This is a genomic window from Legionella norrlandica (assembly GCF_000770585.1).
Taxonomy (GTDB): Bacteria; Pseudomonadota; Gammaproteobacteria; order Legionellales; family Legionellaceae; genus Legionella; species Legionella norrlandica.
Window position 1 is genome coordinate 1 of sequence record NZ_JNCF01000010.1, and the last position, 57,671, is coordinate 57,671.

Genomic DNA, 57,671 nt, shown 5'->3' on the forward strand with positions numbered 1-57,671 from the left:
TTTTTAAACATATGGACTCCATTTCAAAAAAAAAAGCCCATCATTTTGTGACGGGCTCTAAAAGAATTTAATTACTTATTAAATTATACATTACCAACATACTTCAAGCCGATGTATGGCCAGAAGCAGCAAAATCAGTCTCTAATCCGCCAGTGAATACGGCTGTGTTGTGTAAAGCATTAAAGTAGTTAAACCACATGTAACCAACATCTAGTGTCAAATCACCTTGAGCCATAGCATAAGTGTAATCTGCACCTAGTTTGGCTTCTAGCTCTGGAACAATGGCATTTTTAGAACCAGTTATGAAGTTAACTCCATCGTAGAAATCGCTGGTACCAACTAGAATTGCAGCAGCGCCTTTAGCATAAATACCAAAGCCATTACCAAATACATAGTTCATGTCTAAACCAGTACGAGGACCAAAGCCAGTGAACTCAGAATTAAATCTGTTAAAGAACACTGCATTGTTTATAAAGCGATTGACATCAGCTTCAATTCGGGCGTATTGAACACCACCATGGAAACGCATTTTTTTGTTAGCGCTGAAATCAACGAATTGACCTAATTCACCGTTAACAGCATCCCATTTGTGGTCATAGTTGCGGTACAAAGGACCAAACTCATCAAAGCCACCGAAATGATCGCTATCATTATCAAAATGATACCAGTTCACATTGATGTCGTTACCTGTGTTGAAGTGGTAAGAAGCTTCTAATTTAAAGCCCCAATCCCAATCATGGTCTACATCATGCCAGTTACTCCAAGCGCCAACTTGAGTAAAACCATCGTAGCCCCAATCAGCATCATGAACTGGTTGCAAATATAATGCAGTGATACCAATATCCCATGCAGTTCTTTCACAAGGAACAGTTACATTACCTGGGGTGCAAACTGGTCCCATTGTTCCAGCGAACACTGCACTGCTTCCTAAAGCAAGGACAGCCACCGCTGTTTTTTTCAAATTTAACATGCTTATCTCCACTTTTTTATTATTAATTTCCGTTCGTTACTAATAAACAGTATATCAGCAACAGTACGCATTCTTCGCTCTAATCGAGAGCGTACCTGGATAAATTATCCAGCCGGACTTATATAAAGTCAACAGTATTGCTGAAATTTCTTATAAAGTTAACAAATTACACATTACCAACATACTTCAAACCGATGTATGGGCCAGAGGCAGCAAAATCAGTCTCTAATCCACCAGTGAATACGGCTGTGTTGTGTAAAGCATTAAAGTAGTTAAACCACATGTAACCAACATCCAGTGTCAAATCACCTTGAGCCATAGCATAAGTGTAATCTGCGCCTAGCTTGGCTTCTAGCTCTGGAACAATGGCATTCTTAGAGCCAGAGATGAAGTTAATTCCATCGTAGAAATCACTGGTACCAACTAGAATCGCAGCAGCGCCTTTAGCATAAATGCCGAAGCCATTACCAAATACATAGTTCATGTCTAAACCAGTTCGAGGACCAAAACCATTGAATTTAGAATTGAAACTATCAAAAAATACTGTATTGAAATAGCGATTTACATCAGCTTGAATTCGCGCATATTGAACGCCACCATGGAAACGCATTTTCTTGTTAGCGCTGAAATCAACGAATTGACCTAATTCAGCATTAACAGCATCCCACTTATGGTTGTAGTTGTTGAACTCAGAACCCAGCAATAGATCTATGCCACCGAAATGATCGCTATCATTATCAAAATGATACCAGTTCACATTGATATCATTGCCTGTGTTGAAATGATAAGAGCCTTCTAGTTTGAAGCCCCAATCCCAATCAAGGTCCACATCATGCCAATTATTCCAAACACCAACTGTAGTAGAACCATCGTAGCCCCAATCAGCGTCATAAACTGGTTGCAAATAAAGTGCGGTGATACCGATATCCCATGCAGTTCTTTCGCAAGGAACAGTTACATTACCCGGAGTGCAAACTGGTCCCATAGTTCCAGCAAACACTGCACCGCTTCCTAAGGCGAGTACTGCCACTGCTGTTTTTTTCAAACTAAACATGCCTTGTCTCCACTTGTTTATTATTGAGTTTCCATTTTATTGATAACTCACCATTTGGAGTTGTCAATAGCACGCATCGTCGCTTAGGTTCGAAGCATGCAACGATTAGAGTATCTGCAGTGATTTCAAATAAGTCAAGAAAATTTATTAAAAATTCGAATATTTTCATAAAGATATGTCTAAATTTGAACAGCAATCTCATTTTTTCATCATATTTGGCATAAGATAACCAGTCCTATCCTATTTCATAAAACTTCGAAAACATCATTAAGAATGCAGCAAAAGAAAAGGAACTAATAAGCATTCTATATCATCTGAAAATCTTATTTTAGTAAAATGCAAGCCTTTTGAAAAAGACATATATTTTACTTTATCTACTACTGAAATTGCAGGAATTAAATTAGTTTTACTGCGATAATTTTAACTTTTTTGTACAATAAATTCCTTAATGGTTTTTTTCTCATCCAAGATATCTGAATTCATGATATTCTTATTTAATCAGTAATAATGCAAGAACTTTATATGATGCAAACTCTAATAATTAACCGACCTGATGATTGGCACCTCCACCTCAGAGATGGAGAATTTTTACAGCACACCGTTCAAGCTTCTGCTCGACACTTTGCTCGTGCCTTGATTATGCCTAATCTAAAGCCTGCCTTGACTACGCTGACAGCCATTGAAAGTTATAGGAAGAGAATAATTGAAGCTGTTCCTAGGCAATACACATTCCAACCCTATATGACTTTTTATTTAAATGAGTCAGTTAACCCGGAAGAACTACAACAAGCAGCCTCACTGCCTTATCTTCTTGGGGCAAAACTTTATCCTGCTGGGGCAACGACAAATGCTGAAGAAGGAGCAAAATCTTTAAAAGAAATTTACCCTCTCTTTGAAGTATTACAATCTAATAACTTAGTTCTGCAAATTCATGGTGAAGTCACACATAGCGACATCTTTGAGCGTGAGTCATTATTTATTGAGGAATACCTCAAACCAATAGTCACAAATTTCCCTAAATTAAAAATTGTGCTAGAGCATATCTCATCTAAAACTGCAGTTGAGTATATTTATCAAGCTCCAACTAACGTAGCAGCCACAATAACCCCTCATCATTTACTTTATAATCGTAATAACCTCCTTGTTGGTGGCATTAAGCCTCATTATTACTGCTTACCTATTTTAAAGCATGAAAAGGATCAAAAAGCTTTGCAACTTGCTGCCATAAGTGGAAATCCAAAATTTTTTGCCGGCACTGATAGTGCTCCCCATGGCATAAATACAAAAGAAAATGCATGCGGATGTGCAGGGATCTATTCAGCACCATTTGCAATAGCCTTATACACTCAGATTTTTGATGAACACCAACAACTCACAAAACTGAATGATTTCGTCAGTCGTTTTGGAGCTGAATTTTACCAACTACCTGTTAATACAGAACAAATAGAATTAATTAAAACAGCTCAAAGAATCCCCAATTCTATGCCATTTGGATCAACACTAGTAGTACCCATTGCTGCTGGAAGCACTATAGAATGGAGTATTAATGATTTCTCGTAATAACATTCCAAAGAACACCATTAAAAATCGATTTCGTGGTTTCTTACCCGTTGTTGTTGATGTTGAAACAGCTGGCATTGATCCTGAGAAAAATGCTCTTCTGGAGATGTGTATTGTGTTATTAGACATGGACGAACAGGGTTTCCTTAAAAGAAGAGAGAGTTACTTTGAACATATTTTACCTTTTGCAGGAGCAGAATTAGATCAAAAATCACTAGAATTCAATCAGATAGATCCCTATCAACCTCTTCGTTTTGCAGTAGAAGAACAAATCGCTCTCGAACAATTATTTAAACCTATTTACAGTTTACTAAAGCGCACTCATTGTCAAAGAGCTGTATTAGTAGGACACAATGCCTGGTTTGATTTATTATTTGTAAAAGCAGCCGTTAAAAGAACTGGCATAAAATCACCATTCCATGCCTTTACCTGTTTCGATACAGCAACTTTGGCTGGATTAATTTTTGGAGAAACTGTTCTTGCAAAAGCGGCTCAAGCAGCAGGTTTATCCTTTGATAGCCATGAGGCTCATTCTGCTATTTATGATGCAGAAAAAACAGCCGATCTGTTTTGTTATATGATAAATAAATGGCGAACAATGTGTTTATCGTGCTAAAGCAGCATAAGAGGAACGATTACCTGGATTAAGGGGAACCGTAGCCCATTATCATTTCATTCCCATATCATGCTGCGCTAATATGGGAATTTTTGAATTCTATAATGACTCTGAATGCTCAGAAAGATATTCTGCTACACCTTTAGGAGATGCTTTCATACCTGGTTGTCCTTTTTGCCAACCAGCTGGACAAACTTCGCCATTTTCTTCAAAGAATTGAACTGCATCTATGATACGAAGAATTTCATCAATATTTCTTCCTATTGGCAAATCATTAACAATTTGTGAACGAACCATACCATTCGTATCAATGATAAAAGCCCCTCGGAAAGCAACACCAGCAACAGGATGCTCTACACCATAGGATTGGCAAATACTATGAGTCACATCCGCTGCCATAGTAAATCTAACGTGACCTATTCCGCCATTTTTCGAGGTAGTATTTCTATAAGCATTATGTGTAAAGTGCGAATCAATAGATACAGCAACCACCTCAACATTACGTCTTTTAAATTCTTCCATACGATGATCTAGGGCAATTAACTCAGAAGGGCATACAAAAGTAAAATCCAGTGGATAAAAGAACACCAATCCGTATTTACCTTTCAAGTGATCATGCAAATTAAATTTCTCAACGATTTCACCATCACCCGTCACTGCCGCTACAGTAAAATCCGGTGCTTTACGCCCAACTAATACACTCATTCTATAATCTCCATTATTAGGGGGTAAGTATAAAATCCCACTATCGTTATTAAAATCATACCGCTACTGCATCACGCAATAAAGGCTCTAACTCTCCTTGCTGAAACATTTCAGCAATAATGTCAGATCCCCCAATTAACTCCCCTTTTACGTAAAGTTGAGGGAAGGTAGGCCAATCAGAATATTGAGGTAAAATCTGACGAATATCAGGATTAGCAAGGATATCTACGTAAGCAAAATCTACTCCACAAGCTTCAATGCATTGTACGGCGCGAGCTGAAAACCCACATTGCGGCATCTTTGGAGTGCCTTTCATATAAAGTATTATCGCATTTTCAGCAATTTGCTTTTGAATTTTTTCTAAAGTATCCACTTATGCACCTTTCATAAAATAAAACAACACAATTATGGCGAAAACCTAAAAAGGCCGCAACTAGGGTCTATCAACAATTGCTCTATAACCATAGTATCCACATCTCATGGATGTCGCGGATAAACCGCAGCAGGTAGGCGTTTAAGCAGGACCATGAAAATGAATATCAACAAACCCTAATAATATTAATAATCCTATCTTTTGCCCTTTCTTTTATATTTTACCCTACTTGGGCGGCTAATAAAATACTAATATAGTACTAGATGGATAAAAACCAACCATTCTATGAGTTAAAAAAATCTACCGTTAATTATCGCCTTTTCTTACACATGAAACATGGTTTAGAACAAAAATCGAAACCTATCGTTATCTTGCTTCGTTCGTAATAGCGGCTATAAAAATTTTTATCCTATGCAAAGTACATTGAATATCAAATTCTTCCTGCTAAACTTACAGCTCGAAGACGTACCATTTTAAAATAACCGGAGTCCGTATAAGAAGCAACTCAATTTTCTTATGATGAACTGACTTTAAGCTAAATTTTTTCTAATCTGGAGATTGCTATGACTTTTACCTTACCACAATTACCCTATGCATTAGACGCTCTTGCTCCACATATCTCCGAAGAAACATTGGAGTATCATTACGGCAAACACCATAATGCTTATGTTACTAATTTAAATAAATTAATTCCTGGAACAGAATTTGAATCCCTGACTCTGGAAAGCATTATTATGAAAGCGAAAGGAGGCATTTTCAACAATGCAGCACAAGTTTGGAATCACACCTTTTATTGGCATTGCATGAGCCTAATGGTGGTGGTGAACCTCAAGGTAAGTTAGCCGATGCTATTAGAAAATATTTTGGTTCTTTTGCTGATTTCAAAGAACAATTTAACCAGACAGCAATTTCTACCTTTGGTTCAGGTTGGGCATGGCTAGTCCAGGACAAATCAGATGCTCTAAAAATTATCAGCACAAGCAACGCAGGCACCCCTATGACCGAAGGGCTTACTGCCTTATTAACCTGTGACGTATGGGAACATGCTTATTATATCGATTACCGAAATAGACGTCCTGATTATGTTGAAGCTTTTTGGTCATTAGTCAATTGGGACTTTGTAAGCAGTCACCTGAAATAAATTGAAAATAAATAGCAATTACAGCAATCCATTACTGGATGTTAATATGTTTAGGGAGATATCATGACTTTAATTACAAGTTACAGCCCAATGCCTGTAACCTTCTCACGCGGTGAAGGGGTATGGCTGTATGATGAACAAGGAAAAAAATACCTCGATGGATTAAGTGGGATAGCAGTTTGTGGATTAGGTCATGCGCACCCCGATATTACCCGCACTATACAAGAACAAGCAGCAAAACTACTTCATACTTCTAATGTGTTTCACATTAAGGAACAAGAGCAACTGGCGACCAAACTAACTTCAATGGCTGGGATGGAACAAGTTTTTTTCGCCAATTCCGGAGCAGAAGCCAATGAAGCAGCCATTAAACTCACCCGACTATTTGGCCATAAAAAAGGAATTGAAACTCCTTCAATTATAGTTATGGAAAGGGCATTTCATGGCCGTACCATGGCCACTTTAACCGCGTCAGGCAGTCGAAAAGTCCAGGCTGGCTTTGAGCCTTTAGTTCCCGGATTTATTCGCGCACCTTTCAATGATCTTGATGCTATTCACACCATTGCAGCCAATAGAGAAGATGTTGTTGCTGTTATGATAGAACCCATTCAAGGTGAGGGAGGGATTCATCCTGCCGAAGAGGGTTATTTACGAGCTTTAGCAAAACTTTGTGAACAACACGACTGGATGCTAATTTTGGATGAAATACAAACTGGCAATGGCAGAACGGGTAAGCTTTATTCTTGTATGCATTATGATATACAACCTGATATTCTCACTACTGCCAAAGGACTTGGCAATGGAATACCTATTGGGGCCTGCTTGATGAGTAAACGAGCTAAGGATTTATTTAAACCCGGAAATCATGGCTCAACCTTTGGTGGTAACCCTCTGGCTTGTGCAACTGCCTTGACCGTTTTGGATGTCATCGAACGCGATAAATTATGTGAAAAAGTAACCAAAAACAGCGCCTTATTAATGGATAAATTAATTAGTAACCTGGGAGAACACCCTCATGTTAAAGCCATTCGTGGTAAAGGCTATATGATAGGGATAGAATTAGACAGACCTGCAAATGACATGCGTGTATTAGGCTTGGCTAACCAGGTATTATTTAATATTACAGCGGAAACTGTAGTAAGATTGCTACCTCCTCTTATTATTAATGAAGATGAGATTGATGAGTTGGTCAATCGATTAACGCTGACTATTAATCAGTTTACAGAGCAATAACAGAGCAAAATGCCCTGTTTCTATTCATGTATTCATGGTAGTTCGGAGGTTATCTGGGCTACCTAATTCCCAAATCTCTAAAAACGTATAGGCTAGAATAAGAAACTTTGTCCTTTCGTTACAAACCCCAGAAAACCATCCTTTTTAGCATTAGGTAATTTTCCCGAATTGTAATGATATAACCACATTTTTTTCTTTAAATGCGCTGGCAATTCAACAAGTTCGGAATAATGAGCATGTACACCACTTTTAAATTCTGTAGTTTCACAATCATGAAAAATTATGTCCGATTCCTCATAAAAAGAAATTAATTGCGCTGGGGAGCTTTGTGTATCAGAGGTATAAAAAATACGTGATTTGTTATAACTAAATATTAACCCAAAACTTGGCATCAATTCATATTCACTATAATAGTGAACTGTTTGTACCAATTTAAATTGTATTGATTGCCAAATAAAACCTTCATACTGTTTTACTGAGTGTACATCAAAAAATTTATTAAGATTTGCTCTAACATTAGGCAGAGTGCTCAATCCTCCTGACAAACTTTTATCCCACAATTCGCTAATTATTTTATCAGATGCAATTAAGCAAGGCTTTCCTGAGTAATTAGGATCAAAATAAGTAATGAGTGCTAACCATTGTAGTCCACCACAATGATCATAATGCAAGTGACTTATATAAATATTTTTTATATCCTTGTAACTCAATCCTGATCACGTAATGAGTATTTGATATCTGTCCCTGCATCAATTAATAGTTTATTATTTTTTAACTCTAGAAGAACATTAGATTGATAATTTTCGGGCCCAATAGCAAAGGACGATCCAGAACCTAAAAAAGTAATTTTTAGTGTCATTTTATCTCCCTGCCAAATACCCACCTAAGACATTTTATTCTTTATAAAATTCCATCTTAAAAGTTAGAAATAAAAATAAATCTCAGTTGTTAATTTAAGACTATGTGATGAACATAGAATTGTCAAAACAACAAGATTAAGACTTATGGTTAAGACATTTTTTTAAATAACACAAATGTTGATTAATTCTCACAGCCTCATTAGTAAAGATCCATTGGATTCCTCTATTCAACTCTCTATAGAGACTATTTTTAGAGTCTACAAAACCAACCCCATAATGTTGATTAGCCGCTTGCAGTCGTTTTATTACTTTATCATTGAATAATAAATAATTACCTAATACTCCACCATAATTTTCTTTTAGACTGAGTTCGCAAAACATCCTAACATTATTAGGCCCTGCAACCAACAATAACGATTGTTTAGGAAAACAAGACAATTTCTTAAAATAAGTTTCATGCAAGCTTAATAAATGATAATCCTCACATGGAATTAAATTGCTTAAGGGTTGTAGTAATATTTCCTCATCTTCTATGCTTGTTTTTAATTCAATAAACAAATGCATGTGGCTACCATACTCCCTAACCACTTCCTCGAGAGATGGAATCCGCGGTTCCAGTGCTCGTAACTCCTTAAAAGTCAAATGAGCAATTAAAATATCCTTATGCCATAATCGTTTTAGAGTGGGATCATGATTAACAACCAAGACTTTATCTTGAGTTGGGTGCACATCCAGTTCAATCCCCCAACAACCAGCTTCCCTAGCTATTCGGAAAGCATCCGCTGTATTCTCAATTATTCCTCTCGTATTGTTGTGAGCTCCTCGATGAGCAATCACTAAAGCATTAATGATATTCTCAGGTTGTGGTTTTGCTCTGGGAATAGCAGCAAAGAATCCATCTACTAGCTTTTCTATCAATTTGAGTAACACAAACAGGTTTTCCTAATAATTGAAACCAGAAAAAGATCTATTTTATGTTGGTAAAAAATAAAAGGCAAAATAGTCGCCTATCCCAAAATCAAAAAAATCAACTAAACTTGAAGCTAAGCAAGAATTAATTAAAGATTTGTCCTCTTAAAATGTGCGTAAAATAATTACAAGGAGTGTTTCAATGACCATTAAAGTGAACAAGAAGGGAATGGATTTATTAAGAGATTCCCTGCTTAATAAAGGCACTGCTTTTACCCTCCAAGAAAGAAATGAATTCGCCTTGCATGGATTAATTCCACCAGTTATTGAAACACTTGAACAACAAGTAGTTCGCTGTCTTGATGCTTATAGTGCGAAACAAACTCCATTAGAAAAACATATTTATTTACGAGCTTTACAAGATCGAAATGAAGTGCTTTTTTATCGATTTATAATGGATAACTTAGTCGATATTTTACCTATCATCTATACTCCGGTTGTAGGCCAGGCATGTGAAATGTTTTCCCACATATATAGACAACCGAGAGGTTTATTCCTAAGTTATCCCGAGCGCGACAAACTGGACACTATTCTTGAGCATATAGCATCCTCACGCTCTATAAAAGTCATCGTTGTTACTGATGGTGAACGCATATTAGGATTAGGTGATCAAGGAGCGGGAGGATTAGGGATCCTATAGGTAAATTATCTCTCTATACTAGTTGTGGGGGTATCAATCCAGAGAATACCCTACCTATCGTTTTGGATGTTGGGACAAATAACCAAGAACGATTGGACGATCCAGAATATATCGGGTGGCGACATCATCGGATTTCTGGCAAAGATTATGATGAATTTATAGATCAATTTGTGCAAAGTATAAAACGGCATATGCCTCAAGCCTTATTGCAATTTGAAGATTTCGCACAACAACATGCTTATCCTTTATTAGAACGCTACAAAGATCAGCTGTGTACGTTTAATGATGATATTCAAGGAACCGCTGCCGTCGCTGTAGCGGCCATACTTGCTGCAACCTGTGTTGCAAATGTCCCTCTAAAAAATCATAAGATAGCCTTGCTCGGAGCGGGCTCAGCCGGTTGTGGAATCAGTGAGCAACTAGTCCAGGCCATGATAAATCAAGGGCTTACTGAAGCTGAGGCTCGATCACGCTTTTACTTGGTTGACAGATTTGGGCTTTTACATGATGGTATGACTAATCTCTTACCATTCCAAAAAGGTTTTGTACGCTCTTATGAAAGCCTTAAAAACTGGATATTACAAAAGGAGGGGGAAATCTTGTTAACTGATGTTATTAACAATGCCCAACCAACCATACTCCTTGGCGTATCTGGCCAACCAAACCAATTTAATGAAACTTTAGTTAAAACTATGGCGGGCTATTGTGAGCGCCCTATTATTTTTCCTCTCTCAAATCCCACATCTCGAGCAGAAGCAATACCTTATGATTTATTAAATTGGACAGATGGAAAAGCATTGATTGCTACTGGAAGCCCTTTTGATCCCATTACTATAAATGGCCGTAGAATTGACATAGCTCAATGTAATAATTCCTATATTTTCCCAGGAGTTGGTCTAGGTGTTGTGGCAGGACAAGCTAAAAGGGTCACCAATTCAATGATGATGTCTGCCGCCATTGCTTTAAGCGAATTAGCGCCAGCTGAGAAAAAAGGGATAGGTAGGCTACTCCCTGAACTAACTACCATTAGAGAGGTAAGCAAACATATAGCGAAAGCAGTTATTTTACAAGGCATTAAAGAAGGCATATAGAAGATATGGATGATAACAAGATCGATGAAGCCATAAAAAAGACCATGTGGACTCCACAATATGAGACGTATGCTTTATAATAAGCCAATTATATATTCACCTTAAAATCTCCTCGCCCATTTGGATTAGGCAGCAACTTAGGAGAAATATACCAAATCCCCTTGCCCAAAAGGCAGAGGGGGATAATATATTTATTCCTTGTACTTGATGCCTATGCTGATTATGGAGAGAGAGTTGGGGAGAGGTAAAAAATATGTTTTCTTCCTCTCTGCGAGAAGCTGAACACCAAATTTTTTTTATTGAACCTAAATATGTCTACAATTACTACCGATCTAAATCGGGCAATTCATGATTTACAGCAAGGGAAGCCAGTAGCGATCCCAACAGAAACCGTGTATGGGTTAGCAGCCCCCATAAATAATAACACCGCGATTAGAACTGTGTTTGAAATGAAAAACAGACCATTAAACCATCCTTTAATAGTTCATGTCGCACCCGATTGGAATCTGAATGAGCTTGTTGAAGAGATACCTGATTATGCTCATCAATTAATTTCTAAATTTTGGCCAGGACCAATGACGCTGGTATTCCATTGTAAAAAGGACAAAATTAATCCTCTTATTACGGGTGGTCAATCAACAATAGCGATAAGATGCCCGGCCCATCCTTTAACCCAGAAATTATTACAACAATTAGAAGTCCCGGTAGTAGCGCCATCGGCCAATCCCTTTGGTAAAATTAGCCCGACAACCGCATTACACGTTAAACAATCATTCAAAGATAAAGAATTAACTATCCTAGACGGTGGCCGATGTCATGTAGGAATAGAATCAACTATCGTAGATGTAACAAATCCTAATCTATATCAAATTTTACGTCACGGCATAATAGACGAAAAAATTATTGCTGAGACGATTACCACTGATTATTCTACTCAAAAAAACACCATTCGAGTCCCAGGCAAATTAGATAGTCATTATCAACCAGATAAAACTTTATACTATTTTGACTGTTATGAAGCCCTTTCCCAATTTTGTCAACAAAAAGAAGGAATTATATATGTCATAGCAAGCCAGAAACCTCCAACAATAGCAGCCAATTATTTCCACCCACTGGATAAACATCCAGAAAAGGCAGCCTACGACTTGTATTATCAACTAAGACTTGCGGATATTTCAGATGCCATTTGTATAGCCATTGAATTACCGCCAGAAAACAGCGAATGGGAAGGAGTAAGAGAACGAATCTTTAAAGCTGGGTTTCCTTATACGCATTAACTTCATTATGTAGAATGTCTTGACAGAACTATATAATTTGCGTAACTTAACGTCGAATGCCGAGGTGGTGGAATTGGTAGACACGCTAGCTTCAGGTGCTAGTGGGGGAAACCCCGTGGAGGTTCGAGTCCTCTTCTCGGTACCATTGAACTATAGTTCCTAATGACTCACCTAAGCGAATTTTACTACCAGCTATCAACTCTTTGTCCCAGTGCACCTGCTCACCATTAGCAAACAAGACAATCACGGTGGAGCCCAATTTAAAATAACCCATTTCCTCTCCTTGAGTCATAGCTCTTGGAGCAGAGTTTTTATAATCAAAATGCTCCATCTTTTTTGATCTTTTTACATCACCATGCCAACTGGTTCCTATGGCACCTACAATAGTAGCTCCCACCATAACCATAGCCATTGGACCAATTTTAGTTTTAAAAAAAATAGCAAGCCTTTCATTACGCGCAAATAATTTGGGAACAACACGAGCTGCTGCTGGTTGTACTGAAAATAAAGCACCAGGAATATAATTCATTGAAACTAATTCAGCATCCAGAGGCATATGCACCCGATGATAATCTTTTGGAGATAAATATAGGGTTGCAAATTGTCCCTGTACAAATTCCTGTGCCAATGACTCATCGCAAGCCAATAGCTCTTGTACAGAATAATATTTGCCTTTGGCCTGTAACAATTGGCCTTGTTCTATCTTGCCTATTTCACTAATACTTCCATCAACAGGGCAAACAAGATCTGTCTGCGCTAAAGAGCGACATTCGGGCTTTAAATGGCGAATAAAAAAATCATTAAAGCATTCATAAGCCTTCGGATCTTCAATGAGGGCTTCATTCATATTGACATCGAATTTATGAATGAAACTCTGAATTAGAAAATTTTTAACCCGGGGATTTTTAACATTAGCAAAATATCCTGCTAAAGTAGTAATCGCTTGTTTTGGAATAATATATTGGGGAAATATCTTTAGCACATCAAAAAACATACTTCTTACTCAAACAATTAGAAAAGAGGAATCATAACCCAAAGAGTATCGTACTGTCATAAAAAGGTGATTTATAAAAAAATAGATTTCCAACTTAAATGACTAAACTCTTTTGGGACTCGGCTTTAGTTTCTTGTTTATGTGATATAGGTTCAGCATAAGTTTTTACTTCTTTAAAATACTCAGCCTTATGTTCTTTTGAATTATAATACATAAATAGCCTAAAACCTGGTATTTCTTGTTTCTCTTTACTTTTATTAACGTCTTTTTGAATAGCAGCGATTATTTTATCAAATAAAATGCTACTTAAAGATGAGGAATCGTCCCCATTTAAAAAAGTCATCGCTATGATTTTTGGTTGAGAATATTTCTCACAATATTTCGTTACTTCCTTTCTTCGTGAATTTGCCCCCCACCATGATTTCCATAATCCAGCTTCATATTCTTTTAATGCCGACTCAAGCAATCCGTCAAATTGAGTGTTAGGCAATTTGTCAATCCAGTCATACATCGTTTCATAAAATAACTTTACCCCTTCTGTACTATACAAATGGGTAAACCGCTTATCCTGTTTGGCAAAATCGACAGCGGCTTTGGTAAAAATGCCAATGTCCCTATTAAAATTTCCCTCTTTAACCGCATTACTAATACTGGGCAAATAATAGGATTGTAGTACGTATGGAGTTAAATTCTGAACAAGTAAAGTATTTAAAGCCCCCGTATCATTATCAGCTGAACTTAAAATATAAGCCAGTCTGTTATCTCCACTCTCTTTAAGGCTAGCTTGCAAATAGTCTTTTACAGGTTGAGCCCTATGTCGTTTTGACAATAACTCAATTGTTGGAGCATATTTAGTATCAATGATTTCATTAACATAATGAGTTAAATCTTCGGGTCTTAAATTTTTCGCCCAAAGAAATAACGAATCATTAAATTGTCTGATGACCTGTTCATTAGTATGAGGCAACACTTCTTTAGAAATAGCTATCCCTGTTGCCTGTTTCATTTGCTCATCAGTAGTCGTTAAATGCAATTGGAAATTTATTCGTCCTGTATATTGCTTTAACGCATTAGAAATTTGATTAAATTCACTAGCTAAAGTGCTCGTATGGGCTAAATTTTGGCGAATTTTTACATCATACGTAGCGCATAATTGCATCAACTGTTCGGAAAATGCCAAATTATCTTCTTCTGTCAGATCCTCTCTGTTTCTTTCATAATAGGTTTTAGCTACTGCATGAAATTTATTTGTGAAATCAACCAGTAAGAGTAACGCTGGTCTTAGATTGCTATTTTTATCTACACTAATTAACGGTTCAATTTTCTCTATTGATAACTCTGGCATGGTACCAAATAATTCCCATGCGTTGGTTAAGCTATAATCTGTAGTTTTTTTACCCTCTACTTCGTCAAGAACGACATGATATGTAGAAACTTGTTGTAATAGTTTATTAGTCAATGCATAGGAGTCATGTAGCAGATCTCTGAAGATAGGAGCATGAGAATCTCTCCAAATTTGATGGTATCGTTTTTGCAATTCCTTCTCATCAAATTGAATACTGCTGTCATCCTTACTAAAAATAGTAGCATTTTGCGTTTTTGCCCATTCCAGTATATTTTTATAGAAAGATGGTTTGCAATAAAGTGCTGAACAAGTCTCAGGCAAAGGCACCCCATACCCATTATTTTTGCAGCCCATGTAAAAAACAACCACACGATATAAATTATCGTAATGCATTTGATATAAATTTATTACGAAGTCGACGAATGGTTTTATATTAGTTTCCCCATTACACAAATGGGGGTATTCTCTCTCATAGAGACTACGCAACGCGACATCTGTTTCATCCAAAGAAGTGTAATTCAGAGTCATATCGCTAAAGAGCTCAACTAAACGTTTCCTTACCATTTCTGGTTGAAAAGTTAATAAAATCTTTAATGCAGCAGCAAATTTTTGCTCTTGAGCCTCCGGTTCATGAGCCAATTGTTCAAATTGGTTCTATCAGCGTAAATTTTTGGAAGAACAAGCTTAACTATTTTTTCTTGCTTAGGTAAAACAAAGGGTATGGTTTCTTGGCCAGGATGCTCATAAGTAGCCCAATGATAGGGCTTTGAGTCTTTTACATTAGGAAAACCCTCCCAATCCCTTACTGTTAAATCAACTCTTTTTTTAGGGATACCTATTACAGCTCTTGGCTCTTTCATATGAATGGTAAACCAATACCAAAACATATCAAAATCAATATCTCCTGCCAAACTCACATTATGCGGATGTCCGTCGTCGTCATCAAGAAACCATCTTCCTAGTAGAATTTCAATAAAATTCTTTTCAATTAGTGTTTTTGTGCTGGGAATTACTTGATCTTTTTCAATAGGATCTTGAGGAACTGTCTCATGGGAGAAACTAAAACATTTAAATCCTTCCACACTAATTGATAAAGTACCTACCAAGCGCCCATTATCGTCAAATACCAAACGCTCCTCCGCTGTTCTTTTTCCCTGAAAAAGCATTTTAAAGAAAGAGGCGGCAACACTTAGTTTTGCTAGAAGTTCCGGATAATGATCTTTAGGGGCTAATTTTTTATAAAAGGCTTCTTTTAGAATTCCATTCTCAATAAAAGCGACTTTAAATGTTTGATGAGAACCATCGTCAACTGCTTTCCCAGCAGTTAAAAATTGTAATTGGCTCTCTTTAAGAGCTTTCTTGGGGAAACCCATATATCAAATCCTTTAAATCAAATCAACCTTCCCATTCCTCATATTAATCAGAAATAGTCAAGAAGTTCAAGTGTAATTTTCATACAAAGCAATACTGAACTGCAAAAAGGTTAAATTAATTCCAAGATTACTGAACATTAACCAATCTAAATACTAATTTTAGTTTCTTTTGGATCTTTTTTTGGTCTAATGTAAGACAACTGGAAGCCATTAATCGTTGATAAGGGGTTTTCGGCTTGTCATACTTTTTCTTAATGCGAGATTGGATACGTACTTTATCAATGAGTTTAATGCAAGGATAGAAAAAATTAAAAAGAAGGGAAATTTCATTCGCATATAAGTCATTCATAAGTTTAACTAATTTTGGATTATCAAAGCGATGATAGCCATGCGTTTCGCAAAACTCATCCAATATGCGCTTCTTAACCTCTTGATTGCCTCTGTGATAACGCCAACGCTGTATTTTTAAATATAAATCCATGCGTACTTCCCCCATTTTTGCTTTCCTCCTTTCGGCAACAGGTAATTTGAGGCAATTCGGGCAGTTTCTAAGCACTTTTTGAGTTAATACTTTGTTAATGTGTATTTGATTTACTATTTGCTCATTTATTAAGCAATAATGGAGGGAATTATTATGCCAAACTAAAAATTAAATTTGAAAAAAGAATTGAATAATCTTGAATCCTTATCACAACGTTTAATTCTTAATGATTTAATTACTGCCGCGGATAAAGTTAAGGTGATCTATGCTACCGTGCAACATTTTTCAAAACAATATAATTCTAATCAAATTGGTTTTGAAGAGCTTCAATTTTGCAGCCAAATGATAAGTGATACTATTAATCAAATCGATGTTGATCTACAACAACTAAAACATTGTGAAAATAGCCAGTTGAATCATCTTAAAGTAGCAATAAAAAATATTCCTATATTAATAGCTACAGGTGGGGCATCGAATATGATTAATAAACAAAGCACCGGGAATCTATTGTTTTTTTAAACCAGAATCAGGATTAGAAACATTAGAAAATTTAAAAACTAAAATTGAACAAAGACCTAATTTCTAGTTGTTCCAGCTTGAGCTGACAGTTACTGTTTTTTTATTAATAGGTATAAATGTGCAAGCTTTACACCTTTCTTTTGGTCGGAGTAAAGATACCAGTCACCTGATACCCCCTGCATAGATCCGTAAGTGCGGAATTACCGCATACGAATATCCATCCATTCCAGATAATTCTTTGATACTGCTTAGACATGATTCAGAGTGAGGATAGCCGACATTCTATGCCAGATGTCGGAGTCTTTATAGGTGCATTTCCCTGAACGGATACTTACAAAGAAGTCTTTTTACCTTTGATCAACAAGCACCTTGAATGGGCCGAATTGTGTCAATGCAGAGAGCCCATCGCTACGATTGGGATGGCATGGCGGGAATTACCAATTTTTAATTTAGCGTCATGAGATCTGAAGAATCAATCACAGTTAAAACTTCTTTATTCAAAGCTCGGATGACTTCTCCAGAACGAGTTTGATTAAAAAACCAATAATTCCCAGTTTGGCGTTCTTTTAGATCATTAGCAAAACCTAAGGTAAGCGCAGTAATAACAATGTTAGCTATGACTATCAATGCTTTATGTAGTAAAGATTTTATCTCGGGATCAACGATACTTAGTATTTCTTTTTCAGCACTCTTCATCTTAAGATGCAAATCAATGCCTGATTTTGTTATTCCATCATAAGCAATACTGTAAAGCGTTTGCCTATATTTCTCATCAGCATTCTGCCAATTGCCAACTTTATCACTATCAACAGCAGATTTTAGTAATCTTTCATGTATATCTTTGCATTTTTCTTCTACTTTCATAATGACATATCTAAAACGACTAGCTCTCACATCATTTTCCTCACTAGCAAAGGATATGATCTCTTTTTTAAAACGCAAATCTTGCATTTGCTGAACACAAATAAATCGCTCGTGTAATTTCCTTGCTAACGTCAATAAATCAGGATCAGTAATTTGCAAAAGTGCTTTTCCTTGAGTCACTACACCTTTTTGAACTCCTATACATAAAAGATTAATTAGAGCTTTCCTATGAGGAAGATCTTCAATTTTGGCAAGTCCAGGTAAAAATAAGCGAAGCAATTGCCCTTTTTTGTTATTTTTTATAGCCCACCGATAAGCATAACCGCTGGTAATTCCAGCCTCATTCAATACCTTAAATGAGTTACCTAAGGCGCTCAAATCCTCTAAATCCAATTTAGACAAGTCTGATTTATGCAATCCATAGACTTTACATTGCTTTGAATAATGATACAAAATGGATTCTTGTTGGTGCTCTTTAGGGTCTAAAGCTAGTTTTTTTAACTGTTTTATGGAAATGGTTTTTGTCTTATCCAATGCAATTAATGTTTCAGCCAACATAGGATATTGCTTAGAAGCTTTAACAACATCCTGTATTTCTTCAATCGACAAGTGGCTCTTGACCCAAAATATCAAGCATAACTTCCTGCAATTTTCATCGGTTAATTTATTAATAAAATTTAATTGTTCTCTCTTTTCTTGATCAGCTAATAGCTGTTGTATATCTTGAGTTAATCCAAATTCAACGAGAACGTAAAGTGATCTGTAGCAAACTTCCTCAAATAAAAGCTCTTTAATTTTGTTGATACTGAAATTTTTCTGAATTAAAAATGGGATTAATTTTATTTGAATATCATCCCAGATCAATGCACTTAATTGCCTTATTAGTTCATAGTCTTGTAATAAATGACGGTTCTTTTCTAACGTATTTTCTTCATAAAATACAATAATCATCTGCAGAACACTTTTATACAATCTATCATCAGAATTAAAAGGTACGCTTTCAATTTCCTTCCTTAATCCACTGTTTACTGACAACAATTCCTTTTCCATCTTGGGAGTCAAACGGAGTTTATATTGTTTTACCAGCTCTTGGGCTTTAGTGCTCATTGGAAATTAACCTCTTTTCCATTTAAAAAATTAACCATTATTTAAGTGCATCATACATTAAGACCATATTTTTATACTGAGCTCGGTTATTTTTAAATGATTTTAATATTCTTAAAGCTACAAAATGTAAATATTATAACCAAATTTCAACGTAAATGGGTGATTTTTTAAAAAATTTTTGAGGTTACTTATGAGAAAATTTTTAAATCTAGAATTACAATTTATATTCATTTTCACATTATAATAGTGCTGTAGAAAACAACTCTGGTTTAACTATGAATTTCAATATTATTGGCGCAGGGCGACTTGGTAAAAATTTGGGCATAGCAATATCTATAAATCAGATTGCATGCTTAAACTCTGTCTGTAATACCAATTTGATAAGTGCCAGCCAGGCCTGCAATGAAATCGGATTCGGAAAAGCAGTTAGTAAAATAACAGAGCTTCCAGAAGCAGATATTACCTGGATAACCTGCAAGGACGACTCTATTGCAAACATTGTTTCAATATTAAGTAAGGAGCACTTATTAAAAAAGGGGAGCTTAGTAATCCATTGTAGTGGAGCGCTTAATTCAGATATCCTTGAGCCGCTAAAAAAACAGGGTTGCTATATAGCAAGCTTACATCCTCTAAAAGCCTTTAGTGCTAATTTAATAAATGCCAACGCATTTGCGGGGGTAACATGTGTTATGGAAGGGGATCCTGAAGCTTGTAGTTGGCTTAGAGAAATCTTTACACAACTTAAAGCAAGTGCTATCACCATTCAACCAGAAGCCAAAGCAATTTATCATGCTGCCGCAACTATCGCTTCTAACTATTTAGTTACTCTAGCCTCGTACAGTGAAGAATTGTTTTTACAAGCCGGAATAACTCCACAGCAATCTAAAAGTATGATATGCCATCTTATGCAAAGCAATATCATTAACTTAAACGAAACTAATAGTATAAAAAAGGCTCTAACTGGCCCTTTAGTTAGAGGAGATACGAATACTATTGCCCTACATCTAGAAGCAATTAATAACTATGACATCAATAAGTTATATAAAACCCTCGCTTTAGCTACTTTGCCTTTGTCTGATTTGCCATTAGAAACAAAAGAAAACTTAAAAGCAATTCTCGGAGAAACATCCTGACTTAAGTAGGCGGGATTTCGCTTAAAATAAGAGTGTGACAACAAAACAATTAGCATTGTCTCTAGACAAGATTTATGTGTCATGTGCGCAGGTGCCATTTATGACTATTATGGGTCAAACAATATTCAAGCTGATTATATTGCAAAGATTGGCAGTTGGTGGGTTCTCTTCCTGGCGAAATAAACTGGATTATTGGATAAAAACCAAGCAGACCGAATTAAATAATGGAGGAGGTTAGCGATGTTATGGTGTTATATAGTCCCTTCAAACTATTATAATATGATACGGTAATTAGAGGGCGTATTGAACAATTTTATATCTGCCTTGGTCAAGATAGAACTCATTGAATCGCCAGGCCCAAGATCTATGATCAAATTATATTGATATTCGCCGATTAAGGCGCAAACTCTATGCCATTGAAGCGTTGTATGTTTCAACCATTTGTATCACTAGTTTACGACCTCGAGGCATGCTATCGGATTATGAGAGTTTTTTTCTTGTCCAGCCTTAAGCCATGCGTAAGAAGAATGACTGTCTCCTTCCAAACAGACTTTGTCATGAGGCTTTATTGCTGTTTCAAGAAGGGCAACTATATTTTTTCAGAAACGATTTTGCCTTTTTTTAAAAAAAGGTTTAATGTTAATGAGTCTGCTCTCATAATCCTTGAGATTTTTATTCCAATCCATAATTTTTCAGTTTTGATGATATTGAGTCAAATTGTTTCACGGGAAACATAAAAAAATTAAAGGCTTATGTTCCATGTTCCTCTAATACTGTAACCTCCAACTGAGTTACATTTTGTAATCCTCTTGGTAATCGATTACCCCTGCGTCCTCTTTCACCCTGATAGTGAATCAAATCTTCCCCCTTCAAGGTAAAATGTCGTTTCCCTGCATGGACTGTAAGTGAATCTTCTTTAGATAAGATTTGTATATCAACAACATACTCTTCCCGTGAAACGGTTTTGGCAAAAGGAATGCTGATTAATTTGTTGCCTTTTCCACGCGACAATTCTGGTAACTCTGCCAGTGGAAATATAAGCAAGCGCCCAACATTAGTAGCACAAGCAACAAATAGTTTTTCTCGATTTGGCAATAATCTGGGTGGCAGAATACGGCAATTTTCAGATAACTTAATGCATGCCTTTCCATTACGATTTTTTACATACAAATCAGATACATTAGCAATAAAACCATATCCACCATCTGAAGCCAGCAATACCTTTTGCTCTGGCTCTCCTCCTACTATTGCTTCAAACAGCACACCTTCTGCCGGATTTAATTTTCCAGTGAGAGGCTCACCCTGACCCCGTGCGGAAGGTAAAGAATGTCCTGGGAGTGTGTAAACCTTTCCTTCCCCATCAAAGAATAAAATTTGTTGATTAGTCCGAGCCAATGTTTGGGTTTTGAACTCATCTCCAGCCTTATAGCTAAGATCCCTACCATCAATATCATGGCCTTTAGCTGCCCTAACCCATCCATTTTTTGATAATACTACTGTAATAGGTTCATTAGGCAGGATATCCTCTTCCTTTAAAGCCTGGGATTCTCCTCTGACAATTATAGGAGAGCGACGATGGTCTCCGAATTCATCGCGGTCTTTAATAATCTCTTGTTTAACCAAAGTTTTTAAAAGCTGTTCACTTGCAAGTGTTTTTTCCAAAATATCGCGTTCAGCGCTTAATTCATCTAATTCGCCACGCAATTTAATTTCTTCTAACTTAGCCAAATGGCGAAGCTTCATCTCTAATATTGCTTCTGCCTGCCTCTCGGTCAAATTAAATTTTGAAATTAATCTTTGCTTTGGATATTCTTGCTCTCTAATGATAGTAATAACTTCGTCAATATTTAAATAAGCAACAAGCAACCCCTCAAGGATATGAATGCGCTCAAGTACTTTTTCTAGCCTAAATTGAAGACGCTTTTTTACTGTAGTTAATCTAAACTCTAGCCATTCATTTAAAATTGTCAGTAGGCCCTTAACTCTCGGCTTACCATCTAAACCTATCATATTAAAATTAACACGATAGTTACGCTCTAAATCAGTAGTGGCAAATAAATGGGACATCAAACCTTCAATATCCACCCGATTAGAACGAGGTGTAATCACTAAACGCGTTGGATGTTCATGATCTGACTCATCACGCACATCCTCTACCATAGGTAATTTTTTCTGTTGCATTTGCATTGCAATTTGTTCGATTATCTTTGCCCCAGATACTTGATATGGTAAAGCATTTATTACAATATTTTGCTTTTCTTGTGTATAAATTGCCCGCATTTTAATGGAGCCACTACCTGACTCATACATGGATCTGATGACTTCGCTTGGAGTAATAATTTCTGCTTCTGTTGGAAAATCAGGACCTTTTATATATCCACAAATTTCATTTAAATCAGCTTGCGGGTTATCGAGCAAATGAATACAAGCATTTGCTACTTCAGTCAAATTATGGGGAAGAATATCGGATGCCATACCTACTGCTATACCCGTTGCGCCGTTCAACAAAATATTAGGCAAACGAGCGGGTAATAACGCAGGTTCTTGCAAAGTGCCATCAAAATTATCTACCCAATCTACTGTTCCTTGTAATAATTCTCCAAGCAACACTTCCGCATAAGGAGAAAGACGTGCTTCCGTATATCGCATTGCAGCAAACGATTTAGGATCATCTGGCGAACCCCAATTTCCTTGCCCATCCACAAAAGGGTAACGATATGAGAACGGTTGGGCCATCAATACCATTGCCTCGTAGCAGGCACTATCACCATGTGGGTGGAATTTACCTAAAACATCTCCTACAGTCCGAGCTGATTTTTTATGTTTTGCAGTCGCTTTTAAGCTCAATTCGGACATGGCATAAATAATTCTTCTCTGAACAGGTTTAAGCCCATCTGCAATATTTGGTAATGCTCTATCCAGAATGACGTACATAGAGTAATTAAGATAGGCTTTTTCGGTAAATTCGGTAAGTGGTTTTCTTTCAGTCACTTCATTCATATCGTGTATTTCTATTAAGTAATTAATTGCTATCTATCATCCTAGTGCAATCAGACGAAATAATGCAAAGTAATTTTAGCAGAATATTCATCATGTTAAAATTCGAATCACCATGAAATCTGTGAATAACTTTATTGTTTTTTTATGATACCTGGTTAGAACGATCGTAACTCATTGATTTTTAATATTAATAAATCAATAATTTTTTCTTTATATTAATTTTGCCTGTGGATAACTATGTGAATCGATATAGAATAAATAACATCTTACTGTTAATTGCCGATGCGTTTTAATATATTTCCAGGCAAGACTTCTATTAAAATTTAATACCCATTCTAATTAACGTAATGAAATGGACCTACCATTACGTTAATTAGAATGGAAAAATAGGATAATTCGCCAAGAACGTTGGGTTAACGCTATTTGCTTAACGTTAACCCAACAATTTATTTGAAATTAATTTTTGATTTTTAAGACTATTTGATTTTTTTTCTGGCCTTTTGAATTGCTCGAATTTGAGCAACTGCTCTAGCTAGCTCTGCCGCAGCAACAGAATAGTCGATATCACCACCTTTACTAGCTATTGCAGCCTCAGCTTTTGCTTTTGCTGCCAAAGCAGCAGCTTCATCTAAATGATCAGCTCGTTCTACCACATCCGCAAGAACTGTGACACAATGAGGCTGTACCTCAAGCATTCCACCTTGCACATAATAGATTTCATGAGCACCACCTGGTAAAGTGAGACGAATTTCACCTGGTTTTAGCACAGTTAGTAATGGAGCATGTCCTGGGGTAATACCAATTTCACCTAACTCTCCAGTTGCCACTACCATCTCAACCAAACCAGAGAATATTTCATGCTCAGCACTAACAATATCTAAGTGCGTTGTAATAGTCATATTATCTTGCCTCATAAGGTTTTAGCTTTTGCAACAGCTTCCTCTATGCTTCCAACCATATAAAATGCTTGCTCAGGCAAGTCATCATATTCTCCAGCAAGAATACCTTGGAAACCTTTAATAGTATCTTTTAGTGATACGTACTTTCCAGGTGATCCAGTAAATACTTCGGCAACAAAGAATGGTTGAGATAAAAACCTTTGAATTTTACGAGCGCGCGTTACAACTCGTTTATCTTCTTCAGATAGCTCATCCATACCAAGAATTGCAATAATATCTTTTAGCTCTTTATATCGTTGCAACGTTTGTTGTACACGACGTGCTGTATCATAGTGTTCTTGTCCTACTACTAGCGGATCAAGTTGACGTGAAGTAGAATCTAGCGGATCAACTGCAGGATAAATACCCAGCTCTGCAATCTGGCGAGACAATACAACGGTTGCGTCTAAGTGTGCAAAAGTTGTAGCTGGTGATGGGTCAGTCAAGTCATCAGCAGGTACATACACTGCTTGAATGGAAGTAATAGAGCCTGTTTTGGTTGAAGTAATACGTTCTTGCAGCATACCCATTTCTTCAGCCAAAGTTGGTTGATATCCTACAGCAGAGGGCATACGACCTAACAGTGCAGATACCTCAACTCCTGCCAAAGTGTAACGATAAATGTTATCAATAAATAAAAGAACGTCGCGGCCTTCATCCCGGAATTTCTCTGCCATAGTAAGACCAGTTAATGCTACTCGCAAACGGTTTCCTGGAGGCTCATTCATTTGGCCATAAACAAGCGATACTTTATCCAAGACATTGGAATCTTTCATTTCATGATAAAAGTCATTTCCTTCACGAGTACGTTCACCAACACCTGCAAATACTGAATATCCACTGTGCTCAATCGCAATATTACGGATTAACTCCATCATGTTAACGGTTTTACCTACCCCGGCACCACCAAATAAACCTACTTTACCCCCTTTAGCAAAAGGACATAATAAGTCAATCACTTTAATACCAGTTTCCAATAACTCCTGGCTTCCTGCTTGCTCTTCGTAACTTGGAGCTTTGCGATGAATTGCCCAGCATTCTTCAGCATCGATCGGCCCAGCACCATCTACAGGACGACCAAGAACATCCATAATACGACCTAATGTCTTCTTACCTACTGGCACTTGAATAGGATAGCCTGTGTTTTCAGCTTTTAATCCTCGTTTTAAACCATCAGTTGTTCCCATAGCAATAGTACGAACAACGCCGTCTCCAAGCTGTTGTTGTACTTCAAAAACCAAATCACTATCAACAAGCTTCAACGCATCATTGACTTTAGGCACGCTATCACGAGGAAATTCTACGTCAACCACCGCACCAATTATTTCTACCACAGTTCCTAAGCTCATTATATACCCTCTTTATAAAGCGGCTGCGCCACCGACAATTTCTGCCAACTCTTGAGTAATAGCTGCTTGTCGGGCTTTGTTATAAGCCAATTGAAATTCTTTAATTAATTCACCAGCATTATCCGTTGCGCTTTTCATTGCAATCATTTTTGCAGCTTGTTCGCAAGCTATATTTTCTACTACGGCTTGGTATACTTGTAATTCAATATATCGCTCCAAGATTTCATCCAATAAATCTTTTGCTTCGGGCTCATAAATATAATCCCAATGATGTCCCATTGTTTTTTTGTCTTCTTCTGATTTTGGTAGCGGCAATAATTGTTTTACAAGAGGTTTTTGCGCCATTGTGTTAATGAACTCATTGTACACAATATGCAAAGAGTCAATAACGCCATTATAATAGGCGTCGAGCATTATCTTAACAACACCGATGAGATCATTAACGCTAGGTGTATCGCCAAGATGATCTATAGAAGCTAATACATTTCCTCCTACTCTCCTAAAGAAAGCCTGACCTTTTCTTCCAATGACAGCGATATCAACTTCTTTACCTTGCTCCTGCCAATTACGAATAGTGCGGATAGTTTCACGAAATAAATTCGAGTTTAAACCACCACAAAGACCTCTATCAGTAGTTACTATAATAATACCCTTGCGCTTAATTTCTCGTTCGCTCATGAATGGATGTCTATATTCAGAATTCGCCCGAGCAATATGCTTTATAACTTCATATATTTTATTTGCATAGGGTTTAGAAGCCCGCATTCTTTCTTGCGTTTTGCGCATTTTGCTTGCAGCTACCATTTCCATAGCCCGAGTTATTTTTCGAGTTTTATTAATGCTCGAAATTTTCGAACGGATTTCTTTTGCTCCAGCCATATTTCACTTCGCCTTTATCTGATATTTTATAGACCATTACTCGTATAGTAATGGCCTTTTATATCTTAAGAAATTAATCTTTTAAGATAGTATCTTACCAACTACCCGTACTCTTAAACTCTTCTACTGCCTTTTTCAGTTTTGCTTCAATTTCGTTATCGTAACCACCTGTCTCATTAATGGCGTGCAATAGAGCAGCATGTGAGCTACGCATATAATCGTGTAGTGATGCTTCAAACGAACTAACTTCATTCACTGGAACATCATCCAAATACCCTTTTTCGACTACAAATAAACTAACGCTCATTTCAGCTACAGTAAGAGGTGAATATTGCTTTTGCTTCATTAATTCAGTGATGCGTTGACCACGCTCTAATTGCTTACGAGTAGCATCATCAAGATCAGACGCAAATTGAGAGAATGCTTCCAGCTCGCGGAATTGTGCAAGAGCAAGGCGAGTACCTCCACCTAATTTTTTCATAATTTTAGTTTGTGCAGCACCACCAACCCGTGAAACAGATAAACCAGAGTTGATTGCTGGTCTAACCCCTGAGTTAAATAAATCGACGTCAAGGAAAATCTGGCCATCAGTAATAGAAATTACGTTTGTTGGGACGAATGCTGATACGTCACCTGCTTGGGTTTCAATAATCGGCAATGCGGTTAATGATCCTGTTTGACCCTTCACTTCTCCATTGGTTAATTTTTCCACTTCTTCTGCATTAATTCTTGCTGCTCGCTCCAATAAGCGTGAATGTAAGTAGAAAATATCTCCAGGATATGCTTCACGCCCTGGTGGACGACGCAGCAATAAAGAAATTTGTCTATAAGCCCAGGCTTGTTTTGTTAAATCATCATAAACAATCAGAGCGTCTTCACCTCGCTCCATAAAATATTCCCCCATAGTGCAACCTGCATAAGGGGCTATATACTGCAATGCAGCTGAATCAGAAGCACCTGCCACTACAACGATTGTGTGCTCTAAAGCACCATGCTCCTCTAATTTTCTAACAATTGAAGCAACTGAAGATGCCTTCTGGCCAATAGCCACGTATACGCACTTAACTCCAGTGCCTTTTTGATTAATAATGGCGTCTATTGCAATTGCTGTTTTACCTGTTTGACGGTCACCAATGATAAGCTCACGTTGGCCTCTTCCAACTGGAATCATAGCATCAATAGCTTTTAGTCCCGTTTGCACTGGTTGATCAACTGATTTACGGCTAATTACCCCAGGTGCCACTTTTTCTATTGGTGACATTTTTGAGAACTCAATTGGTCCTTTTCCATCTATAGGATTACCTAAAGCATCAACAACTCGTCCTAAAAGGCCTTTTCCAACAGGAACCTCAAGAATACGTCCTGTACATTTTCCTTTTTGGCCTTCTGCTAAAGAAGATGCGTCACCTAAAATTACTGCACCAACAGAATCTCTCTCCAAGTTAAGAGCGAGACCATATACACCACCAGGAAACTCAATCATTTCACCTGCCATCACATCGGCAAGTCCATGCAGGCGTACAATACCGTCTTTTAAACTGACGATAGTACCTTCATTTCGTGCTTCGGAAACCACACGAAATTGATCTATTTTCTTCCTGATTAATTCACTGATTTCAGAAGGATTTAACGCTACTTGTTCTGACATGGAAACTATCCTCTAAATTAAGCGGCCAAGTTGCTAGCAAGCATATTAAGCTTACCTCGAACTGAGCCATCAATAACTAAATCGCCTGCTCGAATTAGCGCTCCGCCAAGCAAGGAGGGATCAATGCTTATTTTTAATGAAACCTTGCGTGATAATTTTTTACTTAAGGATTCACTCAATCGTTGCTGCTGTGTTGAGGTCAATTCGGAATAACTGACTACATCAACTTCCAGTATTTTTTCTTGCTCTGCTTTATGCACTTCATAAAGAGCCTTAATTTCAGGTAACAACATTAATCTCTTATTAATTGTCAATAATTTGATTAAGTTATTCAATGCCTCATTATTCTGAAATTTTGAATTACATATCGTTGTTAAGAGCTCAATTTGCTGTTCGGCCGTTGATGCAGGATTTGCAATAAACTGACTGGCTTGGGGTGCTAACACTGCTTCAGCCAGAATTGTAAGATAATTAGACCATTCTTTCAGTTTATTTTCTGCTAAAGCATATTCAAAAATTGCTTTAGCATAAGGTCTGGCTATAGTGGTACTATCAGACATTTTAAATCTCTTCTATTAAGTTATCTAACAGCTCGCTATTTGCTTTTGCATCCACTTCACGCATTAAAATTTTCTCGGCGCCAACAATAGCCAGTTTTGCAACTTGTTTTCGCAGCTCTTCTTTGGCATGGTTTACTTGTTGGGCAATTTGTTCTTGCGCAAGCTTCGCTTGAATTTCAGCTTCACGTTTTGCGGTTGCTTTTGCTGCTTCTATAATTTCTGAAGCTCGCTTATTTGCTTTATCAATAATATCAGCAGATTGAGCCTTGGCTTGCTTTAGTTCATCTTTTACACGATGTTGAGCCAATTCTAATTCTTTACGACCTCTTTCAGCAGCAGCTAGTCCATCCGCAATTTTGTCTTGCCTTTCTTCCAATGCTTTAGCTAATGGCGGCCAAACTAATTTCATAGTAAACAGCACAAATGCGGCAAAAACCACCATTTGAACTACTAATGTTAAATTAATATCCAACGTATATTCTCCTGTAACAATGAGGGCGCAAGGCGCCCCATTTATGTGTTATCAAGAACCTAAGCTGCTTAAGAAAGGATTAGCAAAGGTAAAGAATAATGCGATACCTACACCAATCATGGTTACCGCATCCAATAGACCTGCTACGATAAACATTTTAACTTGTAACATAGGTACCATTTCTGGCTGACGAGCTGACCCCTCAAGAAATTTGCCACCTAGCAAACCAAATCCTATTGCAGTGCCTAAAGCACCCAAACCAATTAATAACGCAACCGCAATAACGGTCATACTTTGAACTTGTGCTATTAACTCAGCAGCTTGCATATTTATCCCCTTTACAATGGATGATGATAATTAAATCGATTAATGATCTTCATGTGCCAAGCTTAGATAAACTATAGTCAGCACCATGAAAATAAATGCTTGTAAGGTTATCACTAAAATATGAAAAATGGACCAGGCCAGCGCCAAAATGAATTGGGCCACTCCTAATGTCATCGTACTAATTAGTGAAGACGTTGTAGCATTTAAGGTTAATAAGCTATCAAAATAAATATTAATTCGCCAGCATATAAATTACCGAAAAGACGTAGTGCTAATGAAATTGGTTTAGCTATCAAACCAACCAATTCCAATAATAGGTTAAACGGAATGAAGAGCGGATGATTAAATGGTTGTAATGTAAGTTCTTTAACAAAGCCCTTAATTCCTTTTATTTTTAAGCTATAGAAAATAATTAGAAGGAATACTGAAATCGATAATGCGAAAGTTAAATTCAAATCGTTAGTGGGTACTACTTTCAAATAATGTACCCCCATTAGTTGAGCCAATAATGGAAGAATATCTACCGGCAAAATATCCATAAAGTTCATTAGGAATACCCATAGGAATATGGTTAATGCCAAAGGCCCTATTAAATTATTTTTTCCGTGAAAACAGTCCTTAACCTGATTATCAGCGAACTCAAGCATAAGTTCGGCAAAATTTTGTAACTTTCCAGGAACGCCAGTCGTTACCTTTCTTGCTCCAAAATACATCATGATTAGAGCAATCAATCCTACGCCTATGGAAAAAAATATTGTATCTAGGTTCAAAGTCCAAAAACCGCCATCTGAACCAAGTTTCATACCATTTACGTCAAAATTAAGATACGTTAAATGATGTTTGATATAGTTTGTGCTAGATACCATTTCAGTCACTTTTTGGCCTATTCTGTTTATTGACAAGAATCCATGGGGCAAACCAATGCGTCATAAGAACTAAAATATATGATGCAAAAAAAGCTGCCGGTGTGATTCTAAATAATACAAATACTAATGTAAACAAAAACATGGACAATATTATTTTCAGTGCCTCACCCTTGTAAAAGCTATTAACTATTTGCTTTGCAGCTCTTGCACCCTGGTGCTTAAAAAGTTTAATAGCAAAATAAACATTTGGTATAATACACACTAATCCACCAAGTAATGCAGAACTTGCTGCATTGCTACTAAATAGTATTGCGCAGAGAGCTGCTAGGAATAAAGTAACCCCTAGCTGCACCAGCCACAACCGCATAATCCCGCGCTTATTTAGCTGTTTGTTCACATATTCACCTACTTTCACGGCGCGAATTATAAATTAAACAATTATAATAATCAACGCCCATACATAAATTACGAGCTATAATAGTAATGTAGGGTTTAGCATCATTAGAATGCTAAGTAGTCTTCTATAAACCTCGCCTAAGGATTAAAAATGTCAGAGAAAAAGCAACACACCGCAGCCAGGCTGCAAGAAAAAATGAATAATCGCTATAGCGACGGATTGTACCACAAACATAACAAAAACCACCTATCATATCGACAACATTATAGATCCCATCCATGTACTCCCAATAACGGTAGTCAAAATGAAGAACATGTTGTCAATGGCTCTACGGGGTTAATACGTGAACTTAATTTAAAAAGAACAAGAAAACGACTGGATAGAGGACATATTCACTGATACAGTATATTTATCCTCTCAGGTTAACCACTTCCTGAAATGGATTAGCGGCTATTGGCCTGATAGTGATCAGGCCATATTAGAATGGAGTTGATAAGTATAATATTTCATTAGCTTTTCTACTCGTCGCACCCCACTGGTGAACCGTGCTATTTTAATGACTTTATCAGCTTGTTCTGGCTTGACATCTCCCATTAAATAAACAACGTGATCAGATGTAACCACTTTAAATGCGTTAGGATCAATGGACGCATCTGCAAAAATCTGACTACGGATTTTCATTGTGATCCAGCTATCCTGGATTGAACTCGAAGGAATTTGAGTAATAGTTACTTTATTAAATAACCGTCTGTAGCCTTTGACTCTGCTTAAACGTAGCTGCAATTCATCATATAATTCCTGGGAGGGAACATGGCCCGCTACTAAAATATCCTTATTAAATACTGCGATATCTAGTATGGTTTCTGAGTTCTTAAAAGTTCCATTGACAGCTAGTGCATCATTTAAGGCAATGATTAAATTATAGTCATCTAATTTTTTATAAACATTGTGTCTATCGTAAGCTAAAGTAGCACCTGACCATAATGCACCAAGACAGCCTGATAAGCAGCTTATCAAAAAAAAGAGTATCAGTATGAAACATCCCTGTTTAAACATGTTAACGAATATATTGGAATATTTTTACAACTTTCCTTACACCACTAACTCGTCTTGCAACATCGACAGCCAATGATGCTTGCTCATCAGAAACGATACCCATTAAATAAACTATTCCATTTTCAGTCACTATTCTTATTGAACCTGACTCAAGACCTTTCTTAGTCAACATATTACTTCTAACCTGACTAGTAATCCAACTGTCTTTTGTACGTTGAGTCAATGGAATAGGATAACCAACCGTCACTTCGTCGTAAACCCTTTTTATACCAGGAGCATTTTGAGCAATGCGTTCAGCCAGTACACGTAAGGAAGCAGTAGGAGTCTGTCCAACTAGTAATACTACGCGATTAAAACTGGTGATAAGAATTCTGGAATTTCTGAATTGCGAGTTTTTAACTATTTCCTTATGAATAACATGAAATAATCGAGCGTCTGCCTCCATAGTGGAAACGCTTCTTCTATCGTAAACCATTCCGGCGGCTGCTCCAGCAACTACTACGGCAACACAGCCTGTCAGTAGGGCCCCAATCAATATTACTACAATAGATTTACATTTTAGATATGTTCTCATTTTTTATCCTAAAACTTGACCAAACAAAGATTGATCAATTAAATCACAAAAACAATTCAATATGAACAAGTGCAACTCCCTAATTTGGGCAGCACTATCTGATGCTGCTCTAATCTCTATGTCCTCAGGCCCCAAGTGATTTGCAAGTACACCTCCATCTCTACCACTTAATGCAACAGTATCCATGCCGCGCTCATGGGCAGCATGAAGGGCGTGTAGCATGCTGTCTGAATTACCTGAAGTGGTTAACAAAAGCAGTACATCTTGCTCTTGTCCTAGAGCTTGAATTTGACGAGCAAATACTTGAGCAAAATGATGTTCATTTGCAAATGAACCCAAGCAAGAAGCATCAGCACTTAAATTAATAACAGGCAAAGACGGTCTTTCAACTTCAAAATGGTTCAACATAGAACTGGCAAAATGCATACAATTCGCACCAGATCCTCCACTGCCACAAATAAATATTTTCCTATCGTTTAGTAAGCAGTTAACCAATAATTGGCCCGCTTTTGCTATTGTATCGGACAACATATCAGCCGCAGCTATCTTAGCCTCTATACTGAGACCAAATAGATGCCTTACTCTTTCTTCTAATTGCATCATATTGAAACCTTTTACCTATCTAATACAGTTCTTACCTACTCGGCAAAGTATTGGAATTAATATTCCGCATCAAATGCATTTTTTAACCAAGTAATCTTATGAGATTTTCCATCAATACTAACTACATCAAAACGTATTGGAAACTTATTTTCTATTCGATACTTAATCATATAATGAGAGGTTGCTTTTATTATTTTTTTTCTTTTCTCATAGGTAATGCTGGCAATTCCTCCACCAAAACTTATATTTGAGCGTGAGCGAACCTCAATAAAAACCAGAAAAGATCCTTCACGCATAATTAAATCTATTTCTCCCAAACGACAACGATAATTCTGCATTACTAATTGAAGACCATTCTTCTTTAAGTAGTTCAATGCCAGTTGTTCTGCGATCTTTCCTGTTTCTTGGGTCATCTTCCTTGAACTCGCTCTGATTAAACAGTATCCCCTAAAGAGTGTACAAGACCTTGCTTAAATTGCCCCCACTCAAGCACTCTTGCAACTTGCTTAGTAGGTTTTAAATACAAAATACCAGTTGAATCATTAGAACCATCTGCTGGAAATAATATCAGTTGATTCAATTGAGTTGCCAAAGCATAGCTGTCCATGCCCAGCGCATAAAGTCTGTTATAACTATTGAATTGTTCAGGCCAACTTCTGGTACCCATTTGATGAGAAAAAACCCAAGGCATATCACAGAAGATAACACCATCCAAATCTTTATCTTTCAAAGCATTAGCACTACCACCATAAACGCTTGATGTAGCAAATACTGGCACATCACCCGCATAATAATATTTTAATAAAGGCATAATTTGCCTGGCTTTGGAAGGAAAAGCCAATAAAAATATCATATCAAAATCTTGTCGTCTGCTAGTGGTCGATTGAAGGTCGTATCCTAATACTTGTTTTAATTTTTTCTCCCGTTCCTGGCTATCAGTGATTTGTAAAAAACTCCTAATACTTTTATTTAAATCGTCCTTGGCTGAATAGCGAAGAGAATCAATAACAAGACCACCGCCTTCTGTCCACTGATGAGTAAAGGCTTTTGTTATTTCATCTCCCCAATCATTACTGGGAGCAATAATCAGAGCTTTTCTGTACCCTTTACTTTGAGCTTTTGTTGCAACTTGAATGGCTTCATTAACTGGAGACAAACCCATGGAATAAGAATTGTCCTGAGTCATTGTATCTGTATCATTTAACAATAAAGTAGGAACTGGGTGATCCATGGCCGCTATGATAGCGACATGGGCTTTTGTTAAAGGACCAATAACATAGTCTGCCCCTTCTGAAATGGCTTTTTGATAAGTATTTGTTATATCGCCTTTGTTTGTATCATATATTTTAATTTTTGTGACTTCTTCTCCGTCATTTGTCTTATAAGCCGCCATAAAACCTTCCCGTATAGCATTACCCGGGCCAGACAATGAACCGCTCAGTGGTAATAGTAAAGCGACTTGTTTAGGTGGACTTAATAATTTATCACTTATGCTGTCTAGTGGATTGGGCAAAATATAATTCGCCGGATGATCATTAAAGCGTGTCTGCCATTGATCTAAAGAAGCCAGTAACGATTTAGAATTATTTCTATATTTGCGTGAAATAACAGCCAACTGTAACCAACCTTGTATTTCTGACTTATCCGAAGCCTCTAGAGACATTGTGTTTAACTCAGCTTGAGGCAAGCTAGTCAGTGTTAACCAGAGTGTTCTTCGATTACTTATCCGACTTTCTTCGTTGGGTAATAACGATTCTAATTTGATTCGCTCAGCAACAGATTCAGAATAATTTCCAACTGCCCGGTACGATTTGGCTAGTTGCTCGTGAAATTGAACTTGATTATATAGGGAAAGTTTCTCTGGTTCTTTAATTCTGGCCAGTTTGGCTATAGCTTCCTTTGGTTTATCCCGCATAAAGTCAATTTTTGCCAATAAAAGATTTTTTTCGTTAGTCTGTTCAACAGTTAATTCTCCAGTCTGTGCTAAAATAGCGGAGCCTTGTTTCCATTGTCCTTCGGTAATCAATCGGCCGGCAGCTGAAATTAATGAATTTTGTTTTTCGAAACCTTCTTGACTTCCTGCCAGAGACAAATAAGTTGCAGTAGGCAAAGAATAGGGATTTTTTAATTCCTTATTATTTTTGTTAACTATAAGAATAGGCTCAGTTGAGTTTACCGCTTTTGTGCATTGGCAAAGCAATAAAATAGATAACAATAATAAAGGCACACGAAATTCGAATAATTTTATTAACATGTTAATTCGCCAAATACGCAGTTTTGCAAGAGGATAAACCATGAGAAACACTCTAGCAACAGGTTTAGGAAGCCTCTATATAGTGGCTACCCCAATAGGAAATCGTGAGGACATTTCTCTGAGAGCTTTAAATGTTTTGAAGAATGTCGATATAATAATGGCTGAAGATACTCGCCATTCCATGCAATTACTAACTGCTTTAGGGATAAATAAAACCTTAAGTTCTTTCCATGCTCATAATGAAAGCAGTAAAAGCAAGGAGATAATTGAGCAATTGCTCAATGGGAAATCCATCGCATTAATTAGTGATGCTGGCACCCCTTTGATTAGCGATCCCGGTTTTCCACTAGTAAAGCAAGCTCGCCAGCATCAAATACCTGTTATTCCCATTCCTGGTGCCTGCGCTTTAATTGCTGCTTTAAGTGCTGCAGGCGTACCTTGTGATTCATTCACCTTTGCGGGTTTTCTCCTCCAAGAAAAGTGCCAGAAAACAGAAACTAGAATCACTACGCTCCATGCCTCATACGTTAGTATTTTATGAGTCAACACATAGAATCATTGACAGCCTTGATGACATTGCCGATGTCTACGGCCAAGATTGTGATCTTGTTTTAGTAAAAGAGCTCACGAAAACTTTCGAACGATTTATATCTGGAAAAATAAATGAAGTGAAAGAGTGGCTATTAATGGATCCTGATCACAAAAAAGGGGAATTCGTTTTGATTTTGCCGCCTCGTCCTATGGAAGAAAAAAATCAAGCCAATGATGATTTAATTAAGATATTATTACAAGAACTCCCCTTAAAACAAGCCGTATCTATTGCTTGCAAGTTAACCGGGATTAAGAAAAATGAATTATATGAGATCGCATTAAAATTAAAGAGAACTTAGAAATTACAAAGAAATATGTTTTCTAATTTACCTGATTAGTTTTTCCCTGAGCAAAGAGTTTTTATTTTATTTTCCAATATGGCAATTTGAGCTTGAAAACGTTGTGAAATAATTTGGATGATATTATGTAAGATTTGTGGAAATTCATTGGTGATGGTAAAAAAATGCTCTTTATCTAGAACAAGCAACAAAGCACGATCTTTTGCTATTGCTGTAGAGGTGCGCCTATTTGCTCCAAAGAAAGCCATCTCCCCAAAGCATTTAAACGGTTCAAGAGTAGCAAGTAATTCATTATTTTTATAAATCAAAATTTCGCCTTGAACCAGCACATACATACGGTCTCCCTCATCCCCTTCTGTAATGATAATTTCTTCAGGAGCGCAGTCTAAAAGCTCACAAGATTGGCCCAACTCGAATAACACTTCATCAGGTAAAGATTCAAAAAAGTCAGTTTGTTGAAGTGCAATAGCACGTTGTAAAGGATTCATTTCTGATATTACTCCAATAGAATACTGTGATAGGCAATTTATAAGCCAGGGATCATCACTTAATATAGTTTGCCAATCTTGCTTTCCCGTCTCTGTCTTTAGGCTCTTGTGTTATCAAATGCTGTTTCTATAAGTTTACGTATAACTAATTTATTTTCATGGGTAATGAGGAATTCTATTGCTTTATCCTGAATATTTTTGTTATCACGAGTTACATAATAAGGATTTATTTTAGCAATACTTGCGGAAATGTTGATTGTGTTTGTATGGTAGGATGCATACCAATATAAAAAACGTTGTTTAGCATAGTAAATTCGATTATGTAACAATGGTTTTATTGGCCATAAACTCTCTAAAGTTGACAACATGTAATATTGCTGAATTAGATTAACCTCAAAATGCAATGCGTCCAATAAGGATTCACATAATTTTTTAGTAAACGTTACTTTTAATTTTCGTTCTAATAATTGTGTAGCCATCAGTGTTCTTAAATAAGTATGCTTTTCATTTAAGAATTCAATAATAAAAGGTTCGACGCTTTGATCAGGTAAGGGAACGATGAAAGCCTGTGCAGAGTCACGGTATTCATCTGGAGTTTTACGATAAAGCTTCATTAATTCATGGGCTAAAGAAAGCAGCTTTTTTAGCTCAAAGCGTTGATGCAATATATTGATGGTATTACGATTAAGAAATTTACCCAAGGTCGGTAACATATCTAACACATCTTGTGCCGGTAAGTGATGGAATGCAGTAATTCGTACCAGGGGGTCTTTATCGGTTAATAAATTCCCTTTTAAGTCATAAAAACGTCCCGATCCTAAGGCATGTAGAACTTTTGCAGCAATTACTCGATGTTTTGCATTGTTTGAGTGAGCCAGGTTTACGGTTAAATTCAAGGCAACAATATAGTCAGGAACAGCACCGTTGTTCAATAAAATTAATAATGCATTTTTTGTAGTGGGATTTTCTTTTAGTCTCGCTTTGGCATCTTCAATAAGAACCTCAGAGTGAACATTACTTAAAAGCTTATACAATAATTCTCGTGCACCTGGGTGTAACTCAGCATTTTGATACAATGCAATTAGCTTATCAGAATCTAAAATATTAGAGGGATATTGATCCAAAACCTTAATCACAACATTTTGAATCTCTCTTTTTGTGTTATCGGTTAATATTTGATACAGCAAAGAAGGAGGTGTCTTAAATAACTTAGGAGTGATTAGAGCTATTTCTAAAGGGCCTACGGTTGGTTTGTTTAATGTCGTTAAAACTAAATTTTGCATGTATTCTTGTTCTTTTTCTTCTCGCAAGCCAAAAGAACAACCACTCGTTATAATTTCTTTTAATGTGTTCGAATAACGTTTAAATAGTTTTACCGAGAGAAAGATTCCAAAGATAGAAAGCACAATAAAGATTATTGGAAAATAAGTTATAGTAGCTGCTGAGTAGGCTGAGAGTATTGCAAACAATGCGGAAATGGAAATAGAAATTGGACCGCAATAAGATTTAAGAAAGATTTCGCTTTTTATGATAATAGTGGGCGGAAAGACATTCACTATGCTTTTAAAAATCATAGTAAGCCAACCATAGGGAAAAATGACACCTAAACTGCACAAGATTACAGCTGGCCAAAGCGTAGGGGTTATCCAATAAATTGTTCCAAGTATTAAAACCAATAGAAAAACAAACTGTAAAATAAAGTGGAATTTAATTCTTGAAAATATCACAGCACCAATGGCTTGTGTCCCAAGTAAAATTGCATTACCTGTTAATAAAAAGAAAGAGACAAACGTGCCAATTTGTTCTTTATCAAAATTTATCTCTAATTGTTTTCTAAATAAAAACTCGGCTAATTGAAAAATAATGTTAAAAAGTATAGTGACGATAATTAAAGTTCTGAATAGCGGATAGCGGATAGGCGAGCTGGAGATAACTTTCTTTTTACCTTGTTCTTCTGTTTCTGGTGAAATGACACGCACTGTAAAGCTGGTAAGAAGAAAACCGATGGCTAAAAAAATCAAAAACAAAAGCGGTAGTAAAGATACTTGCATAAATGAGGTTAGAGTTGCGTATAAAAGTGGTGCGCCTATTGAAGCCAGAGTTGCGGCTACAGTGAAACGATTAAAAATAGCTTTAAATTGACGGTAGTAAAATAAAGTCGAAATAAAACTCCAAACAATGGCACCCAGAATACTTGAACAGGCTCTTAAAATTAAGATACTTACAAATGGACCCCAATACCAATTTGTTCTAATTAAGAGCAATATAAACATTAGAATAATTCCAATTATAAAAAAATTGGTTTGTATGTATTTTTTAAAATTTTTTGGGGTGAATAACGAAAATACATTTCCCAGTAAGAAAAGGGTAACCCCATCTCCAAACATCCAGTAAGGAATCCATGCAGAAGGATAAGTAGATAGGAAAATTGAATAATTAAATACAGTGGTTCCAATGGAAAAAGCCGCGGGCATGGCGCTTAATAGAAGGGCTAAGAAAAAATTTCTCTGTAATTCCTTATCTCCTAAAAGAGTAGAGGGAATTAATTTGCGAAACCAAACTTCCATATTCTAGTCCTATAACATCCTGCTTGTGGTGCAAAGAGCGCGAATAATGATAAAGTTTTCTTTTGAATCCATATCATCACATATGTACAATACCATCGGTTACGGCAAAAGGTGGCACAAGTTTTCATAATACCTTTTACCTCTCGTCAAAATAGCTGCCATCAGGGCTGAGTGGAAACTCAATCACATCGCTCCTTATTTCATCTTGGTTTACTTCTAAAAATTTTGCAAGGCAATACAAAACTATACAACATTCCCAAAACAGCTCGCGTTTTAACAAATCAATAGATTTTGCAGTAGAATAATGAAAAGAACGAATAATTGTCCGTAAATGACCTTTCTTTGTCCTTATAAGCCAAGCAATGATCTCTAATTTTAAACTATATTGTTCATAGGATAAGCATCAGGAATAGGAATATGAGCATATTTAAAAAATATAGTTTTTTATTAGTTTATTTTCTAATCCCATTACCATTTCTCGCTTTGCACTTAGGTGGTTGGTTTAGTTTTTTACCCTTTTTGATTCTTTTCGCCTTTATTCCATTAATAGACGCATTTATTCAAGACACAGATAATCCAACTAATGAACAGGAAAAAATTCTCATAGAAGATAGCTTTTTTAAATACGTTACTTTTGCTTATGTGCCTCTACAAATAGTTATGCTTGCCTATGGTGCCTATCTTGTTAGTACACAATCTTTGACATGGATAGAGCGGTTAGGTTTTGCTACCTCTCTTGGATTAATTTCTGGTGGAGTAGGAATAAATTTTGCCCATGAAATGATGCATAAAAACAGCCAACTTCAACAGCATATGAGCAAAATTTTATTAGTCACTGTTTGCTATGGTCACTTCTTTATTGAGCACGTAAAAGGACATCATGTTAAAGTGGCAACGCCTGAGGATCCAGCTACTGCACAACTAGGTGAAAGTTTATATCAATACCTGCCAAAAACACTAATAGGTTCTTTTAAGTCGGCCTTTCGCCTGGAAAGAAAGCGTTTGGTGAGTAAAGGATATTCTTTGTGGAGTTTTCATAATCATTTTTGGTGGATAATTAGCTTTCCTTTAATCATTTGCATCTTTTGCTTAAGCTTTGGGGGATTAAACGCTTTAGCATTTTTCTTACTGCAATCATTTATTGCCATTTTAGTCCTGGAAATTGTTAACTATATTGAACATTACGGATTAGAACGGGCCATACTGAGTAATGGCCAATATGAAAAAGTAAGTCCCAAACATTCCTGGAATGCTAATCATTGGTTAAGTAATTTGCTATTAATCCATTTACAAAGGCACTCTGATCATCATGCTCATGGCGCACGCCCCTACCAAATTTTGCGGCATATGGAGCAAAGTCCACAACTTCCATCTGGTTATCTTGGGATGATCATTATTGCTTTAATTCCACCCCTCTGGCATTACGTTATGGATAGAAGAGTCATTGCTTATAAGTCTATCCTTAAACAAATAGAACCATCGCCAACTTAAGAATGATTGCATTGCTGATGTGCACGATGCTTTTATCCACCATGATCCTTTTTAAATTGATATAGTGCCATATAGCGGCTCTCGCCGCTGTTATGCTTCATTAATCCCTTACTATCTATCCAATTGAAGTGGGGGCAAGATGATCATCGTACTCTAAATAAGCTTCAGCTTGCGATTTAAATTGAGAAAATTCGTTTATTCTTATCGCATACAAAGTCTTCATAGCATCTAGTTCAGTATGGCCACCAACTGCAGCAAAGGTTGCTATTGCGCCATAATGGTTCTCGCCTCTATGTGCAGTAAAATCAACACCTAGTTTGGAGTCCATAGTAAACCAATCCTCTTTTCTACGCGTTTTCTGATTATAAAATTGCATATTTGGCAGAGGCCTGGAAATGAATTTGGGCGTAGGATTAAAAGAGAACTCATGGGAGCAATATTCATAGACAACATGCATAGGAAGCTTTCTTTGAGCTCCACCAACACCCTTTATCCATTGCTTATTAATAGCATCCCAATCTAGCTCTGGTGCATGTAAAGAATCATATTGAATTTGTAGCTCTTTTATGATAGTTCCCTGAAAATCAAAATGATTCTCTGTAATTGTTTTCCCATCAAGACAATAAGTTACACCTTCTGTGCAGACTTTATCATATTGGGAAAATAATTCTGCTAGTACTTTTTTTCCTTCTTCGTCTTTAGATATGCTTTCAAGCATGATGGTCCACATATGTTTATCCAAAGCCCAAAGAGCATATTCGAAGCCACTTATAGACCGAAATTCTCGACCGGAGAAATCGACTACTCTTTCTCTTTTGATCATTAAATTTATATCATTTTCTAATAGCTTTTTAACCTCATCACATTGGCCACTTACCGTATAGTGCAACAGTTTATAAACATCAACCAGAGGCTGAAATAAAGTCCGGTGCCTGTTTGAAATCATAGACAGATTTACCCAATCAGAGATTGAAAAGCTTTGTAATGGGTTAAGATGAAACTGCACAAGATTTAATGAATTAGGAGTTAATAGATCGTGTACTGATTCATTTTGGATCTCTTGTGGAGATTCATCAAAAGATCTAATTTTATTTTCCATATTGTTCTCGTTGTTTGATGCTAAAATAGTGTTTAGCCAATATTCGAAACCAGAATTCGGCGATATAAAAGCTATATAAATATTAAATAATGAGGTTTTTTACTGCAAAACAGAAATAGAATCAAATACTTTTATCCTTTTATTAAGAACTGTAAGCCGATTAGCCAAAATTCTAGCCATAGCCATATGGAATTGAATTAACAGTGATTGTTTATTTTCAGAAAGTTCCTGAATTGATTTCAAAGAAACCTCATAAACAATCGTTTTTTCGTTAGTTTTTAATGTGGCGGTACGAATCTTATGAGTATACATTGCAATTTCGCCTAACACATTTCCTGAGCCCACAATGAGCACACGTTTGCCACCAACGAATGCGGAAACCTTACCCCGATGAATAAAATAAACACTGGTTGATTCGTCTCCTTCATGGCAAATCTCATCATCCGAGTTATAAAATTTTATACAAGCTTTTTCATTGATCCACTCCACCAATTCTGGTGAAAAACCCAAATAATGCAGTTGTTGTTCTAATGTCGCTTCTTCAAGATTCATATCCCGAGTATATTTTTCCAAAAGCTGACCTTCACACCACTCCAAAGCTGATTCTTGATCGGAAAATAGTTTTATCCAATTAGCTTCAGGGTGTAATAAATTAGTTTTGACTAACTCATGATAGACAACAGGTTTTAATGAGCAAATAACAAACAAAAGATTATTTTTTTCCGCGTGTATTTTCAAATTTTTCATTAAAGTAATACGAGAAGAATCAATATTATATACAAGCTCAAAATCTAGAATAATATATTGAGCCTGTGGGATACTCTTTATGAGCTGAAATAATTTATAGATGGAACCGAAAAAGAGAAATCCCTGTAATTTCAAAAATCGAATTTTATCACCTTGCTCCGATAAAATTGATTTGGATATAGGGCTTCTTTCAAAAGAAGAATTATATTCAGCCCCTGAAAATAAATATTTAACTGGATTCACCTTACTGTAGCGAAAAGCAAAAATAAAAATTGAAATGACCGTACCAATAGCTACTGCAGAAATCATATTAAATAGAACAGCAATAACCAGGATCAGGAGAACAATTAGGTATTCTATCAAATTTAATAAACGCCAAGTATCAATCAGCCACTCTGACAGAAAACTAATAGCAATATAAAACAGGTAAGCTCCAATCGCAGCCTTAGGAAAAAATTCAATTACTTTTGTCCCAAACAACAAAATTAACAACATAGGTATAAGAGCCATTATTCCAGTTGCGCGAGTATCAGCATGGTCTTTTGCAAGAGAAGAAGCAGACAAGGACAAATATCCCACAGTACCACCAATGAGCCCACTCAATACATTACCAAATCCGGCTAAACGTAACTCTTTATTTAAATCTACTGACTTATTAACAAGTAATTCATAACTACTAGCATTTAACAATAAAGCAATAAAACTCACCAATAGAACCAATCCCATATAATTCAACACGGTGATTGAAAAAGGAAAATGAATCATTTTGAATAATTCAGTTTTTAGCATTAAATCAATGTGGCCCTTACTAAAAGGACCTAATAAATACCCCTCTTTTAGAACTGTTAAGTGGTCTACATCAAATAGGTAAATAAATCCATAAAACAAAATAATTAGAGAAATAAATATCGTATGGAGAGAATACTGATATCCTAATTTTTCTTTTAAAAGATAAATCAGAAACCCAGCAATAAACCCCGGCATCCAAAGCATCAACTCCTTTGTTTGGAGAACATTAAACCAATTTTCTTGCAATGTTTTTCCTGTTAATAAAGCAAACGTTCCTGATAAAATCAGCCATCCAGTAGCTGCTAAAAATCCACAAATAACAGGATATGGCAAATAACGAATAATATTCCCAAACCTAAATTTTCCAACCAGATAAAATGACAGCCCAGTTATAAAGGTCGTTAAACCAAGAAAAAAAAGAACTGTTATAAATATTTCTTGAGTTGTAGAATCTGGTGGCATTGATTTAATTACAACTAAAGCCATAGAGGAATACAAAATTGCCGCTTCATCTTGTAATTGGGCAATAGCGTAAGGAGGGGAAGACATAAATAAATAGGTAATACCTATTACCACTACAGCAATCGCTAATAAATTAATAACAAAAGGGATATAATTGGCGAGCATTCCTTGATAAATAATCGAAGAAAAGGCTACCACTATAATGATGTTATCAATACCTATGACTAATCCAGTCAAAATAGCCCATATCGATTGACTTCGAGTCATCCTGCTCCCACTTATAAATTTCAAGATAAAAATATTATTTATTCACTATGCCAATAAGAGCAGTTTTTCATATTTCCAATCTAATTAAAATAGCTCTTCCATTGCTCATGGTCTGATATTTTTTACTCAGTAGTATAGCCCTACCTCGCTATTACAAATCTCTTCTAAAAGTAGAAAAACTACTGGAAATATACTACCTCTTTCCCTAAACTGTCTCGTGTTTTTTTAGAAATAAGGATTATTATGAAAGCTAAATTATGGACTGCCAGTCTGTTTTATTCTACTTTACTCCTATCCCCCCCCTCTTATGCCCTTAAGTTAAATCAAACCACTATAGCTGATCCATTAATGGGTAGCCGTACTGTCACTTATGAAGAAGTTGGTCAGTTTGGTGTTATTGAAGGGGATATTTTAATTGGTAAAATAGGTAACCTTAAAAATCAAGGCGCTGTGATCACACCAAAAATTGGCGGTACTCGTTGGCAAAATGGTGTTATCCCTTATGAAATTGCTGAAGATTTACCTTTTATAAATAAATTAGCCATCCTGCAAGCCATAGATCATTGGCAAAAAAATACTAATATTGAATTTATCGAATTAACCTCTAAAAATCGTTACAACTATCGCGATTATATTTCCTTTATTCCAGCAGAAGGTACAACCTGCTCTTCCTATGTTGGACGCCAAGGAGGAAAACAAGAAATAAATTTAGCTCCACGGTGCACTACTATGAATACAGTGCATGAAATTGGACATGCATTAGGACTATGGCATGAGCAATCAAGAGCGGATAGAAACCAATACATTCGCATTGTTTGGGAAAATATCGATGAAGATCATAAATTTAACTTTGACCAACATTTAACCGATGGAAAGGATTTTGGTGAATATGATTATGGTTCTATTATGCACTATGGTCGATATGCGTTTTCTAAAAATGGTCAACCAACCATTATACCCTTAATGGATAACGTTGAAATCGGGCAGAGAGCTCATTTAAGTGCAAAAGACATCGCTGCCATTAATGCAATGTATCCAGAAGCTTAAAAAATTGCTATCAATTTGCTTTTAAAGAAAGCGAATGTAGGTTGGATTATATGGCTATCTAGTGCGTTGAACCGTCTTTTTTCATATATAATCCAATCTACAGTGCCTATTGAACTCTAACAAGAAGAGGCAAGTAGATGATACCCTTCTTCATTTTCTTCAGCAGGAGGAGCAGCTAATGCCAATTGTTTAGTCGCTTTAGCATCCGAATGTTGATTATAGGCATGGAAAATTTCATAACCAATATACATAGCGGTTAAAACAACAGCTGCAGGCCAGCAAATTGCAAAGGTAGTAATTAATACCATTGGGACAACAGTATTTTTTACCATAGTAAAAATAAAATCATTTCGAGCAGCTTCATACTCTTTAAGAGCAACGGGAAGATTTTTTCCCGTCAATTGAGCTTCCTCTAAATACAAACTCTTCTCTTTATATTTAGAATAAGCTCCAGTAGACAGGTACATTGCTACAGCAAGAGTACACACAAAAAAACAACCTGCAACCATTGCAGGTGGACTTACTAATATAGAGGCAGTAAATCCCATCATCAATAATGCGGCTGCAGCTGCAACAAAATAGAAAGTTGCTTCCTGAGTTTTATAATTTATTTCAAGTTCCCTTAACTGTTTATTTAGCATATCGACGTGTAATAATCTTTGTTCAGCTGTAAGCTTTTTAAATTTTTCAGGATTGTTATAGTCTTCTATTTCCTGCAGGTATTGAGATTTTTTCTTTAAATAATCTTGTTTGGCTAAATGGCATTTGTATAAAGTCATGCATACATCAAATCCCAGAAAAACAGAAGTAATTGCTCCAGCAACCGGCCCAGGAATATGAAACAGATAATTAAAATTGGTAAGTAAATTAATCGTTGCCCAAACAAAATCATTAGCGAAATTGCAGTGTCTCTTGTAGAGCTCATATTTAAATCTATCCCAAGTCGAGGTAGTTTCAGGAACATGTCCTGTTTGTTTGGTTATAATTTTTTCTAGTTCACTTGCAGATAAACGAATGGATGTTTCCTTATCCATTTTTTTCAATAAAGCATCCCTTAATTTTTTATTTTCCTTAATAGTTAATTTTTCAGCTTTTCCACTTTTTGGAATGTAATATAATGCTACTTCTTCCGCATCATCTTCCAGAATAAAAATATAACTGTTTCTATAGGCTTCGAGAGTTGCAGGTCCAGGCAAATAATCCATACGATTGACTTCACAACCTTTTACTGCCCCTTTCTCTAGTTCAGTGGAAAAAAAGTGTGTTTTAGTAACATCCCACCGTCTATCATCAAGCGGATTACAAAGAAACCAACGCTAAAATAGTTAATAATCCCTGAAGGCGCTTGAAAAACCGAAATAATTTTATCTACATCAGTATGAGTTCCTAATATAGCATCCAACTTTTCAATTAACTTAAGATCTCTCGCTGCACTTAAACCATTGGTTAAAGTCAAACGACAAAATGCCCAGTAGATACGGGACAAATTAGAATAAGCTACGTAGTCTCTGATTTTAGAGATATGGAATGGAGCACTAATCAAGTTACGAAATCCATTCAGGAAGGAATCATACAATGATTGAATAAAACTAGAATCTTCCGCTTCTTTTACTTTTACTTTATTTAAACGATCCTTAATTTTTTGCTTAATTTTAGTGTATTCATCTGCTTTGCTGGCTTGTGAATAGGCTTTATAGAATGCCTCTAGCAATGAGGCACAATAGTAACAATATAACCAAAAAATTTCCCTATTTTTATCATCTTGTTTCTTTAATACCTCAAACATTTGCGTGAATTCTGTTTCTAAATCTTGTTTGTGGCGTAACAAGAAAGAGTAATCGATAGTATCTACTCGAGCATCAACAGCTGAAAAACTATAATCCAATTTCCCTTGCATTGGAATTTGAGAAAAAAATTGTTGTTTATCCCTACGAAAAGCAGCATTTTGACTCGAATAAACCATAATCTAAACTCACAAAAATTATACAAGAAGTTTTATTTATCATACGTTACCATCTGAAATGTATTTTGACAAGCTCTTTTGTATCATTATTTTACATATTGTTTTTTGTGACTCATATAGGGATATGAATTTTATAACGGTATAAAGCTTCTTATTTCAAATTCAGGTTGATATTAGAGCTCTTGCATAACCTGTAAACTTTGAATTAGTGCAAAGTACCAACGTTTTGAGGGGCGGAGTTTACATGAAGTAAATGAGCACCGGAAAAATGTTTGCGACGAAGCAATAATACAAAAGATGCAGGTTATGCAAGAGTTCTATTGAGTAAAGTGAAGCTTAACAATTCTTCATTAAGGCTTCGTTTTTTGTTTGCTGATTTATTTACCAATACAAAAGCTAGAAAAAATTTTGCCTAATAAATCATTTGAAGTAAATTCTCCAGTAATTTCACATAAGACTTGGTGAGCTAAACGCAAATCATCCGCTAATAATTCACCAGCTTTATGGTGTTCTAGTTGTGCTTGACCTACTTGTAATAAGGCTTTCGCTTCATCAAGGGCCTGGAGATGACGCCGGCGCGCTAGAAACTGACCTTCCGCTGGTTGATACCCAACTAATTGCTTAATTACTTTTTTAAGCTCATCTATTCCATGACCTGTTCTTGCAGATAAATAAACGGTTTTATCATCGCATCGTGCAGAGAGGTTTAAAGTATCAATTTTATTGTAAACAGTAATGATGGGAATTTGTTCTGGTATTGCTAAACGAAGTTCACTCATTAGAGAAACTTGTTGATCAGGATTACTGACATCGATAACTAATAAAACACAATCGGCTCTTTTTAACTCCTCCCAAGCACGCTTAATTCCTTCTCTTTCTACTACATCATCGCTATCACGTAACCCAGCAGTATCGATAATATGCAAAGGGATATCATCCAGTAGGATATGTTCACGCATAATATCTCGGGTAGTACCTGCAATTTCCGTTACAATAGCTACATCACGACCAGCTAGATTGTTAATTAATGTTGATTTTCCTGCATTTGGCCTACCAGCGATTACCAAAGACAACCCCTCGCGTAATAGAACCCCCTGGTTAGCTTTAGCACGTATCCCATTCAAACGTTGAATAATTTTTTGCAATAATCCAGCAACTTTTCCATCATTAAGAAAATCAATTTCCTCTTCTGGAAAATCTATTGCCGCCTCTACATACATCCTAAGATAAACTAGCTCCTCATTTAATTGATTAATTTCTTTAGAAAAATCTCCCTGTAATGATTTTAAGGCCATACGAGCAGCGGTGTTAGAGCTGGCTTGAATAAGATCAGCTATCGCCTCAGCTTGAATGAGATCAATTTTATCATTTAGAAATGCTCTTTCAGAAAATTCACCTGGTTTTGCCAAACGTGCACCACAGGCAACAGATTCTTTAATTAATAAATCCAAAACTACGGGCGATCCATGCGCCTGAATTTCCACTATATCCTCACCAGTAAAAGAATGAGGGGCTTTAAAATAGATTGCGATACCTTGATCAATAATTTCATTATCTGAGTTATAAAAAGAACAAAAAGTAGCAAAGCGTGGCTGTAACACTTTATTACCATTCAACTTAAGAGCTATGGAATATGCATTGGGACCTGATATCCTGACTATTCCAACCCCACCTCGTCCAGGTGGGGTTGCTATGGCGACTATCGTTTCTTCAAACATTTATTTTGCTGTTGCAACAATCTTTTTAACTGGCTTGTCATCTGAATATTTACGAGTAATATACCATTGTTGCAATATAGATAAAGTGTTATTCACAATCCAATATAAAACTAAACCTGAAGGAAAATTCCAAAACAAGGCTGTAAATAATACTGGTAAAAACATCATTACTTTTGCCTGCGTTGGATCTGCTGGGGCTGGATTTAATTTTTGCTGAATAAACATGGTCGCACCCATTAACAATGGTAGAACATGATAAGGATCGGCAGAAGCTAAATCATTAATCCAAAAAATAAAAGGAGCTTGTCTTAATTCGACACTTTCTAACAACACCCAATACAAGGCAATAAACACTGGAATTTGGATTAAAATGGGCAAACAACCGCCTAATGGATTCACCTTTTCCTGCTTATAGAGTTCCATAGTGGCTTGGCTTATTTTTGCCTTATCATCGCCATACCGCTCACGTAACGCTTGCAATTTAGGTTGCAATTTACGCATGCTTGCCATTGATTTATAGCTTGTAGCCGATAAACGGTAAAAAGCCAATTTGATTAGAATAGTTACAATAACTATTGACCATCCCCAATTGCCTACAACACTATAAATCGCCTTCATTAGGGAAAACAATAATGACGATAAGAACCATAAAATCCCATAATCCACGGTTAAGTCCAAAGATGGAGAAATACTTTTTAAGACACTGGTGATTTCTGGGCCTATATATAATTTGGAACCAACTTCTTTTTGTTCATTAGGGTTCACAACAATTGGTTGGCTTACTGCACCAATCGTGTAATCGCTATTAGCGGCACGAGTATAAAATTTATTTTCACTATTAGCATTTGGAATCCAGGCACTTAAAAAGTAATGTTGCTGCATGGCAATCCAACCACCTTTTGCGTCCACATCCAGATTGGATTTACTCATATCATTGAAACTAACTTTTTGATAACGATTTTTACCTGGATTTGAGAAAGAAGCACCAGTGTAGGAACCAACATGAAAAATACTGGATTTGTCTTCTTTAGGAGAAGTACGTAATAATTGTGTATTTAAGTAACCTTTCCATGCCATTGTGCCAGTATTACTAATTTTGTAATTTACCTCAATTAGATAACTTCCTTTAGTAAAGGTAAATTCTTTTTTAACCTCTAAACCTTCTTTGTTTTTACCATCAAGCGTTACTACTAGTTTGTTTTGATTAGGTTCTAATTGATATTGATTTTTTGAAGATGAAAATTCAAAATCTAATGATTTAACCTTTTTATCATCGTAAATAAAAATACCGCTATTCGCTACATATCTCTCTCTATACTGGTTTTGCAAGAGTGGGAATGGTTTATTTTTTTCTTCAACATTAAGCGGATAATCAAGCAGTAATCCTTTAACTACATCTCCCTGTTTTAAATCGATAGTAACATCCAAGACATCTGTTTTAACTTGAATGAATTTATCAGTTACTTTTTCATTTTCAGGTGTTACAGCGGGAGGTTGCTCTTCACTCGAGGGTGTCATTTGTGGCAATAAGTGATCATCAGAAGTTATCTGGTTTGTTGCTTTTTGTTCTGTTGGTTGCTTTGCAGGATAATCAATTTGCCAAGCATTCCAGAGCGACAAACCAATTAGCGCAAGCGCCATATATAATACTATACGTCGTATATCCATCAAATATTCTCATCGTTAGGGAGTACGGGATCATAACCACCTTTAGACCATGGATGACAACGTGATAATCTTTTAATTGCCATCCATAATCCTTTGATTATGCCATAATGTTTGATCGCACTATCAGCATATTGTGAACAACTTGGATAATAGCGACAGCATGGTGTTATCAAAGGGCTAATAAAACACTGGTATATTTTTATTGGTAAACAAACTATTTGCCGTAGCATGAGGTTAGTTTTTCCCATGTTTTATTTAATCTAGCAGTGATACCTAAATTAGCTTTCTTTGCTATACCTGGCCTTGCCAAGATAACCATATCTATCGAGGGCAAGTTAGTCTGACGAAAACTCTCTCTAAGTAGCCGTTTAACACGATTTCTGTCATGAGCCTTAGTTATCATTTTTTTTGATAATGCTAATCCAAGACGAGCATAACCTAAATTATTTTCTCTAAAAAGAATAACAAATTCATTTGTTGTAATTTTTTCTGCGTGTTGAAACACGTAATCAAAATCATTCTTTTTTAATAATCTTTGTGTTTTCTTAAAAGTAAACACTTAAGCAGACAAACGTTTACGGCCCTTAGCACGACGTCTACTTAGTACTAATCGACCACCTCGAGTAGACATACGTAAACGAAAACCATGATCGCGTTTGCGTTTTAAATTACTAGGTTGAAAAGTGCGTTTCATGATGACCCTGTTTCTAAAATTTATGAGGTTGGCGATCATAGAAGACTTTTTTTCAACTGTCAATTTAGATATTTGATTATTTTTTGTGTCATTAAAATTTTATTAACAAGGCGTAATAACATTAACTTAATTTTTTTTAAAATTTGTTTTTATTATATAAGAATCTTACTTCTGTGAATAACTGTTAAAAATATTTAATATTCAACAAGTTAAATAATTATTAATCTTGTTCGTAACTCATGTTTAATAATGTGATCTCTTTGTTGGTTTCTTTATTCTCTGGTTTTATTTTTAGTTTATATTCTGCTTTTTCACTTATTTGTTAGGTACTTATTCATATGCTAAACAAAGCAATTTCGAAGCGCATGACTATTAAATTTTGTGGATAACTTTGCCTTTTTTCTTAAGCTGAGTATAATCTTTGCTCGTATTAATGATAAACGGGATTAAATTCCATTTTAAATTTAATAAATTTTATCAATTGCACAGATCCTTAATAATTTATCTTTATTAATTATCTTGCTGTCTGGGTACTTTCAATGGCAATATTTAAACTGTGGATAACAGTTTAAATGTTCTTTTACCACCCGTTTAACTTTAGGAGTTATTTTGTGTCAACTACTGCTTGGCAAAAGTGTTTAGGTTTGTTGCAAGATGAATTTTCTGCCCAACAATTCAATACTTGGTTGCGCCCTTTACAAGCTTATATTGAAGAGCAACGTTTGATTCTCCTTGCGCCTAATCGTTTTGTTGTTGATTGGGTTAGAAAACATTTTTTTTCTCGCATCGAAGAGTTAATTAGGCAATTTTGTGGTGATGATATAAAAACCATCTCTATTGAGGTTGGTAGTAAATCGGTAGAGGTAGTCGACTCTCCTGTTGAAACACCGTCTAACCCTGTTTCTAATGCAACAACTATTAAAACCAGTGCTAAAAAATCGGTCGACTATAAGAGTAGTCATTTAAATAAAAAATTTGTTTTTGATAGTTTTGTAGAAGGAAACTCAAACCAGTTAGCTCGTGCTGCATCAATGCAGGTGGCTGAGCGCCTGGTGATGCTTATAATCCTTTATTTATATATGGTGGAGTTGGATTAGGTAAAACTCATTTAATGCATGCCATTGGCAACAGTATTTTGAAAAATAATCCTGAAGCAAAAGTATTGTACTTACATTCTGAACGATTTGTAGCGGATATGGTTAAAGCGTTGCAAACTAATTCTATTAATGAGTTTAAGAGGTTTTATCGCTCTTTAAATGCGTTACTTATTGATGATATTCAGTTTTTTGCAGGGAAGGATAGATCTCAAGAAGAGTTTTTCCATACTTTTAATGCCTTATTAGAAGGACAGCAACAAATTATATTGACTAGCGATAGATATCCTAAAGAAATTGAGGGTATGGAAGAACGGTTAAAATCTCGCTTCGGATGGGGATTAACAGTTGCGGTAGAGCCCCCTGAGTTAGAAACTCGAGTTGCTATTCTAATTAGCAAAGCAGAGCAATCTAATATCGAATTACCCTATGAAGTAGCTTTCTTTATCGCAAAACGCATTCGTTCCAATGTCAGAGAGTTAGAAGGTGCTTTACGGCGAGTTATTGCTAATGCTCATTTTACTGGTAAACCTATTACAATTGAATTTGTACATGAAGCGTTGCGTGATCTTTTAGCTTTACAAGATAAGTTAGTTACTATTGAGAATATACAAAAGACGGTAGCGGAATATTATAAAGTGAAAGTTGCTGATTTACTTTCCAAGCGTCGAAGTCGATCTATTGCTCGACCAAGGCAAATGGCTATGGCTTTAAGTAAGGAATTAACCAATCATAGCTTGCCTGAAATTGGAGATCATTTTGGAGGAAAAGATCACACAACAGTAATTCATGCTTGTAGAAAAGTTAAGGAATTAATCCAGGACGATAGCGACTTTGCTGAAGATTATAAAAATTTAATGCGAATTTTATCTTCTTGATGAGGAATCTATTTTGTTTGAATTGACCATTAAAAAAGAAGAGCTTATTACACCTTTGCTTACTGTTGCTGGAGCAGTAGATAAAAAGCAATCCTTGGCTATTTTATCTCACCTTTTATTGAAATTATCTGATAGATTATTATTTATTACTGCTACTGATTTAGAAATTGAAATATCGGCTCAGGTCACTTGTCATTCTAATCAATCTAATGGCGCAATTACTGTGCCTGCTAGGAAATTCATTGATATTATTCGTTCGTTAGATGAAAATTCGGCCCCATCTATTGTTTTTAATAATAATCTGGTAACTATAAAACAAAATCGTAGTATTTTTAAATTGGCTACTTTACCTGCAGAAAATTACCCTACTAGTGGAGACGAATGTAATGAAGTTGAATTAAGTATTCCTCGTTTAGTTTTATTACAACTTTTACAATCAACTCATTTTGCTATGTCTCAACAAGATGTTCGTATATTTTTAAATGGGCTACTTCTTGAATTCGAACCTAATCTAATTTCTGCTGTTGCAACAGATGGACACAGAATGGCTATATCACGATATTTTTGTAATAATATTAACCAAACAAAATTATTATTACCCAAAAAAGGTGTTCAAGAATTATTGAAATTATTAAATTGTATTAGCGATGAGCTGGTTTTAATTACCGCAGGAAAAACACACATCAAACTAATTAGCCAACAATTTGTTTTTTTATCTAAATTGATTGAAGCACGTTTCCCTCCTTATGAAAAAGCTATTCCGCGTGAGCAAGATAAACAAATTATTATTGATTGTGCTATTCTTAAACGTGCTTTATCCCGCATAGTTATTTTGGCTCATGAAAAGTCAAAGGCGGTATTGTTACACTTACAACCTGGTTTGTTGACCTTAATTGCAAATAACAATGAACAAGAAGAGGCTATTGAAACCCTAGCTGCTGAAACTCAAGGTGATGAACTCAAAATTGGACTAAATGCCACTTATTTATTAGATGTTTTAACTCATTTTTCTGAGGGCCAAATTCGCTTATCTTTGTCAAACACTGAGAGCAGCATTTTAATAGAGTCATTAACTAATGATAATTATCAATACATTATTATGCCTATGAAAATATGATTTTAACTGAAGTAAGAATACATAATTTCCGTAATATTACATTAGCACGTTTATTTCTGAGTTCTAGATTTAATTTTATCACTGGGCCTAATGGTAGTGGTAAAACCTCATTATTAGAAGCTCTTTATATGTTAAGTTGTGGTCACTCCTTTCGTTCTCGTGAGGTAAATCCTGTCATTTCCCATGGGCAAAATAAACTTAATGTTTTTGCTCGCACACAAGATGAAACTACTATTAGCATTCAAAAATCTTCGATTGAGCCTACCCAAATTAAATTGAATAATCAATTTTGTTCTACAACTAGCCAATTAGCCTATGCTCTCCCTTGTCAGATTATTTATTCTGATATTTTTCAAATTATCGATGCCGGCCCTTCAATACGTAGAGGTTTATTAGATTGGGGATTGTTTCACGTGAAACATGATTATTTTAATTTGTGGAAAGATTACAAAAAGGTACTAAAACAAAGGAATGCTTTGTTAAGATCATGCGGATCATATAAATATTTCATCCCATGGATCAGCAATTAAATAAGTTAGCAAATCAACTAGATTTATTCCGACAAGAATATTTTCTTCAATGGCAGGAGCAGTTTTATAATTTAATGAAACAATTAACAAATTTGTCGTGTGTAATTGAATATTTTAGAGGATGGGATAAAAAAAATCTTGGGAAAGATTTGGAGGAAGTATTATTTGAAACGTTTGAAAGTGATAGAAATAAATTATATACGCAGCACGGACCTCATCAAGCAGATATATTTCTCAATGGTGAGCATCATAAAGTAAAGCATACTTTGTCTCGTGGACAACAAAAATTAATTTTAATTATCTTAAAATTAGCTCAAGGCCAATTACTGAATGGAGATTGTCTTTATCTTTTTGATGATTTTTCTGCTGAACTTGATGAGATGCATCAAATACGATTACTTAACTATCTAAGTCAACATCGTGGACAGTTTGTCATAACTAATTTGCAAAATACAGTTATGGATCATTTAAGTTCTCCAAATTCTTTTATGTCTTATGAAATTAGCGATGGAGTTTTAGGTAACGTTCCTGAAGTTTTTTTACACCCTATTGGATCATAAATAGTTCACTGTTTTTTGAGTTTACTTCTCGATATTCCCCAGCCCTTTCCCCGCAACAGTATCATCATACCCGCATGATCGGCTCCCAGGTGACAATATTGCCAATAGGAAAATACTTCGTAGATTTTGCAGCTTGGATAGACACTTAATTATTGAACTTGATGGTGCTCAGCAGCTTGATGATCAAAAATCTGATTCAGAGCGCAAAGATTGGTTAAATGCACATGTTTTTAAATAATGTGCTTTTGTAATAATGTGGTATTGCACATCATCTGTTCTCGAAGTAATCATGCAACCGTTATCTGTAGCATCGATTGAGTGCTAAAGGGATTTTGGCAGTAATTCTTGTAAACCCAAAGCACATCATCTATGATCATGTAATATTTCCTATCTCGCAAAGCAGCATCATGCAATTAAAACTCCTGGAGCAGGATAAAGAGCAAATTGAAATAATCTCATTGATTTATACATCATCTAAGAATGGGTTGTGTGTAAAATAACTTCAGAGACGTTTTTTAGATTGTTCATTAAATTAAATGTTTCACGTGAAACCTAATTAGAAAATTTTATAAATTAACCTCACTCTATTCTTTGGAAGATGTTGTAGTATTTTTCATAGTGTTTGATATCTCGATTTAGTAGTGCAAAGTGATTCATAAGATATAAACCAGGCATAAAAGATGGTATAATATAAATATTTTAATGCCATGATACGGTAAAGAGGATAGCTGATGAGCGTAGATGCCAGTTATGATTCAAATAATATTAAAGTTTTAAAAGGGCTAGATGCAGTAAGAAAAAGACCAGGTATGTATATTGGTGATACTGATGATGGAACTGGGCTGCATCATATGGTCTTTGAAGTAGTGGATAACTCGATAGATGAATCACTGGCAGGCTATTGTAAGGAAATTTTTGTTACCATCCATAGTGATGAATCAATTACCGTTAAAGATGATGGTCGAGGTATTCCTGTTGATATTCATAAAGAAGAAGGAAAATCTGCTGCTGAAGTTATTATGACAGTGCTGCATGCCGGAGGTAAGTTTGATGATAATTCTTACAAGGTGTCTGGAGGCCTTCATGGAGTAGGGGTATCTGTAGTTAATGCGCTCTCTGAGGAATTACACCTTCTGGTACGTAGGCATGGAAAAGTTTACGAACAGCATTACAGGCACGGTGTTCCTGATGCCCCTATTGCGGAAACAGGTGAAGCAAACTCTACGGGTACACAAATTTGGTTTAAACCAAGCGCAGAAACCTTTTCTAATATTGAGTTTCATTATGATATTTTAGCAAAAAGATTAAGAGAATTATCGTACTTAAACTCCGGCGTTTGTATCCATTTATTTGATGAAAGAACACAAAAAAAAGATACTTTTCATTATGAGGGTGGGATAAAAGCATTTGTTGAACACTTGAATAAAAATAAAACACCCGTCCACCCAGCAGTATTTTCAATGACTGCAGAAAAAGATGGCATTGTCATTGAATTATCAATGCAGTGGAATGACGGTTATCAAGAAACTATTTTTTGTTTTACTAATAATATTCCACAACGAGATGGTGGAACACACATGGCGGGTTTTAGAGCAGCATTAACTAGAACTCTAAATAATTATATAGAGAATGAAGGATTTGCCAAGAAGGCCAAGGTGTCACCAACTGGTGACGATGCTAGGGAAGGTTTAACTGCTGTTCTTTCTGTAAAAGTGCCTGATCCTAAGTTTTCATCGCAAACAAAAGATAAATTGGTTTCTTCTGAGGTCAAACCAGCTGTGGAATCTACTGTTGCAGAAAAATTCAATGATTTTCTTTTAGAAAATCCTGGCTCTGCTAAAGCCATAGTCGCAAAAATTATTGATGCAGCCAGAGCAAGGGAGGCAGCACGACGCGCGAGAGAAATGACTCGACGCAAAGGTGCGTTGGATCTTGTTGGGCTACCAGGTAAATTGGCTGATTGTCAGGAAAAAGATCCTGCTCTCTCTGAATTGTACCTGGTTGAGGGAGATTCCGCAGGCGGTTCTGCAAAACAAGCACGTGATAGAAAATTTCAGGCAATATTGCCTCTCAAAGGTAAAATACTCAATGTTGAAAAAGCTAGATTTGATAAGATGCTTTCTTCACAAGAAGTCGCTACCTTAATCACTGCTTTAGGTTGTGGTATAGGTCCAGAAGAATATGATCCCGATAAGGTACGTTATCACAGAATTATCATCATGACCGACGCTGATGTGGATGGATCGCATATAAGAACACTATTACTTACTTTTTTCTACAGGCAAACAAGAGAGCTGCTAGAGAGAGGTTATATCTATATCGCTCAGCCGCCATTATACAAAGTGAAACGCGGGAAACAGGAACAATATGTGAA

Annotated in this window: 42 protein-coding genes, 1 tRNA gene and 11 pseudogenes (1 of these 54 running past the window's edge); 19 read left to right on the forward strand and 35 right to left on the reverse strand. The window is 36.1% G+C overall.

The features are described from left to right. Positions 1 to 83 precede the first annotated feature (83 nt). A pseudogene (locus tag OK13_RS03920) lies at positions 84 to 970 on the reverse strand (Lpg1974 family pore-forming outer membrane protein). Positions 971 to 1,136: 166 nt separating this feature from the next. Next, the gene (locus OK13_RS03925) at positions 1,137 to 2,024 is read right to left on the reverse strand and encodes an Lpg1974 family pore-forming outer membrane protein (protein WP_035887904.1); all 888 of its coding nucleotides are present in this window, start codon (positions 2,022 to 2,024) and stop codon (positions 1,137 to 1,139) included. A 525-nt stretch (positions 2,025 to 2,549) separates the two neighbouring features. Here OK13_RS03925 and pyrC point away from each other — a divergent pair. Further along, the gene (gene pyrC / locus OK13_RS03935; protein WP_152571571.1) at positions 2,550 to 3,584 is read left to right on the forward strand and encodes a dihydroorotase; all 1,035 of its coding nucleotides are present in this window, start codon (positions 2,550 to 2,552) and stop codon (positions 3,582 to 3,584) included. After that, the gene (gene rnt / locus OK13_RS03940; RefSeq protein WP_035887907.1) at positions 3,571 to 4,200 is read left to right on the forward strand and encodes a ribonuclease T; all 630 of its coding nucleotides are present in this window, start codon (positions 3,571 to 3,573) and stop codon (positions 4,198 to 4,200) included. The genes pyrC and rnt overlap by 14 nt, the downstream gene beginning before the upstream one ends. Positions 4,201 to 4,299: 99 nt before the next feature. Here rnt and OK13_RS03945 read toward each other — a convergent pair whose 3' ends face one another. Continuing rightward, a complete protein-coding gene (locus tag OK13_RS03945) occupies positions 4,300 to 4,905 on the reverse strand; it encodes a peroxiredoxin (protein ID WP_035887909.1) in 606 nt (201 codons plus the stop codon). Positions 4,906 to 4,960: 55 nt separating this feature from the next. Then, entirely contained in the window at positions 4,961 to 5,278 is a 318-nt protein-coding gene (gene grxD / locus OK13_RS03950) for a Grx4 family monothiol glutaredoxin (RefSeq protein WP_035887911.1), read from the reverse strand. A 563-nt stretch (positions 5,279 to 5,841) separates the two neighbouring features. On the opposite strand from grxD, the pseudogene sodB reads away from it, so the two are divergent. Then, a pseudogene (gene sodB, locus OK13_RS03955) lies at positions 5,842 to 6,419 on the forward strand (superoxide dismutase [Fe]). Positions 6,420 to 6,482: 63 nt separating this feature from the next. Then, positions 6,483 to 7,652, forward strand: coding sequence for an aspartate aminotransferase family protein (locus OK13_RS03960; RefSeq protein WP_035887913.1), 1,170 nt, complete (start codon positions 6,483 to 6,485; stop codon positions 7,650 to 7,652). Positions 7,653 to 7,744: 92 nt separating this feature from the next. On the opposite strand, the pseudogene OK13_RS03965 reads toward OK13_RS03960, so the two are convergent. Continuing rightward, positions 7,745 to 8,511 (reverse strand): annotated as a pseudogene (locus tag OK13_RS03965) (MBL fold metallo-hydrolase). 136 nt (positions 8,512 to 8,647) lie between these two features. Beyond that, a complete protein-coding gene (locus OK13_RS03970; RefSeq protein ID WP_035887914.1) occupies positions 8,648 to 9,442 on the reverse strand; it encodes a glycerophosphodiester phosphodiesterase in 795 nt (264 codons plus the stop codon). A gap of 181 nt (positions 9,443 to 9,623) precedes the next feature. On the opposite strand from OK13_RS03970, the pseudogene OK13_RS03975 reads away from it, so the two are divergent. The 3 genes and pseudogenes from OK13_RS03975 (at position 9,624) to OK13_RS03985 (ending at position 12,634) form a co-directional block, all read left to right on the forward strand. After that, positions 9,624 to 11,292, forward strand: a pseudogene (locus tag OK13_RS03975) (NAD-dependent malic enzyme). A 231-nt stretch (positions 11,293 to 11,523) separates the two neighbouring features. Continuing rightward, positions 11,524 to 12,489: an L-threonylcarbamoyladenylate synthase gene (locus OK13_RS03980; RefSeq protein WP_035887917.1), complete on the forward strand. Its 966-nt coding sequence runs from the start codon at positions 11,524 to 11,526 to the stop codon at positions 12,487 to 12,489. A 58-nt stretch (positions 12,490 to 12,547) separates the two neighbouring features. Then, positions 12,548 to 12,634: transfer RNA gene (locus OK13_RS03985), tRNA-Leu, on the forward strand. Between the two features lie 6 nt (positions 12,635 to 12,640). On the opposite strand, the pseudogene asd reads toward OK13_RS03985, so the two are convergent. The 3 genes and pseudogenes from asd to OK13_RS04000 form a co-directional block, all read right to left on the reverse strand. Continuing rightward, positions 12,641 to 13,483 (reverse strand): annotated as a pseudogene (gene asd / locus OK13_RS13865) (archaetidylserine decarboxylase); the annotation flags it as partial. A gap of 94 nt (positions 13,484 to 13,577) precedes the next feature. Then, positions 13,578 to 16,201, reverse strand: a pseudogene (locus tag OK13_RS03995) (hypothetical protein). Between the two features lie 127 nt (positions 16,202 to 16,328). Continuing rightward, on the reverse strand, positions 16,329 to 16,697 hold the full coding sequence (locus tag OK13_RS04000; RefSeq protein WP_035887920.1) for a hypothetical protein: 369 nt from the start codon (positions 16,695 to 16,697) through the stop codon (positions 16,329 to 16,331). A gap of 159 nt (positions 16,698 to 16,856) precedes the next feature. On the opposite strand from OK13_RS04000, the gene OK13_RS04005 reads away from it, so the two are divergent. Continuing rightward, positions 16,857 to 17,201: a hypothetical protein gene (locus tag OK13_RS04005; RefSeq protein ID WP_035887922.1), complete on the forward strand. Its 345-nt coding sequence runs from the start codon at positions 16,857 to 16,859 to the stop codon at positions 17,199 to 17,201. 444 nt (positions 17,202 to 17,645) lie between these two features. On the opposite strand, the gene OK13_RS04010 is transcribed toward OK13_RS04005, so the two are convergent. Next, entirely contained in the window at positions 17,646 to 19,172 is a 1,527-nt protein-coding gene (locus OK13_RS04010; protein ID WP_035887924.1) for a hypothetical protein, read from the reverse strand. Between the two features lie 275 nt (positions 19,173 to 19,447). Between OK13_RS04010 and OK13_RS04015 the strand changes: the two genes are divergently transcribed. Next, positions 19,448 to 20,305 (forward strand): Rossmann-like and DUF2520 domain-containing protein, encoded by an 858-nt coding sequence (locus tag OK13_RS04015; protein ID WP_035887926.1) that lies wholly within the window; start codon positions 19,448 to 19,450, stop codon positions 20,303 to 20,305. A gap of 100 nt (positions 20,306 to 20,405) precedes the next feature. Beyond that, positions 20,406 to 20,543: a hypothetical protein gene (locus OK13_RS14805; protein ID WP_173402494.1), complete on the forward strand. Its 138-nt coding sequence runs from the start codon at positions 20,406 to 20,408 to the stop codon at positions 20,541 to 20,543. Between the two features lie 512 nt (positions 20,544 to 21,055). Here the strand turns inward: OK13_RS14805 and parC are convergent. The 10 genes and pseudogenes from parC to OK13_RS04065 all read right to left on the reverse strand — a co-directional run bounded on the left by parC (position 21,056) and on the right by OK13_RS04065 (position 30,741). Beyond that, positions 21,056 to 23,305 (reverse strand): DNA topoisomerase IV subunit A, encoded by a 2,250-nt coding sequence (parC, locus tag OK13_RS04020; RefSeq protein ID WP_035887928.1) that lies wholly within the window; start codon positions 23,303 to 23,305, stop codon positions 21,056 to 21,058. A 476-nt stretch (positions 23,306 to 23,781) separates the two neighbouring features. After that, positions 23,782 to 24,204 (reverse strand): F0F1 ATP synthase subunit epsilon, encoded by a 423-nt coding sequence (locus tag OK13_RS04025; protein ID WP_035888006.1) that lies wholly within the window; start codon positions 24,202 to 24,204, stop codon positions 23,782 to 23,784. Positions 24,205 to 24,215: 11 nt separating this feature from the next. After that, complete coding sequence (gene atpD, locus OK13_RS04030) at positions 24,216 to 25,592, reverse strand: F0F1 ATP synthase subunit beta (RefSeq protein ID WP_035887930.1); 1,377 nt, start codon at positions 25,590 to 25,592, stop codon at positions 24,216 to 24,218. A gap of 12 nt (positions 25,593 to 25,604) precedes the next feature. Then, the gene (gene atpG / locus OK13_RS04035) at positions 25,605 to 26,471 is read right to left on the reverse strand and encodes a F0F1 ATP synthase subunit gamma (RefSeq protein WP_035887933.1); all 867 of its coding nucleotides are present in this window, start codon (positions 26,469 to 26,471) and stop codon (positions 25,605 to 25,607) included. A 94-nt stretch (positions 26,472 to 26,565) separates the two neighbouring features. Continuing rightward, a complete protein-coding gene (gene atpA / locus OK13_RS04040) occupies positions 26,566 to 28,119 on the reverse strand; it encodes a F0F1 ATP synthase subunit alpha (protein ID WP_035887935.1) in 1,554 nt (517 codons plus the stop codon). Between the two features lie 17 nt (positions 28,120 to 28,136). After that, the gene (locus OK13_RS04045) at positions 28,137 to 28,679 is read right to left on the reverse strand and encodes a F0F1 ATP synthase subunit delta (RefSeq protein ID WP_035887937.1); all 543 of its coding nucleotides are present in this window, start codon (positions 28,677 to 28,679) and stop codon (positions 28,137 to 28,139) included. 1 nt (position 28,680) lies between these two features. Further along, entirely contained in the window at positions 28,681 to 29,151 is a 471-nt protein-coding gene (locus OK13_RS04050; RefSeq protein ID WP_035887939.1) for a F0F1 ATP synthase subunit B, read from the reverse strand. Positions 29,152 to 29,202: 51 nt separating this feature from the next. Next, a complete protein-coding gene (gene atpE, locus OK13_RS04055; RefSeq protein WP_010948671.1) occupies positions 29,203 to 29,478 on the reverse strand; it encodes a F0F1 ATP synthase subunit C in 276 nt (91 codons plus the stop codon). Positions 29,479 to 29,517: 39 nt separating this feature from the next. After that, a pseudogene (atpB, locus tag OK13_RS04060) lies at positions 29,518 to 30,344 on the reverse strand (F0F1 ATP synthase subunit A). A gap of 1 nt (position 30,345) precedes the next feature. Continuing rightward, positions 30,346 to 30,741 carry a F0F1 ATP synthase subunit I gene (locus OK13_RS04065; RefSeq protein ID WP_035887944.1) on the reverse strand — a complete coding sequence of 132 codons (396 nt, stop codon included), beginning with the start codon at positions 30,739 to 30,741 and terminating at the stop codon, positions 30,346 to 30,348. Between the two features lie 150 nt (positions 30,742 to 30,891). Here OK13_RS04065 and OK13_RS04070 point away from each other — a divergent pair, with 150 nt between their 5' ends. Then, a complete protein-coding gene (locus OK13_RS04070) occupies positions 30,892 to 31,140 on the forward strand; it encodes a hypothetical protein (RefSeq protein WP_035887946.1) in 249 nt (82 codons plus the stop codon). A 69-nt stretch (positions 31,141 to 31,209) separates the two neighbouring features. Here the strand turns inward: OK13_RS04070 and OK13_RS04075 are convergent, their stop codons facing one another. The 5 genes from OK13_RS04075 to OK13_RS04095 are packed head-to-tail and all read right to left on the reverse strand — an operon-like array spanning position 31,210 to position 35,228. Beyond that, on the reverse strand, positions 31,210 to 31,797 hold the full coding sequence (locus OK13_RS04075) for a BON domain-containing protein (RefSeq protein WP_035887948.1): 588 nt from the start codon (positions 31,795 to 31,797) through the stop codon (positions 31,210 to 31,212). A gap of 1 nt (position 31,798) precedes the next feature. Beyond that, positions 31,799 to 32,371 carry a BON domain-containing protein gene (locus tag OK13_RS04080; RefSeq protein ID WP_035887949.1) on the reverse strand — a complete coding sequence of 191 codons (573 nt, stop codon included), beginning with the start codon at positions 32,369 to 32,371 and terminating at the stop codon, positions 31,799 to 31,801. Positions 32,372 to 32,374: 3 nt separating this feature from the next. Next, positions 32,375 to 32,974 carry a D-sedoheptulose-7-phosphate isomerase gene (locus OK13_RS04085; RefSeq protein ID WP_035887950.1) on the reverse strand — a complete coding sequence of 200 codons (600 nt, stop codon included), beginning with the start codon at positions 32,972 to 32,974 and terminating at the stop codon, positions 32,375 to 32,377. Positions 32,975 to 33,030: 56 nt separating this feature from the next. Next, the gene (locus tag OK13_RS04090; protein ID WP_035887952.1) at positions 33,031 to 33,387 is read right to left on the reverse strand and encodes a YraN family protein; all 357 of its coding nucleotides are present in this window, start codon (positions 33,385 to 33,387) and stop codon (positions 33,031 to 33,033) included. Between the two features lie 20 nt (positions 33,388 to 33,407). Further along, positions 33,408 to 35,228, reverse strand: a complete 1,821-nt coding sequence (locus OK13_RS04095) for a penicillin-binding protein activator (RefSeq protein ID WP_035888008.1) — start codon at positions 35,226 to 35,228, stop codon at positions 33,408 to 33,410. A 40-nt stretch (positions 35,229 to 35,268) separates the two neighbouring features. Between OK13_RS04095 and rsmI the strand changes: the two are divergent. Then, positions 35,269 to 36,118 (forward strand): annotated as a pseudogene (gene rsmI / locus OK13_RS04100) (16S rRNA (cytidine(1402)-2'-O)-methyltransferase). A 35-nt stretch (positions 36,119 to 36,153) separates the two neighbouring features. Here rsmI and OK13_RS04105 read toward each other — a convergent pair. Continuing rightward, positions 36,154 to 36,606: a cyclic nucleotide-binding domain-containing protein gene (locus OK13_RS04105; protein WP_035887954.1), complete on the reverse strand. Its 453-nt coding sequence runs from the start codon at positions 36,604 to 36,606 to the stop codon at positions 36,154 to 36,156. 98 nt (positions 36,607 to 36,704) lie between these two features. Next, complete coding sequence (locus tag OK13_RS04110) at positions 36,705 to 39,173, reverse strand: hypothetical protein (protein ID WP_035887957.1); 2,469 nt, start codon at positions 39,171 to 39,173, stop codon at positions 36,705 to 36,707. Positions 39,174 to 39,590: 417 nt separating this feature from the next. On the opposite strand from OK13_RS04110, the gene OK13_RS04115 reads away from it, so the two are divergent. Continuing rightward, positions 39,591 to 40,664, forward strand: coding sequence for an alkane 1-monooxygenase (locus tag OK13_RS04115; RefSeq protein WP_035887961.1), 1,074 nt, complete (start codon positions 39,591 to 39,593; stop codon positions 40,662 to 40,664). Between the two features lie 115 nt (positions 40,665 to 40,779). Here the strand turns inward: OK13_RS04115 and OK13_RS04120 are convergent, their stop codons facing one another. Both OK13_RS04120 and OK13_RS04125 read right to left on the reverse strand, forming a co-directional pair. After that, entirely contained in the window at positions 40,780 to 41,763 is a 984-nt protein-coding gene (locus tag OK13_RS04120; RefSeq protein WP_035887964.1) for a hypothetical protein, read from the reverse strand. Between the two features lie 99 nt (positions 41,764 to 41,862). After that, positions 41,863 to 44,028 (reverse strand): SulP family inorganic anion transporter, encoded by a 2,166-nt coding sequence (locus OK13_RS04125; protein ID WP_035887966.1) that lies wholly within the window; start codon positions 44,026 to 44,028, stop codon positions 41,863 to 41,865. Positions 44,029 to 44,271: 243 nt separating this feature from the next. Between OK13_RS04125 and legP the strand changes: the two genes are divergently transcribed. Then, a complete protein-coding gene (legP, locus tag OK13_RS04130) occupies positions 44,272 to 45,075 on the forward strand; it encodes a Dot/Icm T4SS effector Zinc-dependent metalloprotease LegP (RefSeq protein WP_035887969.1) in 804 nt (267 codons plus the stop codon). A 116-nt stretch (positions 45,076 to 45,191) separates the two neighbouring features. Here legP and OK13_RS13870 read toward each other — a convergent pair. The 6 genes and pseudogenes from OK13_RS13870 to rpmH form a co-directional block, all read right to left on the reverse strand. Continuing rightward, a pseudogene (locus OK13_RS13870) lies at positions 45,192 to 47,038 on the reverse strand (hypothetical protein). Positions 47,039 to 47,415: 377 nt separating this feature from the next. Beyond that, positions 47,416 to 48,756 carry a tRNA uridine-5-carboxymethylaminomethyl(34) synthesis GTPase MnmE gene (mnmE, locus tag OK13_RS04145; protein WP_035887973.1) on the reverse strand — a complete coding sequence of 447 codons (1,341 nt, stop codon included), beginning with the start codon at positions 48,754 to 48,756 and terminating at the stop codon, positions 47,416 to 47,418. After that, positions 48,757 to 50,424, reverse strand: coding sequence for a membrane protein insertase YidC (gene yidC / locus OK13_RS04150; RefSeq protein ID WP_035887976.1), 1,668 nt, complete (start codon positions 50,422 to 50,424; stop codon positions 48,757 to 48,759). Continuing rightward, positions 50,424 to 50,672, reverse strand: coding sequence for a membrane protein insertion efficiency factor YidD (gene yidD, locus OK13_RS14090; RefSeq protein ID WP_081964857.1), 249 nt, complete (start codon positions 50,670 to 50,672; stop codon positions 50,424 to 50,426). The genes yidC and yidD overlap by 1 nt, the downstream gene beginning before the upstream one ends. After that, positions 50,639 to 50,983: a ribonuclease P protein component gene (gene rnpA, locus OK13_RS04155; RefSeq protein ID WP_035887979.1), complete on the reverse strand. Its 345-nt coding sequence runs from the start codon at positions 50,981 to 50,983 to the stop codon at positions 50,639 to 50,641. The genes yidD and rnpA overlap by 34 nt, the downstream gene beginning before the upstream one ends. Next, positions 50,984 to 51,118 (reverse strand): 50S ribosomal protein L34, encoded by a 135-nt coding sequence (gene rpmH, locus OK13_RS14095; protein ID WP_081964858.1) that lies wholly within the window; start codon positions 51,116 to 51,118, stop codon positions 50,984 to 50,986. Positions 51,119 to 51,729: 611 nt separating this feature from the next. Between rpmH and dnaA the strand changes: the two are divergent. The 5 genes and pseudogenes from dnaA to gyrB all read left to right on the forward strand — a co-directional run. Continuing rightward, positions 51,730 to 53,090 (forward strand): annotated as a pseudogene (gene dnaA / locus OK13_RS04160) (chromosomal replication initiator protein DnaA). A 13-nt stretch (positions 53,091 to 53,103) separates the two neighbouring features. Then, complete coding sequence (gene dnaN, locus OK13_RS04165) at positions 53,104 to 54,207, forward strand: DNA polymerase III subunit beta (RefSeq protein ID WP_035887980.1); 1,104 nt, start codon at positions 53,104 to 53,106, stop codon at positions 54,205 to 54,207. After that, positions 54,204 to 55,297 (forward strand): annotated as a pseudogene (recF, locus tag OK13_RS04170) (DNA replication/repair protein RecF). The gene dnaN and the pseudogene recF overlap by 4 nt, the downstream one beginning before the upstream one ends. A 133-nt stretch (positions 55,298 to 55,430) precedes the next feature. Then, complete coding sequence (locus tag OK13_RS16150; RefSeq protein WP_160264734.1) at positions 55,431 to 55,535, forward strand: DUF559 domain-containing protein; 105 nt, start codon at positions 55,431 to 55,433, stop codon at positions 55,533 to 55,535. A gap of 493 nt (positions 55,536 to 56,028) precedes the next feature. Continuing rightward, a protein-coding gene (gyrB, locus tag OK13_RS04175) for a DNA topoisomerase (ATP-hydrolyzing) subunit B (protein WP_035887982.1) crosses the window boundary here: on the forward strand, positions 56,029 to 57,671 show its 5' portion. The gene runs 775 nt beyond the window's last position; only the first 1,643 of its 2,418 coding nucleotides appear in the window; its start codon is at positions 56,029 to 56,031; its stop codon lies beyond the right edge, outside the window.

Coding starts and splice junctions, on each gene's coding strand:
- OK13_RS03925 (WP_035887904.1), bottom strand. CDS start 2,024: ATGTTTAGTTTGAAAAAAACAGCAGTGGCAGTACTCGCCTTAGGAAGC.
- pyrC (WP_152571571.1), top strand. CDS start 2,550: ATGCAAACTCTAATAATTAACCGACCTGATGATTGGCACCTCCACCTC.
- rnt (WP_035887907.1), top strand. CDS start 3,571: ATGATTTCTCGTAATAACATTCCAAAGAACACCATTAAAAATCGATTT.
- OK13_RS03945 (WP_035887909.1), bottom strand. CDS start 4,905: ATGAGTGTATTAGTTGGGCGTAAAGCACCGGATTTTACTGTAGCGGCA.
- OK13_RS03960 (WP_035887913.1), top strand. CDS start 6,483: ATGACTTTAATTACAAGTTACAGCCCAATGCCTGTAACCTTCTCACGC.
- OK13_RS03980 (WP_035887917.1), top strand. CDS start 11,524: ATGTCTACAATTACTACCGATCTAAATCGGGCAATTCATGATTTACAG.
- OK13_RS04000 (WP_035887920.1), bottom strand. CDS start 16,697: ATGGGGGAAGTACGCATGGATTTATATTTAAAAATACAGCGTTGGCGT.
- OK13_RS04010 (WP_035887924.1), bottom strand. CDS start 19,172: ATGAGCACTAAAGCCCAAGAGCTGGTAAAACAATATAAACTCCGTTTG.
- OK13_RS04015 (WP_035887926.1), top strand. CDS start 19,448: ATGAATTTCAATATTATTGGCGCAGGGCGACTTGGTAAAAATTTGGGC.
- OK13_RS14805 (WP_173402494.1), top strand. CDS start 20,406: ATGACTATTATGGGTCAAACAATATTCAAGCTGATTATATTGCAAAGA.
- parC (WP_035887928.1), bottom strand. CDS start 23,305: ATGAATGAAGTGACTGAAAGAAAACCACTTACCGAATTTACCGAAAAA.
- OK13_RS04025 (WP_035888006.1), bottom strand. CDS start 24,204: ATGACTATTACAACGCACTTAGATATTGTTAGTGCTGAGCATGAAATA.
- atpD (WP_035887930.1), bottom strand. CDS start 25,592: ATGAGCTTAGGAACTGTGGTAGAAATAATTGGTGCGGTGGTTGACGTA.
- atpG (WP_035887933.1), bottom strand. CDS start 26,471: ATGGCTGGAGCAAAAGAAATCCGTTCGAAAATTTCGAGCATTAATAAA.
- atpA (WP_035887935.1), bottom strand. CDS start 28,119: ATGTCAGAACAAGTAGCGTTAAATCCTTCTGAAATCAGTGAATTAATC.
- OK13_RS04045 (WP_035887937.1), bottom strand. CDS start 28,679: ATGTCTGATAGTACCACTATAGCCAGACCTTATGCTAAAGCAATTTTT.
- atpE (WP_010948671.1), bottom strand. CDS start 29,478: ATGCAAGCTGCTGAGTTAATAGCACAAGTTCAAAGTATGACCGTTATT.
- OK13_RS04070 (WP_035887946.1), top strand. CDS start 30,892: ATGTCAGAGAAAAAGCAACACACCGCAGCCAGGCTGCAAGAAAAAATG.
- OK13_RS04075 (WP_035887948.1), bottom strand. CDS start 31,797: ATGTTTAAACAGGGATGTTTCATACTGATACTCTTTTTTTTGATAAGC.
- OK13_RS04080 (WP_035887949.1), bottom strand. CDS start 32,371: ATGAGAACATATCTAAAATGTAAATCTATTGTAGTAATATTGATTGGG.
- OK13_RS04085 (WP_035887950.1), bottom strand. CDS start 32,974: ATGATGCAATTAGAAGAAAGAGTAAGGCATCTATTTGGTCTCAGTATA.
- OK13_RS04090 (WP_035887952.1), bottom strand. CDS start 33,387: ATGACCCAAGAAACAGGAAAGATCGCAGAACAACTGGCATTGAACTAC.
- OK13_RS04095 (WP_035888008.1), bottom strand. CDS start 35,228: ATGTTAATAAAATTATTCGAATTTCGTGTGCCTTTATTATTGTTATCT.
- OK13_RS04105 (WP_035887954.1), bottom strand. CDS start 36,606: ATGAATCCTTTACAACGTGCTATTGCACTTCAACAAACTGACTTTTTT.
- OK13_RS04110 (WP_035887957.1), bottom strand. CDS start 39,173: ATGGAAGTTTGGTTTCGCAAATTAATTCCCTCTACTCTTTTAGGAGAT.
- OK13_RS04115 (WP_035887961.1), top strand. CDS start 39,591: ATGAGCATATTTAAAAAATATAGTTTTTTATTAGTTTATTTTCTAATC.
- OK13_RS04120 (WP_035887964.1), bottom strand. CDS start 41,763: ATGGAAAATAAAATTAGATCTTTTGATGAATCTCCACAAGAGATCCAA.
- OK13_RS04125 (WP_035887966.1), bottom strand. CDS start 44,028: ATGACTCGAAGTCAATCGATATGGGCTATTTTGACTGGATTAGTCATA.
- legP (WP_035887969.1), top strand. CDS start 44,272: ATGAAAGCTAAATTATGGACTGCCAGTCTGTTTTATTCTACTTTACTC.
- mnmE (WP_035887973.1), bottom strand. CDS start 48,756: ATGTTTGAAGAAACGATAGTCGCCATAGCAACCCCACCTGGACGAGGT.
- yidC (WP_035887976.1), bottom strand. CDS start 50,424: ATGGATATACGACGTATAGTATTATATATGGCGCTTGCGCTAATTGGT.
- yidD (WP_081964857.1), bottom strand. CDS start 50,672: ATGGGAAAAACTAACCTCATGCTACGGCAAATAGTTTGTTTACCAATA.
- rpmH (WP_081964858.1), bottom strand. CDS start 51,118: ATGAAACGCACTTTTCAACCTAGTAATTTAAAACGCAAACGCGATCAT.